Annotated in this window: 61 protein-coding genes and 1 pseudogene (1 of these 62 running past the window's edge); 25 read left to right on the top strand and 37 right to left on the bottom strand. The window is 68.0% G+C overall.

Translation table 11 applies throughout. From position 1 onward, the window contains the following. On the bottom strand, window positions 1-287 hold the beginning of the coding sequence (locus EV656_RS11250) for an FprA family A-type flavoprotein (RefSeq protein WP_481883010.1). It extends 1,015 nt beyond the left edge of the window; the window shows 287 of its 1,302 coding nt (coding positions 1-287); its start codon is at window positions 285-287; the stop codon falls past the left edge of the window. Between the two features lie 351 nt (window positions 288-638). Between EV656_RS11250 and rsxA the strand changes: the two genes are divergently transcribed. The 8 genes from rsxA to EV656_RS11210 are packed head-to-tail and all read left to right on the top strand — an operon-like array spanning window position 639 to window position 7,098. Then, complete coding sequence (gene rsxA, locus EV656_RS11245; RefSeq protein WP_132603879.1) at window positions 639-1,220, top strand: electron transport complex subunit RsxA; 582 nt, start codon at window positions 639-641, stop codon at window positions 1,218-1,220. Between the two features lie 19 nt (window positions 1,221-1,239). Continuing rightward, window positions 1,240-1,806 (top strand): RnfABCDGE type electron transport complex subunit B, encoded by a 567-nt coding sequence (locus tag EV656_RS11240; RefSeq protein ID WP_132603876.1) that lies wholly within the window; start codon window positions 1,240-1,242, stop codon window positions 1,804-1,806. Continuing rightward, window positions 1,803-3,344 (top strand): electron transport complex subunit RsxC, encoded by a 1,542-nt coding sequence (gene rsxC / locus EV656_RS11235; protein ID WP_132603873.1) that lies wholly within the window; start codon window positions 1,803-1,805, stop codon window positions 3,342-3,344. The genes EV656_RS11240 and rsxC overlap by 4 nt, the downstream gene beginning before the upstream one ends. After that, a complete protein-coding gene (locus EV656_RS11230; RefSeq protein WP_132603870.1) occupies window positions 3,341-4,411 on the top strand; it encodes an RnfABCDGE type electron transport complex subunit D in 1,071 nt (356 codons plus the stop codon). Before rsxC ends, EV656_RS11230 begins: the two co-directional genes overlap by 4 nt. Further along, the gene (gene rsxG / locus EV656_RS11225) at window positions 4,408-5,076 is read left to right on the top strand and encodes an electron transport complex subunit RsxG (protein ID WP_132603867.1); all 669 of its coding nucleotides are present in this window, start codon (window positions 4,408-4,410) and stop codon (window positions 5,074-5,076) included. The genes EV656_RS11230 and rsxG overlap by 4 nt, the downstream gene beginning before the upstream one ends. Continuing rightward, the gene (locus EV656_RS11220) at window positions 5,076-5,807 is read left to right on the top strand and encodes an electron transport complex subunit E (RefSeq protein WP_132603864.1); all 732 of its coding nucleotides are present in this window, start codon (window positions 5,076-5,078) and stop codon (window positions 5,805-5,807) included. The genes rsxG and EV656_RS11220 overlap by 1 nt, the downstream gene beginning before the upstream one ends. Continuing rightward, window positions 5,804-6,058 (top strand): RnfH family protein, encoded by a 255-nt coding sequence (locus EV656_RS11215; protein ID WP_132603861.1) that lies wholly within the window; start codon window positions 5,804-5,806, stop codon window positions 6,056-6,058. Before EV656_RS11220 ends, EV656_RS11215 begins: the two co-directional genes overlap by 4 nt. Before the next feature lie 29 nt (window positions 6,059-6,087). After that, on the top strand, window positions 6,088-7,098 hold the full coding sequence (locus EV656_RS11210; protein ID WP_132603859.1) for an FAD-dependent oxidoreductase: 1,011 nt from the start codon (window positions 6,088-6,090) through the stop codon (window positions 7,096-7,098). A gap of 10 nt (window positions 7,099-7,108) precedes the next feature. On the opposite strand, the gene EV656_RS11205 is transcribed toward EV656_RS11210, so the two are convergent. From EV656_RS11205 to EV656_RS16725, 8 genes are all read right to left on the bottom strand, one after another. Continuing rightward, complete coding sequence (locus EV656_RS11205) at window positions 7,109-7,474, bottom strand: NifB/NifX family molybdenum-iron cluster-binding protein (protein ID WP_132603856.1); 366 nt, start codon at window positions 7,472-7,474, stop codon at window positions 7,109-7,111. Between the two features lie 200 nt (window positions 7,475-7,674). Next, complete coding sequence (locus EV656_RS11200; protein WP_132603854.1) at window positions 7,675-9,729, bottom strand: exonuclease domain-containing protein; 2,055 nt, start codon at window positions 9,727-9,729, stop codon at window positions 7,675-7,677. Beyond that, the gene (locus EV656_RS11195; RefSeq protein WP_132603851.1) at window positions 9,722-10,105 is read right to left on the bottom strand and encodes a response regulator transcription factor; all 384 of its coding nucleotides are present in this window, start codon (window positions 10,103-10,105) and stop codon (window positions 9,722-9,724) included. Before EV656_RS11195 ends, EV656_RS11200 begins: the two co-directional genes overlap by 8 nt. Before the next feature lie 9 nt (window positions 10,106-10,114). Beyond that, window positions 10,115-10,630: a hypothetical protein gene (locus EV656_RS11190; RefSeq protein WP_132603848.1), complete on the bottom strand. Its 516-nt coding sequence runs from the start codon at window positions 10,628-10,630 to the stop codon at window positions 10,115-10,117. 1 nt (window position 10,631) lies between these two features. Next, a complete protein-coding gene (locus tag EV656_RS11185) occupies window positions 10,632-12,476 on the bottom strand; it encodes a DUF294 nucleotidyltransferase-like domain-containing protein (protein ID WP_132603845.1) in 1,845 nt (614 codons plus the stop codon). Window positions 12,477-12,594: 118 nt separating this feature from the next. Next, window positions 12,595-14,382: a sodium:solute symporter family protein gene (locus tag EV656_RS11180; protein WP_132603842.1), complete on the bottom strand. Its 1,788-nt coding sequence runs from the start codon at window positions 14,380-14,382 to the stop codon at window positions 12,595-12,597. A 6-nt stretch (window positions 14,383-14,388) separates the two neighbouring features. Next, the gene (locus EV656_RS11175; RefSeq protein ID WP_132603839.1) at window positions 14,389-14,649 is read right to left on the bottom strand and encodes a DUF4212 domain-containing protein; all 261 of its coding nucleotides are present in this window, start codon (window positions 14,647-14,649) and stop codon (window positions 14,389-14,391) included. A 297-nt stretch (window positions 14,650-14,946) separates the two neighbouring features. Beyond that, entirely contained in the window at window positions 14,947-15,999 is a 1,053-nt protein-coding gene (locus EV656_RS16725) for a hypothetical protein (protein WP_132603836.1), read from the bottom strand. Window positions 16,000-16,170: 171 nt separating this feature from the next. Here EV656_RS16725 and EV656_RS11165 point away from each other — a divergent pair, with 171 nt between their 5' ends. Beyond that, window positions 16,171-18,192, top strand: coding sequence for a DEAD/DEAH box helicase (locus EV656_RS11165; RefSeq protein WP_132603833.1), 2,022 nt, complete (start codon window positions 16,171-16,173; stop codon window positions 18,190-18,192). An 18-nt stretch (window positions 18,193-18,210) separates the two neighbouring features. Here the strand turns inward: EV656_RS11165 and EV656_RS11160 are convergent, their stop codons facing one another. The 11 genes from EV656_RS11160 to EV656_RS11110 form a co-directional block, all read right to left on the bottom strand. Continuing rightward, complete coding sequence (locus EV656_RS11160; protein ID WP_132603830.1) at window positions 18,211-18,516, bottom strand: DUF6525 family protein; 306 nt, start codon at window positions 18,514-18,516, stop codon at window positions 18,211-18,213. Beyond that, window positions 18,513-19,727 (bottom strand): GTP-binding protein, encoded by a 1,215-nt coding sequence (locus tag EV656_RS11155; protein WP_132603827.1) that lies wholly within the window; start codon window positions 19,725-19,727, stop codon window positions 18,513-18,515. The genes EV656_RS11160 and EV656_RS11155 overlap by 4 nt, the downstream gene beginning before the upstream one ends. Continuing rightward, complete coding sequence (locus EV656_RS11150; protein WP_132603824.1) at window positions 19,724-20,050, bottom strand: hypothetical protein; 327 nt, start codon at window positions 20,048-20,050, stop codon at window positions 19,724-19,726. The genes EV656_RS11155 and EV656_RS11150 overlap by 4 nt, the downstream gene beginning before the upstream one ends. A 146-nt stretch (window positions 20,051-20,196) precedes the next feature. Then, complete coding sequence (locus EV656_RS11145; protein ID WP_132603821.1) at window positions 20,197-21,030, bottom strand: TonB family protein; 834 nt, start codon at window positions 21,028-21,030, stop codon at window positions 20,197-20,199. A 5-nt stretch (window positions 21,031-21,035) separates the two neighbouring features. Continuing rightward, window positions 21,036-21,416: an ExbD/TolR family protein gene (locus tag EV656_RS11140; protein WP_132603818.1), complete on the bottom strand. Its 381-nt coding sequence runs from the start codon at window positions 21,414-21,416 to the stop codon at window positions 21,036-21,038. A 4-nt stretch (window positions 21,417-21,420) separates the two neighbouring features. Continuing rightward, window positions 21,421-21,804, bottom strand: coding sequence for an ExbD/TolR family protein (locus EV656_RS11135; RefSeq protein ID WP_132603815.1), 384 nt, complete (start codon window positions 21,802-21,804; stop codon window positions 21,421-21,423). Next, a complete protein-coding gene (locus EV656_RS11130; protein ID WP_132603812.1) occupies window positions 21,801-22,469 on the bottom strand; it encodes a MotA/TolQ/ExbB proton channel family protein in 669 nt (222 codons plus the stop codon). Before EV656_RS11130 ends, EV656_RS11135 begins: the two co-directional genes overlap by 4 nt. 12 nt (window positions 22,470-22,481) lie before the next feature. Next, entirely contained in the window at window positions 22,482-23,270 is a 789-nt protein-coding gene (locus tag EV656_RS11125; protein WP_132603809.1) for a heme ABC transporter ATP-binding protein, read from the bottom strand. Window positions 23,271-23,274: 4 nt separating this feature from the next. Continuing rightward, window positions 23,275-24,342, bottom strand: coding sequence for a FecCD family ABC transporter permease (locus EV656_RS11120; protein WP_132603806.1), 1,068 nt, complete (start codon window positions 24,340-24,342; stop codon window positions 23,275-23,277). Between the two features lie 3 nt (window positions 24,343-24,345). Then, on the bottom strand, window positions 24,346-25,173 hold the full coding sequence (locus EV656_RS11115; protein WP_132603803.1) for a heme/hemin ABC transporter substrate-binding protein: 828 nt from the start codon (window positions 25,171-25,173) through the stop codon (window positions 24,346-24,348). Then, window positions 25,170-26,159: a hemin-degrading factor gene (locus tag EV656_RS11110; RefSeq protein ID WP_243695701.1), complete on the bottom strand. Its 990-nt coding sequence runs from the start codon at window positions 26,157-26,159 to the stop codon at window positions 25,170-25,172. The genes EV656_RS11115 and EV656_RS11110 overlap by 4 nt, the downstream gene beginning before the upstream one ends. Window positions 26,160-26,461: 302 nt before the next feature. On the opposite strand from EV656_RS11110, the gene EV656_RS11105 reads away from it, so the two are divergent. From EV656_RS11105 to EV656_RS11090, 4 genes are all read left to right on the top strand, one after another. Further along, window positions 26,462-28,429 carry a TonB-dependent receptor plug domain-containing protein gene (locus tag EV656_RS11105; RefSeq protein ID WP_200276825.1) on the top strand — a complete coding sequence of 656 codons (1,968 nt, stop codon included), beginning with the start codon at window positions 26,462-26,464 and terminating at the stop codon, window positions 28,427-28,429. Between the two features lie 310 nt (window positions 28,430-28,739). Beyond that, on the top strand, window positions 28,740-28,955 hold the full coding sequence (locus tag EV656_RS11100; protein WP_132603794.1) for a hypothetical protein: 216 nt from the start codon (window positions 28,740-28,742) through the stop codon (window positions 28,953-28,955). Next, a complete protein-coding gene (locus EV656_RS11095; RefSeq protein WP_132603791.1) occupies window positions 28,952-29,479 on the top strand; it encodes a hypothetical protein in 528 nt (175 codons plus the stop codon). The genes EV656_RS11100 and EV656_RS11095 overlap by 4 nt, the downstream gene beginning before the upstream one ends. Before the next feature lie 336 nt (window positions 29,480-29,815). Then, on the top strand, window positions 29,816-30,733 hold the full coding sequence (locus EV656_RS11090) for a porin (RefSeq protein WP_132603788.1): 918 nt from the start codon (window positions 29,816-29,818) through the stop codon (window positions 30,731-30,733). A gap of 101 nt (window positions 30,734-30,834) precedes the next feature. Here EV656_RS11090 and EV656_RS11085 read toward each other — a convergent pair whose 3' ends face one another. The 6 genes from EV656_RS11085 to hutW form a co-directional block, all read right to left on the bottom strand. Next, window positions 30,835-31,296, bottom strand: a complete 462-nt coding sequence (locus EV656_RS11085) for a hypothetical protein (protein WP_132603785.1) — start codon at window positions 31,294-31,296, stop codon at window positions 30,835-30,837. Next, window positions 31,293-31,439, bottom strand: a complete 147-nt coding sequence (locus tag EV656_RS11080) for a hemin uptake protein HemP (protein ID WP_242469120.1) — start codon at window positions 31,437-31,439, stop codon at window positions 31,293-31,295. Before EV656_RS11080 ends, EV656_RS11085 begins: the two co-directional genes overlap by 4 nt. A gap of 5 nt (window positions 31,440-31,444) precedes the next feature. Beyond that, window positions 31,445-31,606, bottom strand: a complete 162-nt coding sequence (locus EV656_RS16565) for a hypothetical protein (protein ID WP_165918999.1) — start codon at window positions 31,604-31,606, stop codon at window positions 31,445-31,447. Between the two features lie 89 nt (window positions 31,607-31,695). Beyond that, window positions 31,696-32,619: an SDR family oxidoreductase gene (locus EV656_RS11075; RefSeq protein WP_165918998.1), complete on the bottom strand. Its 924-nt coding sequence runs from the start codon at window positions 32,617-32,619 to the stop codon at window positions 31,696-31,698. After that, window positions 32,616-33,134, bottom strand: coding sequence for a heme utilization cystosolic carrier protein HutX (gene hutX / locus EV656_RS11070; protein ID WP_132603779.1), 519 nt, complete (start codon window positions 33,132-33,134; stop codon window positions 32,616-32,618). The genes EV656_RS11075 and hutX overlap by 4 nt, the downstream gene beginning before the upstream one ends. Continuing rightward, window positions 33,131-34,495, bottom strand: a complete 1,365-nt coding sequence (gene hutW, locus EV656_RS11065) for a heme anaerobic degradation radical SAM methyltransferase ChuW/HutW (RefSeq protein WP_132603776.1) — start codon at window positions 34,493-34,495, stop codon at window positions 33,131-33,133. Before hutW ends, hutX begins: the two co-directional genes overlap by 4 nt. 378 nt (window positions 34,496-34,873) lie before the next feature. Here hutW and EV656_RS11060 point away from each other — a divergent pair, with 378 nt between their 5' ends. Both EV656_RS11060 and EV656_RS11055 read left to right on the top strand, forming a co-directional pair. Further along, complete coding sequence (locus EV656_RS11060) at window positions 34,874-35,893, top strand: ABC transporter substrate-binding protein (protein ID WP_132603773.1); 1,020 nt, start codon at window positions 34,874-34,876, stop codon at window positions 35,891-35,893. Between the two features lie 313 nt (window positions 35,894-36,206). Continuing rightward, the gene (locus EV656_RS11055; RefSeq protein ID WP_132603770.1) at window positions 36,207-36,398 is read left to right on the top strand and encodes a hypothetical protein; all 192 of its coding nucleotides are present in this window, start codon (window positions 36,207-36,209) and stop codon (window positions 36,396-36,398) included. A 135-nt stretch (window positions 36,399-36,533) separates the two neighbouring features. Here EV656_RS11055 and EV656_RS11050 read toward each other — a convergent pair whose 3' ends face one another. Further along, entirely contained in the window at window positions 36,534-37,670 is a 1,137-nt protein-coding gene (locus EV656_RS11050) for a SufD family Fe-S cluster assembly protein (protein WP_132603767.1), read from the bottom strand. A gap of 30 nt (window positions 37,671-37,700) precedes the next feature. Beyond that, the gene (locus tag EV656_RS11045) at window positions 37,701-38,414 is read right to left on the bottom strand and encodes an ABC transporter ATP-binding protein (protein ID WP_132603764.1); all 714 of its coding nucleotides are present in this window, start codon (window positions 38,412-38,414) and stop codon (window positions 37,701-37,703) included. 251 nt (window positions 38,415-38,665) lie between these two features. Here EV656_RS11045 and EV656_RS11040 point away from each other — a divergent pair, with 251 nt between their 5' ends. From EV656_RS11040 to EV656_RS11015, 6 genes are all read left to right on the top strand, one after another. After that, on the top strand, window positions 38,666-38,992 hold the full coding sequence (locus EV656_RS11040) for a hypothetical protein (protein WP_165918997.1): 327 nt from the start codon (window positions 38,666-38,668) through the stop codon (window positions 38,990-38,992). A 20-nt stretch (window positions 38,993-39,012) separates the two neighbouring features. After that, window positions 39,013-39,798 carry a DUF4198 domain-containing protein gene (locus EV656_RS11035; RefSeq protein WP_132603761.1) on the top strand — a complete coding sequence of 262 codons (786 nt, stop codon included), beginning with the start codon at window positions 39,013-39,015 and terminating at the stop codon, window positions 39,796-39,798. Window positions 39,799-39,924: 126 nt separating this feature from the next. After that, window positions 39,925-40,821, top strand: a complete 897-nt coding sequence (locus tag EV656_RS11030; RefSeq protein ID WP_132603758.1) for an ABC transporter ATP-binding protein — start codon at window positions 39,925-39,927, stop codon at window positions 40,819-40,821. Further along, a complete protein-coding gene (locus EV656_RS11025; RefSeq protein WP_132603755.1) occupies window positions 40,821-41,489 on the top strand; it encodes a hypothetical protein in 669 nt (222 codons plus the stop codon). Before EV656_RS11030 ends, EV656_RS11025 begins: the two co-directional genes overlap by 1 nt. After that, window positions 41,486-42,730: a DUF4857 domain-containing protein gene (locus tag EV656_RS11020; RefSeq protein WP_132603752.1), complete on the top strand. Its 1,245-nt coding sequence runs from the start codon at window positions 41,486-41,488 to the stop codon at window positions 42,728-42,730. Before EV656_RS11025 ends, EV656_RS11020 begins: the two co-directional genes overlap by 4 nt. 224 nt (window positions 42,731-42,954) lie before the next feature. Continuing rightward, window positions 42,955-43,452: a DUF4405 domain-containing protein gene (locus EV656_RS11015; protein ID WP_132603749.1), complete on the top strand. Its 498-nt coding sequence runs from the start codon at window positions 42,955-42,957 to the stop codon at window positions 43,450-43,452. Between the two features lie 94 nt (window positions 43,453-43,546). On the opposite strand, the pseudogene EV656_RS16805 reads toward EV656_RS11015, so the two are convergent. Continuing rightward, window positions 43,547-43,645: pseudogene (locus tag EV656_RS16805) on the bottom strand (DUF2271 domain-containing protein); the annotation flags it as partial. Window positions 43,646-43,694: 49 nt separating this feature from the next. Beyond that, window positions 43,695-44,090: a hypothetical protein gene (locus tag EV656_RS11005; RefSeq protein WP_132603746.1), complete on the bottom strand. Its 396-nt coding sequence runs from the start codon at window positions 44,088-44,090 to the stop codon at window positions 43,695-43,697. Window positions 44,091-44,226: 136 nt separating this feature from the next. On the opposite strand from EV656_RS11005, the gene EV656_RS11000 reads away from it, so the two are divergent. Continuing rightward, entirely contained in the window at window positions 44,227-44,886 is a 660-nt protein-coding gene (locus tag EV656_RS11000) for a response regulator transcription factor (RefSeq protein ID WP_132603743.1), read from the top strand. After that, a complete protein-coding gene (locus EV656_RS10995; protein ID WP_132603740.1) occupies window positions 44,883-46,238 on the top strand; it encodes a sensor histidine kinase in 1,356 nt (451 codons plus the stop codon). The genes EV656_RS11000 and EV656_RS10995 overlap by 4 nt, the downstream gene beginning before the upstream one ends. A gap of 93 nt (window positions 46,239-46,331) precedes the next feature. Here EV656_RS10995 and EV656_RS10990 read toward each other — a convergent pair whose 3' ends face one another. The 5 genes from EV656_RS10990 to EV656_RS10970 form a co-directional block, all read right to left on the bottom strand. Continuing rightward, window positions 46,332-47,192 (bottom strand): aldo/keto reductase, encoded by an 861-nt coding sequence (locus EV656_RS10990; RefSeq protein ID WP_132603737.1) that lies wholly within the window; start codon window positions 47,190-47,192, stop codon window positions 46,332-46,334. A 193-nt stretch (window positions 47,193-47,385) separates the two neighbouring features. Next, the gene (locus EV656_RS10985; RefSeq protein ID WP_132603734.1) at window positions 47,386-47,781 is read right to left on the bottom strand and encodes a (R)-mandelonitrile lyase; all 396 of its coding nucleotides are present in this window, start codon (window positions 47,779-47,781) and stop codon (window positions 47,386-47,388) included. A 24-nt stretch (window positions 47,782-47,805) separates the two neighbouring features. Then, complete coding sequence (locus EV656_RS10980; RefSeq protein WP_132603731.1) at window positions 47,806-48,444, bottom strand: NADPH-dependent F420 reductase; 639 nt, start codon at window positions 48,442-48,444, stop codon at window positions 47,806-47,808. 9 nt (window positions 48,445-48,453) lie between these two features. Then, entirely contained in the window at window positions 48,454-49,215 is a 762-nt protein-coding gene (locus EV656_RS10975) for a carboxymuconolactone decarboxylase family protein (protein WP_132603729.1), read from the bottom strand. 108 nt (window positions 49,216-49,323) lie between these two features. Then, window positions 49,324-50,220, bottom strand: a complete 897-nt coding sequence (locus EV656_RS10970; RefSeq protein WP_132603726.1) for a LysR family transcriptional regulator — start codon at window positions 50,218-50,220, stop codon at window positions 49,324-49,326. 241 nt (window positions 50,221-50,461) lie between these two features. Between EV656_RS10970 and EV656_RS10965 the strand changes: the two genes are divergently transcribed. After that, on the top strand, window positions 50,462-50,914 hold the full coding sequence (locus EV656_RS10965; RefSeq protein ID WP_242469133.1) for a cyclophilin-like fold protein: 453 nt from the start codon (window positions 50,462-50,464) through the stop codon (window positions 50,912-50,914). 57 nt (window positions 50,915-50,971) lie between these two features. On the opposite strand, the gene EV656_RS10960 is transcribed toward EV656_RS10965, so the two are convergent. Beyond that, on the bottom strand, window positions 50,972-51,697 hold the full coding sequence (locus tag EV656_RS10960; protein ID WP_132603723.1) for an SDR family oxidoreductase: 726 nt from the start codon (window positions 51,695-51,697) through the stop codon (window positions 50,972-50,974). 154 nt (window positions 51,698-51,851) lie between these two features. Between EV656_RS10960 and soxR the strand changes: the two genes are divergently transcribed. Next, entirely contained in the window at window positions 51,852-52,328 is a 477-nt protein-coding gene (soxR, locus tag EV656_RS10955; RefSeq protein ID WP_132603720.1) for a redox-sensitive transcriptional activator SoxR, read from the top strand. Between the two features lie 502 nt (window positions 52,329-52,830). Here the strand turns inward: soxR and EV656_RS10950 are convergent. Further along, window positions 52,831-53,040, bottom strand: coding sequence for a hypothetical protein (locus EV656_RS10950; RefSeq protein WP_132603717.1), 210 nt, complete (start codon window positions 53,038-53,040; stop codon window positions 52,831-52,833). Window positions 53,041-53,267 lie beyond the last annotated feature (227 nt).

The raw sequence follows: 53,267 nt of genomic DNA, 5'->3' as shown, positions 1-53,267 counted from the left end.
TGGTTCAGGACCAGGGTCGTGATTTCGTCATACCGCGCGACGCTTTCCAGCTTGGCCAGGAATTCGGCGGTAAAGGGCGCCTTGACCGTATCGATCACGGCCACACCCTCGCTGCCGCGCACCACATAGGAATTGTAGGTGGTGCCGTTCGCGGTCTTCAGGATGATGTCAAAGCTGCGCAGATCCGGGTCCAGCGCACCGATCCAGTGCACGCCCTCGGCGATCTGAACCGCCCCTTGCGGAGTGGGGTGGGCATGGCCTGCCATTGGCGCGAAATCTGAGGTCACTTTCCGGCACTCCTGGCCCTTGGGATCGCGAGCGGACCGCTCATCCAAAGATGAAGCATGGAACATGCCAAGCCTGACGAGGGGCGCGGGACAGGTTTTGCGGCGGGCGGGGCCAGCGTGACGGACCCGTGCGACACGGGGCTGTCTGACAAATGTCGGCTTTGCAACATCGCGGCCCGCCACCCCGACCGCAGATCCGACGAAAACCAATGCAGCGCGGCGTTTCCGCCGGGCACCCCGGGCCACGCCTCGGCTGGCATGGTCCATGCTTCATCCTTTGGGCAAGCGGCCTGCGCAACAATCCGGGCTGCCGGACGCCCCCGGCGCCCGCCAAGCGAAGGAGCCCACACCATGACAGAGTTCTTCATGATCCTGCTCGGGACGGCGCTGGTGAACAACGTCGTGCTGGTCAAGTTTCTGGGGCTGTGTCCCTTCATGGGCGTGTCGCGCAAGATCGACGCCGCCATCGGCATGGGGCTGGCCACAACCTTCGTTCTGACGCTGGCCGCGGCCTCCAGTTGGGTGATCGAAACGCTGATCCTGATCCCGCTGGAGCTGGAGTTCCTGCGCATCCTCAGCTTTATCCTGGTGATCGCGGCCATCGTGCAATTCACCGAAACGGTGCTGCGCAAGATGTCGCCGGGGCTGTATCGCGCGCTTGGCATCTACCTGCCGCTCATCACGACAAACTGCGCGGTGCTGGGCGTGGCCCTGCTGAACATCCAGGAACAGCACAATTTCGCGCAAAGCCTGCTGTATGGCTTTGGCTCTGCGCTTGGGTTCACGGGTGTCCTGGCGATCTTTGCCGGGATGCGGGAAAAGCTGGCGCAGCTTGCCGTGCCCGCCCCCTTTGCCGGGCCGCCCATCGCCTTCATCTCTGCCGGTCTGCTGTCCATGGCCTTCATGGGCTTTGCCGGGCTTGTCCCGAACTGAGGAAAGGGAGACCGCCGTCATGCTGTCCGCAATCGCCTCGATGACCGCAATGGGCGCGGGCCTGGGCCTGGCCCTGGGCGTGGCCGCGCGCAAGTTCCACGTCGAAACGCCCCCCATCGTGGACGAGGTCGAGGCCCTGCTGCCCGGCACCAATTGCGGGCAATGCGGCTATCCCGGTTGCCGTGCGGGCGCCGAGGCGCTGGCCGATGGCAGCGCGCCGGTCACCCTGTGCCCGCCCGGCGGGCGCGACCTGGCGCTGGAACTGGCGGATATCCTGGGGGTCGACGCGGGCGCGGGCGGCGATCTGGACGGGATAGAAGAGGCCGAACAGTTGGTCGCCTTCATCTTTGAGGATCACTGCACCGGCTGCACCAAGTGTTTCAAACGCTGCCCCACTGACGCCATCGTCGGCGCGAACCGGCAGATCCACACCGTGATTACCGACGCCTGCATCGGCTGCGACGCCTGTATCGAGGTCTGCCCGACCGAGGCGATCATTCACCGCCCCAAACCCCGGACCCTGCGCAACTGGTACTGGGACAGGCCCACCGCCGAGGCTGACGGCGACACGAGGCTATCCGCATGAGCATTCTTCCCTTTGCCGGGCGTTTCGACCCGGCCCGCCTGTTCGCCTTCAAGGGGGGGGTTCACCCCGAAACGCGCAAGTTCCTGACCGCCGAGTGCGAGATCGAGGAAATGCCCCTGCCCGCCCTGATCCGCGTGCCCCTGCAACAGCATATCGGGGTCGAGGCCGAACCGCTGGTCGAACGCGGCGACGAGGTGCTGAAGGGCCAGCTGATCGGCAAGGCGCGCGGGCCGGTCTCCGCCAACATCCACGCGCCGACCTCGGGGCGGGTGATCGCGGTGGGCCATTTCACCGCGCCGCACCCCTCGGGGCTGCCGGTGCCGACGGTCACGATCCGCCCCGACGGCCGCGATGAATGGGGCCCCCGCCTGCCCCGCCTGCGCCCGGAAAACGCCACCCCCCAGGACATCGCCGCCCAGGTCGCCGAGGCCGGGATCGTGGGCATGGGGGGGGCGACCTTCCCCTCGGCGGTCAAGCTGAACCTGCGCACGAAATACGACCTGCACACGCTGGTCATCAACGCCGCCGAATGCGAACCCTACCTGACCTGCGACGACCGGCTGATGCGCGAACGCGCCGAGGAAATCGCCGACGGCGCCGGGATCATGGCCAAGGCCCTGGGGGTCAAGGAAATCATCGTCGCGATCGAGGCCAACAAGCCCCAGGCGATCGAGGCCATGTCGCGGCACAAGCGCGTCCTGGACTTCGCGATGAAGATCAAGACCGTGCCGACGCAATACCCGATGGGGTCGGAAAAACACCTGGTCAAGACGCTGACCGGACAGGAAACCCCGGCCCGCGCGCTGACCGCCGAACTGGGCGTGGTGGTCCACAACGCCGCCACCGCCCATGCCGTGCACCTGGCCGTGCGCTATGGCGAACCCTCTATCAGCCGTGTCGTGACGGTGTCCGGGCGCGGGGTGGCCCGCCCCGCCAATGTGCGCGCGCTGATCGGCACGCCCGTTGCCGACCTGCTGGCCCATTGCGGCGGTCTAGTCGAGGATCCCGAACGCCTGCTGCTGGGCGGCCCGATGATGGGCCTGCCGATCCAGAACATGCGCGTGCCGATCGTCAAGGGCACCAACGGCGTTCTGGCCCTGACCCCGGCCGAAAGCCGCGACCAGGACACCATGCCCTGCATCCGCTGCGGTTTGTGCGTGCAGGTCTGCCCGATGGGCCTGACCCCGTTCGAACTGAACACCAGGATCGAGGCCGGCGACCTGGAGGGCGCGGCCCGCGTCGGCCTGCTGGATTGCATAAATTGCGGCTGCTGTTCCTTCACCTGCCCGTCGAACCGGCCGCTGGTCCAGACCATCCAGTACGCCCGCGGCAAGCTGGCCGAACAGGAAAGCCGCAAGCATCAGCAGGAACAGGCCAAGCGCCTGGCCGAGGCCCGCACCGCCCGGCTGGAGGCCATAGCCGAGGCCAAGCGCGCCGCCATGGCCAAGCGCAAGGCCGAGATGGCCGCCAAGAAGAAGCGCGAGGCCGAAGCCCAGGCCAATGCAGGCACGACCCAATCCGGGGAGACCGTGAAATGACCGCCCCGATCCTGGCCAGCGGGCCGCATACCCATTCGCGTTTCAACGTGCCGCGCACGATGCTGGCGGTGATGCTGTGCCTCAGCCCGGCCACGGCCTTTGGATTGTTCCATTTCGGCTGGCCTGCGGTGCTGCTGTTTTCGGTCACGCTGGCCGCCGCCCTGCTGTTCGAGGTGCTGTGCCTGGCCATCGCCGGTCGGCCTATCCTGCGTTTTGCAACCGATGGCTCCGCCCTGCTGACGGGCTGGATCGTGGCGCTGTCGCTGCCGCCCTGGGCGCCCTGGTGGGTCGGTTTTACCGGCGCGGGCATCGCCATCGTGATCGGCAAGCACATGTTCGGCGGGCTGGGGCAGAACCTGTTCAACCCCGCCATGGTGGCGCGCGCGATGCTGCTGGTCGCGCTGCCGGTGCAGATGACCACCTGGGTTCCGCCGGTGATCGGCGGCCCCGGCGGGCCGGGGTTTCAAGAGGCGCTGGCCATCACCTTTGGCGGCGGCACCTTCGACGCGGTCAGCAGCGCCTCTCCCCTGGGTCATATCCAGAGCCAGCTGGACGCAGGCCTGACGATGGACAGCATCCTGGCGGGCATGGGCCGCGTGCATGACCAGCTTTTCGGGTTTGTCCCCGGGTCGCTGGGCGAAACCAGCGCGCTGCTGCTGCTGATCGGCGGGATCGGGCTGATCCTGCTGCGGGTCATTACCGTGGTGATCCCGCTTGCCGTGCTGGGCTCGGTCGCGCTGTTGTCCGGCGCCGCCTGGCTGATCGCGCCCGACAGCTTTCCACCGCCGCAATATCACCTGTTGTCCGGTTCGCTGATGTTCTGCGCCTTCTTCATCGCGACCGATTACGTCACCTCGCCGGTCACCGGCTTTGGCAAGATGATCTACGGCATCGGCATCGGCGCGCTGATCTTTGTCATCCGCAGCTGGGGTGCCTTCCCCGAGGGCGCGGCCTTTGCCGTGCTACTGATGAACGCCTGCACGCCGCTGATCGACGAATACGTGCGCCCGCGCATCTTTGGCCGCACCCGCGCGGGCAAACCGCTGGAACTGGGGGACACGCAATGACCGAGACACCCCAGCAAGATGAAATGCGGCGCGGGCCGCTGGCGGCGCTGCGCAACTCTCCGGCCTGGCACGGGCTGTTGCTGGGCGGGTTTGCGCTGGTCACCGCGCTGATCCTGTCGCTGACCGATGACGCCACCCGCGGACCCATCGCCGAACGCGCGTCCGAGGATTTGCTGGCCTCGCTGGCGCAGGTGATCCCCGACGATCTGCACGACAACGACCTGACCGCCGACATGCGCACCGTGGCCGACGGGGCCGAGGGCGACGTGCCCGTCTATGTCGCCACCGAGGACGGGCAGGTCAGCGGCGTGGCCTTCGTGCTGACGGGATACGGCTATTCCGGGGCGATCCGCGTGCTGATCGGCATCGCGCCCGATGGCAGCCTGCTGGGCGTGCGGGTGCTGTCGCACACCGAAACCCCCGGCCTGGGCGACAAGATCGAGATCGCCAAGGACGACTGGGTCGAGGATTTCACCGGCCGCTCGCTGTCCGATCCCGGCCCCGAGGGATGGAAGGTGCAAAAGGACGGCGGCATCTTTGACCAGTTTTCCGGCGCCACCATCACCCCGCGCGCCGTGGTCGGTACGGTGCATCGCGGGCTGGGCCTGTTCGACCGCCACCGCGCCACCCTGCTGGCCGCCCCCGCCAAGACGGAGTCCGACTGATGTCCACGAATTACGGCACCATCGCCCGCAACGGGATCTGGGACAACAACGTCGTTTTCGGCCAGTTGCTGGCGCTGTGTCCGCTATTGGCCGTGACCGGGACCGCGACCAACGGGCTGGGCATGGGGCTGGCCTCGACCGCCGTCATGATCGGCTCGGGCTTTGCGGTATCGGTCCTGCGCAAGATCATCACCCCGGAAATCCGCATCCCCGCCTTCGTGCTGCTGATCGCAACGCTGGTCACGGTGGTCGATCTGGCGATGAACGCCTGGCTGCACGACCTGCACAAGATGCTGGGCCTGTTCATTCCGCTGATCGTGACCAACTGTGCGATCCTGGGGCGGGCGGAATCCTTTGCCTCGCGCCAGTCGCCGCTGGCGGCCAGTTTCGACGGTCTGATGATGGGGCTGGGCTTTACCCTGGCGCTGGTGGCCCTGGGCGCGGTGCGCGAAATCCTGGGTTCGGGCACGCTGTTTGCCAATGCCGCGCTGCTGCTGGGGCCCAGCTTCGGCTTTCTCGAAATCACGGTGATCCCGGATTACCAGGGCTTTCTGCTGCTGATCCTGCCGCCTGGCGGCTTTATCGCGCTTGGGGTTCTGCTGGCGCTGAAGGCGATGGTCGACAGCCGCAGCCGCGCCGGCGGCCAGCGGGTGGAAAACCCGCAGGTCGAAAAGGTGTTCACCGCCGCGGGCGTGCTGTCCCGCGACGCACAGGCAGGGGAACAGGCATGATCGTCAGCTGCGCATTCGCCCGCGCCACCACCCAAGTCTGGAAGAACCTGGACGTGCCCGAAGGCGCCACCGTGCGCGACGTGATCGAGGCGTCGGGCCTGCTGGACCAGTTCCCCGAAATCGACCTGGAGCAAAACAAGGTCGGCATCTTCGGCGCCCTGGCCAAGCTGGAAAAGCCGGTGAAAGAGGGCGACCGGGTCGAGATCTATCGCCCCATCCACCCCGAAGCCGAGCTGCTGGAAAAGAAATAGGCCCCCGTCCAAGCCATGGAGACAGGACAATGCAAACCCTGAACCGCCGCCGATTTGCCGGATACCTTGCCGCCGGGGCCGCCACCGCCATCGCGGGCTGGACCGCCGCGCCGCACGCCGCGCACGCGCAGGCCGTCATCGTCGGCGCGGGGCCAGCCGGGGCCGCCGCCGCGTTGGCGCTGAAGGGGGCGCAACCTGCCCGCCCGGTGCTGCTGGTGGAACGCGATCCGACCCGCATGGGCCGCACCGCCACCGCCGCCTTTGACAAGCCCGCCGCCGGGCCCGGCCTGGACGCGCTGCGCCGCGCGGGCGTGCAGGTGGTGCTGGACGATGTGGCCGATATCGACTGGCGCGCCGCCCGGCTGGAATTGTTCAGCGGCCGTGCCCTGCCCTTTGACCAGCTGTTGCTGGCACCGGGCACCGCCGCGCGGCCCGAACCGATTGCCGGGCTGGACGCCGCCGCGCGCCACCGCTGGCCCGCCGCCTGGGGCAACGCACGCGAGGCACGCCGCCTGCGCGCGCAACTGGCCGCCCTGCCTGCGGCCGGGCATGTCGTCCTGCGCCTGCCCGCCACGCCCGGCCACCAAGCCGCCGCGCTGAACCGGGCGCTGCACATGGCCACCTGGCTGCACCACAATCGCCCCAACGCGCGGTTCAGCGTTCTGGACGGTGGCACCGGCACCGATCTGGCCGCGCGGTTCCACGCAGCATTGGACCGGCAGGGGCTGGACATCGCCGCCAAGTGGCACAGCGCCGCGCAGGGCGGCACCGTTCTGGCCGTCGATGCGCCACGCGGTGTGCTGGACACCAATGCCGGGCGGCTGCGCGCGGATGTGGTGAACTTCGTCCTGCCGCAGGGCGCGGGCGCGATTGCGCGCCGCGCCGGGCTGGTGGATGCATCAGATTGGTGCCCGACCGATGCGCGGGGCCTGTCCACCCGCCGGGCGGATGTGGCGATCCTGGGCGATGCGCGCAAAAGCGCGGCGCGCACGGTTGCCGGTGCGCTGCAATCGGGCCGGGCGGCGGCGGCGCTGGTCTGAACGGCGCCCGTCAGTCGTGGGAACAGCCGGCCTCGTCATGCTCATGGGGCGCGGGCGGGGGCAGGCAGCCCTCAACCAACGCACGGGCGGCGGCAGCCGGATCGGGTTCCGAGGTCGCGGCCGCCGTAATCCCCATCCGCGCCATGCGCTGCACGAAATGGCGCCCCACGCTGGCCGCGATGATCGCATCCACGGAATAGAGCGGGTGATCGCCTGGCCCCTTGAAATCGTGCAGCGCCATGCCCCGGGGCATATCCAGCCGCTCGACCTCTTGGGCGGGGGCGCCCGGCGTCGCCTCAAAGATGAAGAAGCGGCGCGTGCGGCCCACATGCGGGGTCACGGTGCGGAAATTCTGGCTGGCAACGGCGATGCGCATGGGCGGCTCCTGTCCGGGATGGCACACGCCCCGCGCGGGAACCGTCGGTGCGGCAACCGGAGGCGTTTGGCCGCAAAGGACAGCAGACGCGCGGGGCTGTCTGTGACTATGTCACGTTATCCGATACTTTTTGTCAGGCTTGCGGCGCACCCCTCGCCTGTTCGCCCGACCGCCCCGCAACCGGCGATGTCGCACCAACCCTAGTAGTTTTGCGCCCGCCGGATGCGGCGCATGCGGTCGCTTTGCGCCAGCGCCTGCCCCAGGGTTTCGACGCCCGCGCCCTGCAACTCGCCCAGCATGTGGCGGAACACCTCTGCGGTGGCCAGCGCGTCGCCCAGGGCGGTATGGCGCTCGGCCTCGAGCAGGGTCATGCCGAACTGCACCGCCAGCGCGTCCAGCGTCAGATCCTCGGCATGGGGATACAGGGCCGCCGACAACAGCACCGTACACAACACCGGATGATCAAAGCGCAGGCCAAGTCGGTCCTCCTTCATCCGCAGGAACGCCATGTCAAAGGCGGCGTTATGGGCCACCAGAACCGCGCCATCGCAAAAGGCGTGAAACCGCCGGGCCGCATCGGCCAGATCGGGCGCCCCGCGCACACGGGCATCGTCGATGCCATGGATCGCGGTCGAGGCCGCGGGGATGTGCCGCCCCGGATTGACCAGCGTGTCGAACACCTCGCCCCGCAGGACGCGGCCATTGACGATGCGCACCCCGGCGATCTGCACGATTTCATCCCCGCCGCGCGGCGACAGGCCGGTGGTTTCGGTATCGAACACCACAAAACTGAGATCCGACAGCGGCCGTTCGGCCTGATCCGCCGTGGCCGGTGCGGGCAGCGAGAAATCGTAGAATTCCGGGCGCGGATCGGTGGGGGCCAGATCCGGCGCGTCGGCGGCACGCAGCGGCAGTACCAGCCGATGGCCGGTGGCCGTGGGTTCGGACCACAGCTCGGCCCCGTGCCCCTCCAGCACATCGCGGCCGGTATACTGGCCATACCCGTCGGATAGCGGCGCGGCCAGCCATGCCTCCAGCGCGCCATCGGGCACATCGGGGCCGCACCAGCCCAGGGTCAGGCGCACCTCGCGCCCCTCGGCCTCGGCCCCCAGAACGAAATCGCCGCGCCCCTCTTGTGCCGCCAGCCCCCCGGCCACGCGGGCCAGCAGTTCGGTCACCGCAAAGCCGTCGCAGCGCACGAAGCGGCGCGGCCCCTCTGCCCCCAGGGGGACGGACAGGCGCGATTGCACCGCGTCCGCAATGTCGTCAGAGGCCACGGCGGGCATCGGCCAGTGGCGGGCCGTCGCCTCGCCATGGCGTTCGGCGACCTCGTGCACGGTGCTGACCAGGCGGGCCTGTTCGGCGCACATCAGGTCGTGGAACCGGCTGCGATCGGCGCCGGGCAGGTCCGGGGCCGCGGCGGCATCCAGCAACGCGCCCAGGGCCGCGGCGGGGCGGCGCACGGCCTCCAGCAAGGTGTTCAGCAGGTGGTCGCGTTCCGCGTGGGCCTGCAAATCCTCGGTAGCGTCGTGAAAGATCAGCACATAGTCCGCGCGCTGCCCCGGGGGACCAAAGGGGCTGACCCGCGCCATCAGAAAGCGTTCGCCGCAGGCGGTCGCGGCCAGGAACTGCTCGGCCTCCTGCTCGCCCCGGGCGCCGCGGGCGGCCATCCGGTCCAGCGCGTGCGACAGCGGTTCGGGCCGCAGAAACGCGGTCAGCGGCCGGTCCAGCCCCAGATCGCCCAGCAACGCCTGCGCCGCGCGGTTATACAGCATCAGCCGGTGGTCGGGGGTGGCCACGACGACCCCCTCGGCCAGGTCGCGCAACAGCGCCTCGAACATCGCCTTTTCGCGGTTCAGCGCAGCGGTGCGTTCGGCAACCACGCGGTCCTGCGCGGCGCGGGTGTCGGCCAGCGCCTCTTGGATCGCATTGGCGGCGGGCGCCAGGGCGCCCAGATAGCGCGCGGGCGCCTCGTCGATCCCGGCGCCGATCTCGGCGCGGGCACGGGTCTTCAACTGCGCCGATAGCGCCAGGATCGGCCGGGCGACGTTTTCATCGAACAACAGCCCGATCCACGCCGCCAGCCCCGCCAGGCCAAAGCCCGCAACCAGCCCAGCCACGACATAGCCCTGAACCGGGCCGCCCGCGCGGGCATGGCCCAGCCACAGCCCGACCGCCAGCAGCGCCAGACCGCCCGCCGCCAGCGCCATAAAGAACAATGCGAAACGAAGTCTCAGCCCAAGCCGTTCATGCATCCACCTCTCCCCCCAGCAGCACGCGGATCTGTGCCAGCAGGTCCGCCGTCGCAAACGGCTTGGTCAGAAAGGCATCCGCCCCCAACGCCAGCCCCTTGCGCCGCTCGACCTCGCCGCCGCGCGCCGTCATCATAAGGATCCGTAGGCCGGACAGCCCCGGATCGCGCCGGATGGCCTGGCAGATGTCGAACCCCGTTCGCCCGGGCAACATCACGTCCAGAACCACCAGGTCGGGCTGCGTCTCCTCCAACGCGGCCCAAGCCGTATCGCCATCGGCCACGCGCTGCACGCGATAGCCTTCCCGCCGCAGCAGGAAATCAAGGGCGGTGGCGATGCCGTCCTCGTCCTCGGCCAGCAATATGGATTTGCCCGCCATGCCGTGCCCCTAGTCCGCAGTCGTTACGCAGACCGCCGCCAGCAGCCCGTCGCCACGTTCCAGCGGGCGCCAGGCCGCCGTGGACGGATCGGCCAGCGCCGCGTCGGACACATCCGCCCGCGCGCCGCGCCCGCAATCGACCAGTTGTGGGATCGCGCGGGTCGGGTGCCAGCGGGCAAAGGCGTAAAGCGTGACCAGCCGCAGCCCCGGCGCCGCCGGATGGGTCGCCGCACCGCCCGCATCGACCGCCAGCAGGCGGGTCGCCTGCGGCACGGCATAGGTCCACGGCTTCCACGGTTTGCGTTCCTCGATCCGCTCGACCTCGACCACGCCGTCGGGCAGGCCCGCCACGGTGCGCGGCGCCCAGCTGTATTCCGACCAGATGGCGTAGCCCACCATCGCCAGCCCCGCCGCCGCCGGCATGATCCAGCGCGGGATGTGCCGCCCGGTCAGCCGGTCCAGCGCCAGCACCAGACCGGCCGCGCCCAGACCCGCCACGAAACTGGCGATCAGTTCGAAAAACATTCTAGCCCATCCCCCCGCGGCCCTGCCCCAGGGCCGATTGCATCGTCTTGACCACCATGAAGGCATCGCGCAGGTGCTTGCGTTCCAGATCGGACAACTGCCCCGGCGCCATGAAATTGTCCGGCGCCTGGCCCGCCCGGACCTGATCGGCCTGATGGCGCAGGCGGGTTTCGGCAATCAGGTCATAGGCGTCGATCAGGTCATGCACCCCAGCCTGTGAAATCACCCCGTCCGCCCCGGCCTGCACCAGCCGTTCGCGGGTATTCACCGCCTCCAGCCGCCCCTTCAGCGCGTAGACCCGGCCCAGATCGACCACCGGCACCACGCCGGAATGTTTCAGGTCGACCATGTCCTTATGCTCGCCCGAGCGGATCAGGGCAAAGCCGCGCAACAGCCCCAGCGGCGGGGTGTGCTTCAGCGAATTGGACACCATATGCGCCACGAAGATCGAGTTCCTGGCCGCCATGTCCAGCGTTTCGGCCTGCAGGTCGGAAAACAGGCCGACCTCGCCGCCGATGGGGCGCAGGTCGAACATGACAGAGGCCAGCATCTGCGCCTCAGTGTCCGGCTGGGCGATCCAGCCCGCGAAATAGTCGCGCCAGACCCGGCGCGGCTGCCGCCAACGCGGGTTGGTCGCCATCATGTCGCCGGGGCAATAGACGAAACCGCAGGTGTTCAACCCGTCCGAGACGAAGCGCGCCAGCGCCTCGAAATAGGCGTCATGCTCGGGCCGGAACGCATCGTCCAGAATCAGGCAGTTGTCCTGATCACTGACGCCGGTCTGTTCGCGCCGCCCCTGGCTGCCGCAGGCCAACCACAGATAGGGCACCGGGGGCGGGCCCAGCCGGGCCTCTGCCAGGGCCAGCAGACGGCGGGTGATCGCGTCGGTGATGTCGGTGATGCGCCGGGTGATCGCACCGGCATCCACGCCCGCGCGTACCAATTGCGCCAGCAGCGCGGGCACCTCGGCCACGACGCGGGCCATGTCCTGCGGATCGTCGGCATCGACGATTTCCACGATCATGTGGCTGGCCGTGGCGGCCTGTTGCCGGAACAGGTCGGTGCGCCCGATCAGGCCGACGATGCGCCCGCCCTCGGCCACGGGCAGGTGGCTGATGTTGTTGTCGGCCAGCATCATCAGCGCATCCAGCCCCAGGGCATCGGGGCCGATGGTGATGGGATCGCGCGACATGACTTGCGCAACGGGGGTGGCGCCGTCCAGCCCCTCTGCCAGCACCTTGCCGGCCAGGTCGCGCACGGTGACGATGCCCGCGGGCGCCGCGCCCTCCATCACGATGACCGAGGAAATGCCGTTTGCGCGCATGATCTGCGCCACCTCCGTCACGGTGGCACCCAGCGGGCAGGTGATCGGCGTGCCGGTCATCAGGTCAGCCACCTTCAGCGCCGTCAGCCCGGCCGATTCCTCGGCCTCGGCGCTCGCGCTGGAGGGGGCGGCGCGCTGGAACCAGGTGGCAAAGGCGGGCACCTCGTCCATCAGGTCGTGGAATTGCGCGCGCGGCAGCAGCAGCAGCGTCGCCGCCGAGGCCGCCCGCGCCCCCAGCGTGGCCCGCCCCAGGCGCAGCAGCCCGCGTTCGCCGATCACGTCGCCGGCGCCGCGATGGGCGATCAGCCGCCCGCCGCTATCCTCCAGATCGACGGTGCCGGCCTCGATGACATACAGGCCCTCCAGCTTTTCGCCCTCGCGGCACAGGGTCTGGCCCTCGGCGGCGTGCATGCGGGTGATGTGCCCGGCCAGCCCGTCACGGGCCGCCTGCGGCAGGCGATCGAAGGGCGGGCAGGACAGCAGGCTGTCCAGCGGATCGACCTGCGGCGCGGGGTCGGGCATGGGAACCTCTCGCGTGGGGAACCGGTTTGTCTGGGAATAACCCTAAAAGGGATGCCGATGCCGCGAAATAGCGGAGGCAGATGAAAGGGGGCGGCATGCCGCCCCCTTTCGGATCGTGTCAGTGGTCCGCGGCCGCAGCACCCGCACCACGGGGGATGCGCACGCTTTCGACCAGATCGCGGATTTCCTGCGGCGGGGCCTTGGTCATGCCGGCCACGATATAGGCGGTGGCAAAGTTGATCGCCGCGCCGATCGCCCCGAAAGAGGTCGACTTGATCGTGAAGAACAGCGGATCGGAATCGTCGAAGCTGTTCGTGCCGGGGATGAAGAACCAGCCCTTGTGCAGGAAGATGTAGATCAGCGTGGTCAGCAGACCCGCCAGCATCCCCGCGACCGCGCCGGTGTTGTTGATGCGGGTCGAGAAGATCCCCATCATCAGCGCCGGGAAGATCGAGGCCGCCGCAAGGCCGAAGGCCAGCGCCACCGTCTGCGCGGCAAAGCCCGGCGGGTTCAGACCCAGATAGGTTGCCACGATGATCGCCAAGGCCATGGCGATCCGCGCCGACATCAGTTCGCCGCGCTCGCTGATCCTGGGGTTGATCGCCCCCTTGATCAGGTCGTGCGACACCGCCGAAGAAATCGCCAGCAACAGACCGGCGGCGGTGGACAGCGCCGCGGCCAGGCCGCCCGCGGCCACCAGACCGATCACCCAGCCGGGCAGGTTGGCGATTTCCGGGTTGGCCAGAACCAGGATGTCGCGGTTGAAGTTGGTCAGCTCGTTGCCTTCCCAGCCTTCCTCGGCCGCGCGTTCCTGCATCTCGGGGCTTGCGTCGTTGTAGTACTGGATCATGCCGTCGCCGTTGCGATCTTCCCAACCCAGCAGGCCGGTCTTGGCCCAGGTCTGCATCCAGTCATACTTTTCATCGGTCTCGATGGTCTCGACCGACACGGCGGCGGCATCGGTCCCGTTGGGCCACATCAGTTCGGTGATGTTCAGCCGCGCCATGGCGCCCACGGCCGGGGCCGTCAGGTACAGCAGCGCGATGAAGACCAGCGCCCAGCCCGCCGACCAGCGCGCATCAGACACCTTGGGCACGGTGAAAAAGCGCATGATGACGTGGGGCAGACCGGCGGTGCCGATCATCAGCGACAGGGTGAACAGCACCATGTTGACCGTATCGGCATGGTGCATCGTGTATTCCTTGAAGCCGAGATCGGTCACGATCTGGTCCAGCTTGGCCAGCAGCGGCTCGCCGCTGGCCTGATGCTCGCCGAACAGGCCCAGGGCCGGGATCGGGTTGCCGGTCAGCTGCAGCGAGATGAAGATCGCCGGAATGGTGTAGGCCAGGATCAGAACGACATACTGGGCGACCTGGGTATAGGTCACGCCCTTCATGCCGCCGAACACCGCGTAGGCGAACACGACACAGGCGCCGATCAGCAGGCCGACGGTGTTGTTCACCTCAAGGAACCGGCCAAAGGCCACGCCGACGCCGGTCATCTGGCCGATCACGTAGGTCAGAGAGGCCACGATCAGGCACAGCACCGCCACCAGACGCGCGGTCTGGCTGTAAAAGCGGTCGCCGATGAATTCCGACACGGTGAACTTGCCGAACTTGCGCAGGTAGGGCGCCAGCAGCAGCGCCAGCAGCACGTAACCGCCGGTCCAGCCCATCAGGAAGGTCGAGTTGTCATAGCCGACAAAGGCGATCAGACCGGCCATCGAGATGAACGAGGCCGCCGACATCCAGTCGGCCGCGGTGGCCATGCCGTTGGTCACCGGGTGCACGCCACGGCCCGCGGCGTAGAATTCGCTGGTGGACCCGGCACGCGCCCAGATCGCGATCCCGATATACAGCGCGAACGACGCGCCGACGAAGATGAGGTTTAGGGTAAACTGATCCATCGTGACTTACTCCTCGTCCACGCCGTGTTCACGGTCCAGCCGGTTCATGCGCCAGGCGTAAAAGAAGATCAGGCCCAGGAAGACCAGGATCGACCCTTGTTGCGCAAACCAGAAGCCCAGGTCGGACCCGCCAACGGGGATGCCGGCCAGCAGCGGGCGCAGCAGGATGCCGAAGCCGAAAGAGACCAACGCCCAGATGACGAGGCTGATCCAGATGATGCGGAGATTGGCCTTCCAGTAGGCCATTGCAGAGTCCTTGGCGGACATGTCGGGTCCTCCCGTTGATGAATCGGAATGCCCGTGCCCGGCTCCTCTCCGGGCACGAACGGGTCTGGGGGCAGGCCTGCGCGCATGTCGTGACGCGCCGACACCCTGTCCCCAATGGCTGTCCAGAAACTTGACCACGGAATCAACGCGGCAACGACATCCGCCGAAAACTTTTGTAAAACGCCTTTCTGACAGGGGGCTGTTTTTGTAAAAATCTTTACAGATCACACAAGGCACGACCACACCCGCCGAACACGGCAAGATGGTCACCGCGCGGCGCGGGGCAGGCGCGCGGCCTCAGGCCTCTTGCGCGGGGCGCAATTCCTCGGGCAGCGCCGCGGGCGGCAGCAGCCCACCCACCGGATCGGAAAGAATATCCTCGACAATGGACGCGCGGTCTGCGCCCGCATCGGCCAACGCGATCAGGCGGCTGCGGTCCTGTTCCAGCCGCTCCGCGCCGATCAGGCCCGCAGCATGCAGCTTGCCCAACTCCTCGGCGATTTCGGCGGCGTAGTCGCCCAGCCCCAGCTGCGACAGCGCGCCGTCACTGGCAAGATCGTCACGCACGGCGTGGGCAAAGGCGAACAGAACGACCTGACACAGCGCGTCGCCCGCCTCGTGCCCCTGGGCGATCCGCGCCCCGATAAAGGCCTCGCCGGCAAAGGTCAGATCCATGCCGAACCCGGCCAGCACCTCGCGGATGCCCTCCATCACCTCGGGGTCGACATCGTGGGTCAGCGCGACCCCGCCCTCGGGCAGCGGGGCGCCTCCCAGGTCCTCGGTATAGGCCAGGGCCTGCGCGCGGTCGGGCCGTTTCGGCCGCGGCGCGGGCGCGGCAGGCGGGGTTTCCACCGCGTCGGCGGGCGGCGCGTCGGCCTTGGCAACCGGCGGGGCCTGCGGCGCGGGCGCGGCAGGGCTGTCCGCCGGGGGTTCGGTCGCGGGCGGCGTCACCGGGGCAGCAGGCGCCGCTGGCGGCGTTTCCGCTGGCGGTGCGGGCGGCTCTTCGCCCGGGGCCGTTTCGGTATCGTCCGCATCCTCCGGCACCGCCGGATCGGGTTGCGCCGCCGCCGTGGCGGGCGCGCCCTGTTCTGCGGCGGCGCGTCCGGCCGCCGTCAGCTGCAGCAGGTCCACCGGCCGCCCCCCGAACAGCCGCCCCAGGAAAGAGGGGCGGCGCTGCACCTTCTCGACCAGTCCAAGCTGGACCAGTTGGGCCAGGGTGCGCGTGACCTCCAGCCCGCGGCCCTTGGCCCGGACCGACAGCACGTCGCGTTCGATCCGGCCGGTTTCGGCCTCTACCTGTTGGATGACCGCCAGAAGGGCGCGTTCGGGCGGGCTAAGCGGCCTGTCCATCGTGAAGCCTCCACGCTTGCAGCACAGGGGATGGTGATCTGTCAGACAAGCGCACGCAAGTCAATCTGCAAGGCGGCCGCCGCAAACGCACAGTGGACATGCGCCCCGCGATCCCGTATCAGGCGCGTTTTGGCGTGCCATACTGGCCGCCGGCCGATGAAAGATTCCCCCATGATCCCGACCCTGTCCGATGCCCTCGCCGAACGCGGGTTCGATACGCTGACCGAGGTTCAGACCGCCGTCACCGCACCCGAGCTGGAACAGGCCGACCTGCTGGTCTCTGCCCAGACCGGTTCGGGCAAGACGGTGGGCTTTGGCCTGGCAATCGCGGCGACACTGATGGGGGATGCGGACCGCCTGGGCCCGCCCGCCGCGCCGTTGGCGCTGGTCGTGGCGCCCACCCGCGAACTGGCCCTGCAGGTGCAGCGCGAACTGGCATGGCTTTATGCAAAGGCCGGGGCGCGGGTCGCGTCCTGCATCGGGGGGATGGATGCCCGCGACGAACGCCGCGCGCTGGACCGGGGCGCGCATATCGTCGTCGGCACGCCGGGCCGCCTGCGCGATCACATCACCCGCGGCAATCTGGATCTAGCCGACATCCGCGCCGTCGTGCTGGACGAGGCGGACGAGATGCTGGACCTGGGCTTTCGCGAGGATCTGGAATTCATGCTGGGCGCCGCCCCGGACAGCCGCCGCACGCTGCTGTTTTCCGCCACGGTGCCGCCCGCCATCGCGGAACTGGCCAAGACCTATCAGCGCGACGCAGTGCGCGTGACCACCATTGCCCGCGGCGGGCAGCATACGGATATCGCCTATCAGGCGGTGCAGGTGGCCGACCATGATGGCGAACATGCGATCATCAACCTGCTGCGCTATCACGATGCGCCGCGCGCCATCGTCTTTGCCAACACCCGCGCGGCGGTGGCGCGGCTGGCCGCCCGTCTGGCCAACCGGGGCCTGTCGGTCGTCGCCCTGTCGGGTGAGTTGAGCCAGGAGGAACGCAGCCACGCCCTGCAGGCCATGCGCGACGGGCGCGCGCGGGTCTGCGTGGCAACCGACGTTGCCGCGCGGGGCATCGACCTGCCCGACCTGGACCTGGTCATTCACGCCGACCTGCCCACCAACACCGAGGCGCTGTTGCACCGCTCGGGCCGCACGGGGCGCGCCGGGCGCAAGGGCATCTCGGCCCTGATCGTGACCGACAAGGCCGCGAAAAAGGCCGCGCGCCTGTTGAAATGGGCCAAGATCCGGGCCGAATGGACAAAGCCCCCCGCCCCCGAGGACATCCTTGCCCTGGACGAAGCGCGGCTGCTGGCCGATCCGCTGTGGACCAAAGAGGTGTCCGAGGCCGAAACCGCATTCGCCGCGAAACTGCTGGCCGACAACAGCCCCGAGCGGATCGCCGCCGCCTGTCTGCGGCTGTATCGCGCCGGCCTGTCCGCGCCAGAGGAATTGAACACCGCCCCCGCGCCCAGCCCGCGGGCGGAACGCGCGCCCTTTGGCCCCTCTGCCTGGATCGAACTGTCCGTGGGCCGCGACCGCCGGGCCGAGGCCCGCTGGCTGTTGCCGCTGCTGTGCCGGGCCGGGAACCTGGAAAAATCGCAGATCGGCAAGATCCGGGTGCAGGCCGACACGACCCTTGTCGAAATCGCCCAGGCCGCCGCGCCCGGCCTGCTGGACAGGCTGGGCCCCGGTGGCGTGCTGGAGGACGATATCACCGCCCGCCCGATAGAGGGCACCCCCGGCGACGGCCCGGCAACGCCCCGGCAACCGGCGGCGAAATCCCCGCGCAAGGCCCCCCGGAAAGAGGCGCCCAAACCCGCAGCCCCGGCAACGCCCGAACGGGCCGCCGCGCCGGATGCATCGCCCCAGACCACGGAACCGCGCAAGGCGCCCCGCACGGACGCGCCCACACCTGCATCCCCGGCCCCGGCAAGGCCGAAACCAGCCGCCAAACCCAGGAAGGCGCCCGAGGCCACACCCTCGCGCAAACCGCGCCACGGCAAGGACAGCGCGCCTAAGCCGCGCCCCAAGACCGGCGCCAAAAAACCTGCCCCGCAGACCAAGCCGGGCAAGGCGCGTCCGGGGGCCAGCGACACCTCTGCCCGGATGGACCGGCCCGGCGGCACGTCCCGCAGCCGCACCAAACCGGCGCGCAATGGCGGTGACGCCCCGCCCCGGCGCAAACGCTAAGGGCGCAACGCACCCCGGTCACGATGGCCGGGCGCAGCCCCCCTGCCCCGCCTGGGGATGGGCGGCGCCCCAGACGATGGCCGCGTCCCGCGCAAGCTTGTGCCGCGCGCGGCGGTCCAGTTCGGCCAGCGCCTGCTGACGGTCGCCTGTGACCGCCAGCGCGCGGGCAAAGGCGCGGCGCACGGAAACCGGGCTCCATGGCAGTTCGGCATGGTGCAGCCAGGCCCGCAGATCCGCCGGCAGACGGTCGAAATCGCGCATCGGGTCCGTGCGGCGCCGCAGTTTCAGACTGGTCGCCCCCCGGTTCGACGCACGCCCCGTCATTGCGCAGGCTCCGGCGTCCGGCCCCATTGCGGGAACGGGTCGGGCAGATCGGCCCATAGCCCGGGCTGATAGGTGGTTTCAGGCACCAGACAGCGATCCAGCATAGAGGTGATGCGATCCCGGTTCATCGTGCCCAACGTTCCGATGAACACCATCTCTTGCCGACGGTCGCCGAATTCGCCCGCAACCCGCGCGGCCATGCGCTCACGCTCTTCCGGGGGCCAGTGTTTTTCCGGCACCGCGGCCCACCAGAACCCTAGGGCGCGCACCTCGACCGCCGACCCCGCCAGCGAAAATTCGCCGGCCCATTCGGGCCGCGTCGCGATCCAGAAATGCCCCTTGGCGCGGATCACGCCGGGCAGCGGCGTGTCAAAGAACTCTGCCAGTTTTGCCGGGTCGAACGGACGCTCGGCCCGGTAGACAAAGCTGGTGATCCCGTATTCCGCATCCTCGGGCACATGGTCGGCAAAGCCGTAAAGCTCCTGCACCCAGGTCGGGTGACGGTGCGCGGCCTCAAAGCTGAACCGCCCCGTGCCCATGATCTCGGCGGCATCGACTTTGGAATAATCGGTTTCGATGATCTTGGCATCCGCGTTCAGGGCGCGCAGGATCGCGCGGGCGGCGGCCAGATCCTCGGCCGAGGCTAGCGACACCTTGTTCAACACGATCACGTCGGCAAACTCGATCTGGTCGGTCAGCAGGTTGACCAGCGTGCGCTCATCCTCGGGGCCCAGATCCTCGCCCCGGTCCTTCAGGAAATCCTGGCTGGAAAAGTCGCGCAGCAGATGCGCGGCATCGACCACCGTGACCATCGTATCCAGTTCCGCGATGTCTGACAGCGAGCGGCCCTGCTCGTCCCGAAACTCAAAGGTGGCGGCCACGGGCAGCGGTTCGGAAACGCCGGTGGATTCGATCAGCAGGTAGTCGAACCGTCCTTCCGCGGCCAGGCGGCGCACCTCGACCAGCAGGTCGTCGCGCAGCGTGCAGCAGATGCAGCCGTTCGACATCTCGACCAGCTTTTCCTCGCCGCGGGACAGCTCGCTGCCCGCGCGCACCAGGTCGGCGTCGATGTTGACCTCTGACATGTCGTTGACGATCACCGCCACCCGGCAGCCGTCGCGGTTGTTCAGCACGTGGTTCAGCAGGGTCGTCTTGCCCGCGCCAAGAAAGCCGGACAGCACCGTGACGGGGAGCTTCGCGGGATTGCTCATGCCTGACCCTCCAGCTGCGCGGCGACGGCCTTGATCGCGTTCAACAGCCCCAAGTGGTGTTCGGCACCATGGCTGTGGGCGTGGGCCATCCGCGCATGGTCCCCCGCCTGATCCGCCGGGGCATCCGCCGTGCCGTGGGCGATCTGTTCTTCGTGGCGGGCGATCTCGGCCTCGTGGCCGACAATCCGGGCCTCGTGCAGCATCAGCGCGGCCTCTGCGCGTTTCAGCGTGGCCAGCGCCTCCAGATGGTCCTTGCGCCAGCGAAAATGGTCCTGCGCCTGTTTCAGATGCTCTGCATGCATCGCGTCTTGTTGGACGGTCATGGCGATCTCCCTTGCCGTGTCATGCGCCTGTGAAATGCCGGGCGGCACGATCCGTCCGGCATTGCGAACTCGCGCTATGTTATATTGTTTCATTTGTTCTGCGCAAGGGATCACCGCCCGCTGGTCCGCGCCGCCGTGTAGGGCGGTCAGCGCGACCGCACTGGCAGGGTAAAGCTTTGCTGGCGCAGGCCCAATTCACCAGGTGCGGCGGGAAAGCGGCCCGCCCGGCGCACGGCGGCCAGGGCGATCTGGTCGATCCGAGGGTCGCCCGAGGTTTGCGCAAGCCGCACCGCCACAAGGCGGCCATCGGCGGCCACGGTCAGGTTGACCACTGCGGTTCCCCGGCCCGCGCCGCGGGGCACACCACGCGCGATACGGGCGCGAATCCGGGCGCCCCATTCGGCCATCAGCGCGCGCGATCGCGCAGGCGACAGGGTCGCAGCACTTGACTGCCCGCTTTGCCCCCGCGCCTCGCCGCCCTCGCCCTTGGCGCGGCGCGCGGCCTGGGCGACCGAGGGCGCGCTTTGCCTTTGTGCCTCGGCCGGGCGCTCTTGCGGGGGCGGGGTGGCGACATCGGCCTGCTGCACCTGGGGCTGCGGGGGCGGTTCGGGCCGCTGCGACGGCGGTTCGGGCGGCGGCGGGGGCGCCGGGGCCTGCGCCATCGGCGCGGCGGGCGCGGGGCGTTTCAGCGCGGGGCGCGGCGGCTGCACCGGGTCGGCCTGCACCGGGGGCGGGGGCGCAGGGGCCGTCACGGGCGCGGGCATCTGTGGCAGCGCGGGTGACGGGGTTGCGGGCACGGGCGGGCGGTCCCATTCCGCCACCTGCGCCGCAAGCGCCGCGTTCGAGGCCCGCATCGTCACCAGCGCGGCACCCCCGCCGCCGGCGGCCTCGGCCCCATTATCGGGGGCAGCAGGCCACAAGGCCAGATGCAGCCCGATCGCCACCCCGGCAAAGACAAGGCTTTCGGCAACGCCGCGCATCCCGTTCAGCCCCCCTCGGCAATCAGTTCCAAGGGGCCGATTCCCGCCGCCGACAACCGCGCGATCAGCGCCGCAATCGCCTGCCCCGGCGCGGCCTTGTCGGCGCGGATCGTCAGCGGCCCCTCTATCTCGGCCTCATCCAGCGCGGCAAAGACGGCCTCGCCCCGCGCCGCGCCATAGGCCAGCGCGCCGTCCTGCGCGACATGCAGCACGGCGGCGCCCTGGGCAGGGTCGTCAGAGGTTGCGGCGGGCGGGGTCACCTCGAACGGGTCGGGCGGGGCCAGTTGCGCACTGATCATGAAAAAGACCAGCAGCAGGAACACCACGTTGATCATCGGCACCACGCTTTCGCGTGCCGGGCGGCGGGCAGGATCGGGCAGGCGCATGCGCTCACTCCACCAGGATCAGACGGTCGTGGCCCGCCTGCGACAGCGCCTCCATCACCGTGATGACGCGCTGCAGATCGGCGCCGTCGCGGGGGCGCAGGACCACCGGATCGGCGGGGCTATCGGTCAACGGTTCCAGCGCGGCGGGCAGATCGGGCAACGCCGTTTGCACCCCGTTCAGCGCCACCACGCCGGGGCGGATATCGACCAGGCGGGGCGGGCCGGACCAGTCCGCGCCCGCCCCGCCACCGCCCGCGACCGGCAAGGTCACATCCTGCCCGAAGCGCGAGGCAAGCATGAAGAACACCAGCAGCAGAAAGACCACGTCGATCATCGGGGTCAGGCTGGGTTTGCGCCGAGGCGCGGGGGGGCACAGGTTCAGGCTCATTCCGCGGCGGCGCGGTAGGGCGCGCGGTCCGGGCCGCCACGGGTCAGGATGCGGGTGGCGGCATCCTCGATATCGGTGCGGACGGTTTCGGTGACGCTTTCGAACCAGCTGAGTGCGACAGAGGCCGGGATCGCCACGGCCATGCCCGCCGCGGTGGTCAACAGCGCCTCCCATATGCCGCCGGCCAGCATGGACGGGTCGGCCCGCGATCCGCTGGCCTGCAAGGTCTGAAAGGCCGCGATCATGCCCAGCACCGTGCCCAACAGCCCCAACAGCGGCGCGATGGTGGCTATCAGTTCCAGCGCGCGCAGGCCGGTTCGCGCCCGCACCAGTTCGCCGGTGGCCACGCGCGCCACCTCTTCCCGCGCGGTGTCGGCGTTCAGGTCCGGGTCCAGCCGGGCCTCTATCGCGGCGCGGGTGGCGATGCTGCGCAGGCCGCGGCGGCCATCCAGCGTGGCGCGCGCGCGCGCGACATCGCCCGCCAGCCAATGATCCACCGCCCGCCGCGCCGCGCCGCGCGACCAGGCCCCGGCCAGCGCCAGGCGCCACAGCTTCCACAGGATCAGGGCGGCGGTCAGCACCGACAGGGCGGCAATCGCCCAGATCGCGGGGCCGCCCTTTTCCAGAAAGGCGGCGATTTCCTGGGCTTTCAGCGTCATGTCCATGGGCACTCTCCGTTATTCGGCGGCAATCTGGCCGGCGGCATGGGGCAACAGGTAGGGGCCGTTTGCGGGCGTGGTGTTTACCCGGATCGGGCAGCGATAGGCCCGGCTAAGCAGGTCGTCGCGCAGCACATCGGCGGGGGCGCCCTGGCCCAGCACCCGGCCCTCGGCCAACAGGGTGACGGCATCGGCGAACATCGCGGTCAGGTTCAGGTCGTGCATCACCGCGACCACACCGCCGCCCGCATCGGCAAAATCGCGGGCAATCTGCATCACCTGCAACTGGTGGCCGATATCCAGGCTGGAAACGGGTTCATCCAGAAACAGCCAGCGCGGCCGGCCATGGGCCATCGGGTGCCAGACCTGCGCCAAAACGCGGGCCAGTTGCACGCGCTGCTGCTCGCCGCCCGAAAGCTCTTGGTAATAGCGCCCTTCGAACCCTGCCAACCCGACGCGGGCCAGCGCCTTGGGCACCAGCCCGTCCTCGGCGGCCTCTACCCCGCCCATCAGACCCAGGCGCACCACCTCGGCCGCGGTAAAGGGGAAGGCCAGCGGCGTGGCCTGCGGCAACACCCCCCGAAGGCTTGCGAGCACCCACGGACGGGTGGAGGCGATGTCATGGCCGTTCAGCCGGACCCGCCCGTCAGGTGAGAGGTCGCCCGTGAGCGCCCGCAACAGGGTCGTCTTGCCCGAACCGTTCGGGCCGACGATAGCCGTGACCGCGCCGGGCCGCGCGCGAAAGTCGATCCCGGTCAGGATCGCGCGGTGGCCCAGGCGAACGGTGATATCCTTGGCGTCCAGCATCGCGTTACAGGTCCAGAACGCCGCGCTTGCGCAGCAGAATCCACAGGAAGAACGGCCCGCCCAGCGTGGCCGTCACGATGCCGATGGGCAGTTCGGCCGGCGCGATGATGACCCGCGCGATAACATCGGCCAGGATCAGCAGCGCCGCGCCCAGCAGCGCCGCGTTCACCAGCAGGAACCGATGGTCCGGCCCGATGGCCAGCCGCAGCAGGTGCGGCACCACGATACCGACAAAGCCGATCCCGCCCGACACCGCCACCGCCGCGCCGGTGGCACCCGCCACAGTCAGGATCGCAACGGCCTTCAGCCGCTGGACGGGGATGCCGATATGGTTGGCGGCGGCCTCACCCAATGCCAGCCCGTTCAGCCCGCGCGCCAGCATCGGCGCACAGGCCAGCGCCAGGATCATCAGCGGCGCGGCGGCGGCCAGTTTCGCCCAGGTCGCCCCGGCCAGCGAGCCCAGCCCCCAAAAGGTCAGGTCGCGCAACTGTGCGTCATCGGCCATGTAGACCAGGATGCCCGACAACGCCCCGGCCAGCGCGCCCAACGCGATCCCGGCCAACAGCATGGTGGCAACGGATGTGCGCCCGCGCCGGGTGGAAATGGCATACAGAACCAGGGTCGAGGCCCAGCCGCCCGCAAAGGCCGCAACCGGCACCGCGTAATAGCCCAGCGCCGCGGCCAGCCCCGCAGGCAACAGCCCGCCCAGCACGATGGCAGCGATCGCGCCCAGCCCCGCGCCCGCGCTGACCCCCACCAGCCCCGGATCGGCCAGCGGGTTACGAAACAGGCCCTGCATCACCGCGCCCGACACCGCCAGCGAGGCGCCCACCAGCGCGCCCATCGCCAGCCGGGGCAGGCGGATTTCGAACAGAACGACCCGGTCGGCCAGGCCGATTTCGCGCCCCGCCAACCAGTCGGCCAGAACCGCCCAGGGCGAGGTGCCCGCCGCCCCCACGGTCAGGCTGAACACCGACACCAGCCCCAGCAGCGCGGCCAGCATCAGGGTCGTGCGCCGCGCGCGGGGGGCACGGTCCCATTGGGCGGTTTCATCGGGGCTGATCGCGACCATGGCTCAGCCCTCCAGATCGGCCAGCGCGCGGGACAGATCGCGCGCCGCCTGTGCCGTGCGCGGGCCAAAGCCCAGCAGATACAGCCCGTCCATCTGCACCAGCGCGCCGGTCCGGCCCGCCGGCGTGGTGCGGATCGCGGGATGCGCCAGAACCTGGTCGGCCAGGTCTTCGGCGCCCTCACGAACCATCATCAGGATCGCATCGGGGGCGGCGCGGGTCACGGCCTCATCCGTCAGGGGCTTGTACCCCTCGAATTCGGTCACAGCGTTCTGCGCGCCTGCCATCGCGATGATCCCGTTCGCGGCGGTGTCGCGCCCGGCGGCCAGGATGCGGCCCCCCTGCACCGACATGACGAACAGCACACGGCGGGGCGGGGTGTCGGCGGCAGCCGATGCCGTGGCGTCCAGCGCGGCCTGCACCTCTGCCCCCAGCGCGGCGCCCTGTTCGGGCATCTCCAACGCCTTGGCCACGGCGGCGATCTTGGCCAGCACCGCCGCACCGTCATAGCCGTCGGGGATCTCGACAAAGGGGATCGCGGCGGCCTCCAGCAGCTCGATCGTCTCGGGCGGGCCGGCGCCCTCTTCGGCGATGATCAGGTCGGGGCGCACCGACAGCACCCCCTCGGGCGAGAGCCGCCGCACATAGCCCACATCGGGCAGGTCACGCGCCGCCTGCGGAAAGGTGGAGGTGGTATCGCGCGCAACCAGCCGGTCGCCAGCGCCCAAAGCATAGACGATTTCCGTGACCGAGCCGCCGACGGACAGCACCCGGTCGGCCTGGGCGGGCAGCGCGGCCAGCGCTGCCAGGGCGAATGCCAGAACGCGGATCATGCGGACACCTCCCCGGCCTCGGGCAGGGTGGCAACCAGCGCCTCCCATGGGGCGGTGTGGTCCTGATCGCCCACGCGCATGCCAAAGGCTTGCAGGATCAACCCGCCCTGGGCATCGAATGCCTCGACCGACAGGGCGGGGCCGCGCTTGGTGGGTTTGGTCACGGCCCAGACCTCTGCCACGTGATCGCCGCGCAGGTGCAGGTTGAAACCGGGGTCCAGGATGTTCAGCCACGGCCCGCTGGGTTTCACCGTCTGCGCCGGGCCGCCGTGGATCTCGATACACCCACGGTTGCCGACGAACAGCATGAAGGGAAAGCCCCCCTCGCCCAGCCCGTCCAGCAGCGCGCCCAGGCAATCGGGCGCCAGCGGCCGCACATAGGGCGCCCCGGCGATGCGGTAGGCGCCCAGGCGGTTCATCTTCAGCTTGCGCACCATTTGCAGGAACTGGTGGGTGTCGGTCAGCCGGTCCCATTCCGCGCGCAGGGTGTCCAGCTTGTCCGGGTTTGCCTTGGCCGGTTCGGCAGGCAGGCGGGGCGACAGGTCCAGCATGCGCGACTGGTCCGCGATCCGCAGCTTGTCCAGCAGGGCGGGCCAGGCATCTGCATGGGCACCCTGCCCGATATGGATCTTGTGCACCGCGTCCCCCGCCGCGTCAAAGATCTGGACCGAACGGCGCAGCGTGCCGCCCCGCTCCTCTTCGACGGCAAAGCCGTGCACCCAGTGTTTCGGAAAGATGCGCAGGTCGATGGCGGGGCTCAGCACCATGGCGGCGTGCTGGCCGGGGGTGTAATCGCCATAGGTGCCGGTCTTCTCGATCACCGCGCTTTCGTTGCGGGTCAGGGCCATGACATCGCCAAAGGCCGGCATCAGCGGCATCAGCACGTCGGGGTCGGCGGAAATGCGGGTCACGCTATGGCCCGTTTCGGCGGCCAGAACCTCGGCCTCTGCCAGGCCCAGCGAAGCGGCCAGGTCGCGCGTGCGCATCGTTGATTTCTCTTGCCGGAGCGCGCGCACGCGATCCGGCCCGATAGCCGTTCCCTCTCCCATCGGAGACTCCCTTGTCGTCGTCTTGTCATGAGGAGCGGTCTGGCTGGTCGGTCGTGTCGCGTGCCCGACACCGCTGGATCGCTGGGGCCACAATATGCGGCCTGAATGTTGACAGTTTTAATCGGTTTATTTAGCGAGTGCAACACCGACCCGCGACAAGATGGCAGGTCCGAACCCGCAATCACGCGCCAGCCCCCCGCCAGCCACGTGAAGACCCGTGACAGGACAAGGGGATAACCATGTTCCGACAAATGACCACATCCGCCGCATTGCTGTGCGGCACCGCCCTCGCACTGGCCCTGCCCGCACAGGCGCAGGACAGCTTTGCCCTAGACCCGGTGGAACTGGGCGAAAGCAAGCGCGAGGTGCAGACCGACACCGCCATCGCCGAAACCGTGGTGGACGTAGAAGAGATCGAGGACCGCCAGGCCGCCACCATCGCCGAACTGGTCGATTCGGTGCCGGGCGTGACGCTTATCAATGGCTCTACCGCGCAGGGGTCGGGCATCAACATCCGCGGCTTCGGCGCGAACGGCACCTACGGCTCGGACCAGAAGGTCGCGTTTCAGGTGGATGGCGCCAGCGTCGGGGCAGAGGAACTGTATCGAATCGGCACGCAGCTGTTCACCGACCCCGAACTGTACGAAGAGGTGACGGTGATCCGGGGCATGGCGGGCACGTTCGAATACGGTTCCGGCATCGTCGGCGGGCTGGTGCGGCTGGATACCCGGGATGCGTCCGATTTCACCGGCGGCGTGCCCGGTTTTGCGCTGCGCCAGACCCTGCAATACGGCACCAATGGCGACGGCTGGGCCAGCTCCACGATCCTGGCCTGGCAGCCGACCGAGAACATGGAAATCATGGGCAACTACACCTATCGCGATGCGGGCCGGCAAGAGGACGGCTCTGGCAACCCGATCGGGCAGGATCCGGCCGAAATGCCATCGTGGCTGGTCAAGGGCAAGTATACCTTCGGCGAAAGCCGCGAACACGCGATCAGCCTCAGCTTTTCCGACACCACCACGGATGAGCGGGACGTGCCCTACGACACCTTCGGCACCACTGCGGGCATGTTCGGCAATGTCGACCGCGAAACCCAATCGCGGACGGCGGTGCTGGAATACACCTACGATTCGCCCACGACCGACCTGATCAACCTGACCGCCACGCTGTCCTATGCCGACCAGCAGATCGACAGCCAGGGCGTCAGCGGCCAAACCGGGTTCCTGGCGGGCGTGGTGAACGCGGATCACCGCTATGAAACGACCAAGCTGACGCTGAAGAACCAGGCGCTGTTCGACACCGGGGCCTGGGCGCACGACCTGCGGGCGGGCGTGGAATTCACCCGCAAGGAACGGCTGGATGCCTCCTCTGCCCCCGGCGGCACGGACGAGCGTATCGCGCTGTTCATCGTGGACGACATGACATGGGGCGGCCTGACGCTGAGCCCCGCGCTGCGCTATGAAACGCAGGATATCGGCGGGCCGCTTTACGCGGATTACGAAAACGATGCGCTGATGGGCGGGCTGTCGGCGCGCTATGCCTTTGGCAGCGGCTGGGCCGTGTTCGGCAGCCTGGGCTATACCGAGAACCTGCCGATCATCGACGACCTGGGCACACCGCTTTACATGACGCAAAGCGAAAAGGCCCGCAGCTACGAACTGGGCCTGTCCTACGATCGGACCGGCGTGTTCACGGCGGGCGACGATCTGGCGGTCAAGCTGACGGCCTATCACACCGACATCTGGGACATCACGTCCTACACGACATCGACCATGGCCGCGATCACCGATGCACAGATGAAGGGCGTGGAACTGGAGGCTGCCTATAGCCTGGCCAGCGGCTACTATATCGACGTGAACGGAAACATCGCCCGCGGCAAGAACAAGACCCCCGGCCTTGCATCTGATTGGGAAGGGACGCCCGCCGACCAGTTGCGCGTGACCTTCGGCCGGAAATGGGGCGAGCGGCTGGACCTGAGCTGGGAGGTCGTTCACGACGCCAAGATGACGCGATCGGCCACGCCGAGCCCGGCCAGCACCGTGCACAACCTGCGCGCCACCTGGCGGCCCGACACGGGTGTTTTTGACGGAACCGAAATCCGTGTCGGGCTAGAGAACGCCTTTGACCTGGACTACACGCCGCACCTGGCCACGCGCCCGGCCGCAGGGCGCAACCTGAAGCTGACACTGGCGCGCGCGTTCTGAGCTTGCCCCGCTATTGGCGGGGGCAAACACCCCGACACCTCGGCCCGGGCGTCCAGCCCGGGCCACAGACGGGCGCCACGACAGGCCCGCTGCAACGGCAGACCCCAGCCACAGGCAGACATATCCGGGAACGACAGGGCGGATTTCCGGGGCTTGCATTACCTGATTAATTTTGTCAGATTAAGTCAACTCACGCCAGATGCCCCCGCGGCCAGCCGAGAATCGAACACCGGACTTTCGGGGGGGCCTGCGGGCCAGGGCGCGATGCCACGCGCCTGCCGCCCCTCCGGAAACGAAAGAGGAGAGGGCAATGTTCTTCTGGTTTACCGACCTTGCAGCAGCCGACGCCGTCGCCCGGCGGTTTGGCGGCGGAATGCACCCCGACCTGCGCGCCGCCCTGGCCCGGTCAGCGGGCCGGGACCGGCCCGAAACGCCCCCCACCGCCCCCGAACCGTTCGCGGCAGACCCCAAGATCGTCGCCTTTCCGGGTCCGCCCGCGCCGCTGGCCCAAGAGCGCAGCGCATGACCGCCGGACACTGCAACCGCACCCCGTCGCACGGCGACACCCCGCTGGCCCAGGCAGGGTTCGACCCGGTCGAACAGGGCGTTCTCACTATCGCGCGCCTGTTCTTCCAAAGCTTTGCCTTTCCGAACAGCCATGCATGGCTTTCGGCCTTTGCGCGAGCCGGGCGGCTGCTGCCGCCGGGGGCGGTGCAGGGGCGCAGCCGCGATGTGGCCTTCGCGGTGCTGGGCGCGGTTCAGGAAATGCGCACGGCCCGCAAATCGGGATTTCGGTTTTCCAACCCCGACTGCCCGTGCTGCGCAAGCATCCTCAGCGACCATGAACGCCACTTTCTGGAGGTGTTGCGCGCCCTGCGCCGCGGCACCCGCAGCCAGGCCCATTGCGCGGCGATGCTGGTCTGCGAGGGCAATCCGGCGGACGGGTTGCTGCTTGCCATGTCGGATCTTGCGGCCCTGACGCGCGCGCGTCCTCCCTCAACGATGCGCGGATCGGGGGTGCAAGCGGATCGGGGGCTTTCGGCCACCTGATCCCCTTCCCCTGCCGGCGCTGACCCGGGCGGAAATGCCATCGCCCGTCCGGGCACCGGGGGGCCGGCAGGGGGCAGGTTTCCACAGACACCACCCGACCAAGGCGCCGCGTGCGCCCACCCTCTGTGACAAGATTTCAACGCAAATCCAGAATGTTAACGTGTCGCAGGCGTTTTTCTTGATTGTTTCCGTCGGATAATTCACAACCGACGCACTCGGGTCTTTCCTGCCTTGTCGGCGCACGCGGAACCTACCGCCCGCCCGGCAGACGATCCTAACCGCGCCCCAGCCCTCCGCCAGAGAGCGCCCCCAAGACCAACAACCAGCGGAGCAATCATGAAACGACTCCTCCTTGCGAGCACGCTGCTCGCATCCGCCGCGGCACCCGCAGCGGCCGACATCGCCATCAGCGCGGAATCCAAGATGGGCATCGTCGGGGGCGACCTGTACGCCCCCACCGACGAGGCGCAGTTCTTTAACGATCTGACCCTGACCTTCGAAGGCACCGGCGAAACCGATGGCGGGCTGACCTTTGGCTTTGTCATTGAAATGGTAAAGGGCGCCGGCCCGACCGTTCCCAACGGCGCCACCGCCTGCGACAGCGAGGAAGCCTTCATCGAGGGCAGCTTTGGGCGGCTGAGCCTGGGGGGCGTGGACGGCGCCTATTACACCCGCGTCGGCGAGGCCAATCTGGGCGCCTCGATCGCCGATGACGAAACCCTGCATGCGGGCTACTTTGCAGGCGATGCGCTGGACGGGTCCGAGGATGGCCAGATCCTGCGCTATGACTACGATACAGGCGGGTTCGGCCTGTCGCTGTCGCTGGAGCAGGACAACAACGGCGCCGGTTCCGACGACATCTACGGGCTGGGCCTGTCCTACGCGGCCGAGGCCGGCGGGGTCGGCCTGACCGTCGCCCTGGGGTATCAGAGCAATTCCAACGACGACCTGGCCGGGGCATCGGTCATGGCCGATTTCGGCAACGGCTTTCAGGCGGCACTGACCCTGGCCGATTTCGACGCGGCCGCGGCGGGGGCCGATTTCAGCCATGTGGGCGTGGGCCTGGGGTACAGCACCGGCGCATGGTCGGTTTCGGGCAACTACGGCGCGTATGATTTCAGCGGCGCACCCGATCAGGACGGGTTCGGCCTGACCGCCGCCTACGATCTGGGCGGCGGCGCCGCGCTGCACGCGGGCTATGGCGACGGCGAGGGGGTGGAATCCTGGTCGCTGGGCATGATCATGGCGTTCTGAAACGGGGTGCGGGGCGCGGATCCGTGCGCCCCGCCCTTCACGGCGCGACGCGGGGCGTTCCACGATCAGGCCCGCGTCAGCGCACCCGCAGCCCGCAGCTCCTAATGCCGCGCCGTTTCCGGGGCGCCGTCCGGCCGGGCGCGCATCAGCCCCAGCAGGGCCAGGCCCAGCTCTTCGGCCAGCCCGACCGCATGCCAGGCCGCCTGCGGCCCCATCAACGCCAGTGCAAAGACCAACGCATCCTCGCGTTCGCCGCCCACGGCCGCCGCGACCATCTGGGCAAAGGCGTTTTCGTCGCCGCTGACCTCTGCATGGTCCTGGGCGTTGCGGGCGATGGGGCGGCGCCCGGCGCACAGCGCCAGGTCCATCAGCGCGTCCAGCGCGTCGGCATGGGTATCGGCCGTGGCCGCAAAGACAGCGGCAAAGTTGCGCCGCATCCGCGCCCGCGACGCGGGCCCGCCCGTCCAGCCGCGCAGGCAACGGATCGCCGCACGCTCGACCGGGGGCAGGGTGTCCAGGTGGGCCACGGGGGCCGCGCCACGGCTGCGGGACAGCGCGCTCATTTCGTCAGGATCAGCTTGCCCGCGCGGGTGATGCGCAGGGTGTAGGGCGTGCCGTCCAGTACGATGGTCGCGGTCGTACCGCCCGCCGTCAGGATGCGGGCATCGTGGACCGGCGTCGCGGTGTTCGTTCGAATGGCATTCATCAGGCTCATGTTTCGCTCTCCCTGGCCTCGGCCCGGTCCGGCAGGTGTTCCGGCGCCACCATTTCCGCCGCCCCCGCCATGCCGGCGGCCATGCCCCCGGCCCAGACAACCCTGCGGCCCGGGGCCGGGCGGGCGTCCGGTTTCGTCGGCCTGTGCGATCGTGCCATCGGCGCCATGGCGGGCCTCTCTTGCCTCTTGGCCCCGGCACAGGCGCCCGCGCCCGTTGCCCAGCCCCAGGCGTTGGCGGTGTCCGTGTTCACACGACATTGGCCATCTCCCCGATTTCTTCGGCGATGATCGCGGCCAGCCCCTCGCGATAAGTCGGGTGGCGCAAGGCAAACCCCGGCAGGGCCTTCAGCCGGTCATTGCGGATGCGCCGGTTTTCAGCCCAGAAGGCGGCCGCCATGGGCGGCAGCCCCGCCTCGGCAAAGGGGACGCGCGGCGGCGGCAACAGGCCCAGCAGGCGCGCGGCATGATCCAGCAGGTCGGCCGGCGCGGCGGGCAGATCGTCGGCAAGATTCAGAATCCGCGCGCCGTCTGCATGTTCCATCGCCGCCCGGATCGCACCCGCGATGTCATCGACATGGATCCGGTTGAAGACATGGCCGGGCTTGACCACAGCCCGCGCCCCACCGGCGCGGACCTGTTCCAGGGCGTTGTGCCTGCCAGGGCCATAGATCCCGGCGATCCGCAGAATATCCAGCGGAATGCCCCGCCGTTCGGCCAGCGCGCGCCATCCCAGTTCCGCACCGATCCGGCCGCGCGCATCCGGTGTGGCCGGGGCGGGAACGCGGGTTTCATCCACCCATGCCCCGCCGCAATCGCCATAGACCCCGGTCGAGGACAGGTAGCAGATCCAGCGCAGATCGGGCAGGGCCGCGCCGCTGGCCTGCAACGCAGCCAGGGCGGGACAGGCGGCCTCGGGCGGGGCAGTCGCATCGGGCGGGACCGAGATCAGCAGGTCGGTCACGCCCCCCAACCATTCGGCATCCACCGGGGAAATCCCAGCCTCGAACAGATGCGCGCGCACGCCGCTTTCCGCCAGAGCGGCGGCCCGCACCGGGTCGCGCGTGGTGGCCGAAACCTGCGCCCCCGCCGCCTGTACCTGCGCGATGGCCCGGCGGGCAGAGTAGCCCGCGCCAAAGACGAACAGGTGGCGGCCTGCCAGCGGCGCGCTCATGCCGGCACCTGTTGGGTCAGACGGTCGCGCAACGCGTCAAAAGCCGCGACCTGCGCCGGGATCAGCGCGCGATCCGCGTCACGGCCCAGATAGACCTTGAACATGCAGGCGCCCTGCCCGTTCAGGAATTGCACCGAACGTGTCTCCATCCCGAACAAGGGCCGCGCGACCAAGGCCACCTGCGCGCAGGCATCCGCGCGGATATGGCCGCCGATGGGTTTGCCGTGCAGATTGAAATAGCCCTGCGCGACCTTGCCCGGGGGCAGCGCGCCCTTGGCCTCCAGGATCACATCGCCAGTATTGATAACCAGTGTGATTTCGCCCCAGCCCGCAATATCGGCCATGGCCTCTTGGAAATAGGTGCCCGGCACCAGCGTGGCCTCGCCCTCGGGCAGACAGGCCAGCACCTGGGCCACGCTGGCCCCGGCGCTGCGCGCGATGTCCTCTAGCGCGGCCTGGGGCGTGTCGGTCAGCGCGGCACGGATGGCCGCGCACAGGTCGGGGGAAATCGTCATGCTGTCATCTCCTTGCTGTTTTGCGTGGCGGCTGCATCGACCCAGGCGATCAGGCGTGCGGTCATCGCCACCTGCCAGAACCGCCCGGCCAGCGTCAGCGCGTGGCCCTGTGCTGCGGGCCGCATCAGCCCGGCCTCTGTCCATTGTGCGGTCAGGGGCGCCGCGATCCGTTCGACCCCCGCGCCGACCCCGCAGGCCGCAAGGGCGGCATCCACCGGCGCGGCCTCCAGCCGTCCGCGTTCCATTCCTGCCTTGATGGCGTTGTGAACGGCGGCCAGCGGCGCGGGGCGCATCATGCCTGCGATCAGCCCCGCGCCGCCCTGCCCGGCCCCTGCCTGATAGGCCGCCAGATCGGGCGTCAGGCGAAAGCCGTGCCCATGCAGATTGCCGCCCGCCCCGGCGCCAAAGGCCAGGCAATGCGCCCCGGCCTTGACCTCGAAATTGTAGATGCTGCGCTCGCGCGTGCCGCGGCGCCAATGGGTGGTGGAAATCGCCTCCCACCCGGCGCGGTCCATTTCCTGGACCCCGTCGGCGTAGAAATGGCCCAGGTCGCGCTGGCCTGCGGGGGTCAGCTTGCCCTTGTCCTGCGCGATCAAAAGCGGCGTGCCGGGGATCGGTTTCAGCGAATACAGGTCCAGCCCGTCCAGCCCCAGTGCCGCCGCCTGCCGCACATCCGCGCGAAAGGTGGCGCGGTCCTGCCCGGGCAGGCCATAGATCAGGTCGATCACCACCGCGCCCCGGTCCAGCGCGACCAGCCGGTCCAGAAACCGGATCGTTTCGGCCCGCGTCGACTTGCGCCCCATCCGGCGGCGCACCCCCTCGTCAAAGGTCTGCACCCCCAGAGAGATGCGGTTTACCCCGGCGTCAAAGGCCGCGCGCGCCTTTTCCAGGCCAAAGCTGACGATGCGCCCTTCCAGCGTGATTTCGCAATCCGGGGCCAGCGGCAGATACCGGCGCAGCCCCTCGACCAACCGCGCGATGTCGGGCGCGGCCAGCGCGGTGGGCGTGCCGCCGCCCAGATAGACCGCGCGCAGCGGGTGGCCCTGCTGCACCGCCGTTTCTGCCCCGGCGGCCAGTTGCGCCAGAATCGCATCGACATAAGGCGCACCCTGATCGCGCCGCCAGGGGTTCTGGTAGAAACCGCAGAACAGGCAGTGGTTTTCGCAAAACGGGATGTGGACATAAGCGACCGAGGTGCCGTGCCGCCGGGTCGCCGCCAGGCGCGCCCACAGATCGGGCACCTGTTCGTCCGGCACCGGCAACGCACCGCCGCGCGCGTGCGCCCCCATCCGCCCGGAAAAGGCATCGGCCAGCGGATCGTCCGACAGGCGGGCGAAATGCGGTTCGGGGGAAACAGGCATAGGGGCGGTGTCAGCTCTGTGGACGGTCATGCGCGGGACTCTGGGCTTGTGGCACAGGGGACCGGGCGGAGAGCTGGGGCCTGGCAGATATGGGACGGTCAGAAGGTCGGACCGGCTATATCCGACAATTTCTATCAGACTTAATTTCGACTGAAAAGCCCCTTCGAACGCCGCCTGCCCTGCGGCACGCTGGCATCGGGCGAGGCAGTCTAAATTAACTTGACTTTTTAACTCAACAAATATGCCCTAGGGCGGCGCATCCAGCAAGGTGCCGTGCCACACGCACCAGCCAGACCTTCCCGATTCCATATCCGATGGCGGCCCGGCGGCTTGCCTGTATCGCCCTGCGGCCACCGGACCCTGACAAGGACCCGACCGATGAGTTTGACGTTACCGATCCGGCGCGGACTGCGCCCCCTGCTGCCGATCCTGCTTGTTGCGCTGTCCCTGCTGTCCCCACCCGGCCCGGGCCTTGCGCAGCAGGTGCATCCGGGCAAGGCCCCGCCCGAACGGGTGCCGGCGGTGATGGTGGGCGACCGGCTGGTGAACGTGGCCTGGCATCTGGGCGTCGTGCCCGCGGCGATGTCGGTACGCGGCGATCTGTGGGCGTTTGGCCGGACGCTGGCCAACACCTCCAGCATGATCCTGGGCTGCCCGGGCTATATCGTGATGAAAGACCCCGAGATCGTGCCGCGCACCCTGCGCACGCAGGGGATCAAGACCGTGCTGGTGGAACATTCCGCCCCCTTCGACCGCACCAAGCCGCAGCGTGACCCGATGCGGCTGTTGCCCGTTCTGGAACAGGCCGGTGTTGCCGAAGAGTTGGGCACGCAGGTCACGGTCATCGACTTCACCGGGCATATCGACGACGCGATCCGGCAGGTCGGGGTCGCGCTGAACCGTGAAACGGCCGCCGAGGCGCTGATCGCAGAGCGCGCCGCCGCGCTGGAAACCGTGTCGGCCCGTTTGCCGCTGGCCGGGCCGCGCCTGCGCGTTCTGGTGCTGGACGGCACGGTGCAGGGCGCGACGGGCAAGGCCTTTGTCCGGGCGCATCTGCCCGGGGGCTATACCGACGATTTCCTGCTGACACCGCTGGGGGCGGAAAACGCCACCGCCGCGCCGGGACTGAAGGGCAAGCATGGCTTTGCCCCCGTCCCGCGCCTGGACGTGCTTGCCGAATGGCAGCCGGACGTGATCGTGATGACCGGCGATGCGGACGCGGTGCAGCGCAAGCTGGCCGAGGCGCTGGCCCGCAACCCCGACATGGGCACATCGGTTCCGGCGCTGGCCAACCATGCCCTGCTGGCCCTGCCCGCCTATTACGACAGCGCGGTGATCGACTATCCGCAGATCCTGGGACGCTGGGCGGCGGCCTTTACCTCGCTTCGCGGCGGCTGACGCTGTGCGCTGACGGCGCCCACCCACCGGGCGCCGCCGGCGTGACACCTTTTCCGTTGAACATTTCGGAAACTCACGCAGCGCACTGCGGGGCAATGGCCCTGCGCTGGAATTATGATTTTTCAATATATATTTCAGAGGCTTGCACACCGGCATCAGGAATCCAAGCGGAACGGTCAGGATTCATTCCCGAGGATATCTATCAACTATATGATTTTATTGGATAAATCTTGATACCCCATACCGCGGCGCCTATATCCGTAATCAGGGCATCGCGGCTGGGCGATGTCCGGAAAACCCAAGGAGATATCCGATGTCCGCGAATATGTGCGCAAGCTGCACCTTCTTCGAAGATCACGCCGCCAACACCGCCAAGACGCTGGAAGGGGCGGGCCTGTGCCGCTTCAACCCGCCGATCTCGCAGCCCGAGGCCGATGCACGCGGCCTGTGGCCGGTGGTGAAATCCGAAGACTGGTGCGGCCACTTCGAGAAAGAGGACGCGTAAGGCCCGATCGCCAGCCAGGTCCGCTTGCCGCCGGTCGCAGACCGACGCGAAGCCACCCAGCCAGCTTCGGACAGGACCGCAATCGACAAGGGGCGGCGCAATGCGCCGCCCCTTTCGCATGGCCCGCGTGGCGGATTACATCCCCCCGGATTTCGCCTTGGCGACGATCTCCTCTATCCGCGCCGTCAGGTCGGCGGGCACATGCCCCTTGTCCAGCTCCAGAAAGCCCTGAACGATCAGGTCGCGCGCGGCATCCTCGTCCATGCCCGACGCCATCAGGTAGTTCAGCTTTTCACCATCGATCATCCCGACCGAGGCCTCGTGCGACAGCTGCGTGCCCTCTGCCCGCGCGCGCAGTTGCGGCACCGCGCGGATCTCGCCCGCGTCGCGCAGCTTCAGCCCGTCACAGCCCAGGAACCCGTTGGTGCGGACCGCGTCCCCGATCAGGACCGCGTCATTGACGATGGTGCCACCCGCCGAAACCATGCGCGCGATGTCCTGGGATGTCGCGCCCGCGGCGGCCAGCCGGGTTTCGGTGGCCAGCACCCGCTCGGTGCCCTCGGGGGCAAACACGATGGCCTGGCTGGCCGACTTGGCCCCCGCCGCCAGGGTCGAGACCGAGCGGCTGGTATGATGGCGGATCGGCGACATCATGATCGCGGTCGAGGTGGAGCTGGCGCCTTCGTCCAGCTGCGAATAGCCGTAGGAATACACCTCCATTTCCGGGCCCCAGTGTTCCACCGTGACCGAGGTGCAGCGCGCGCCCTTGCGCATGTAGCTTTCGCCGATCGAGATATGGCGCCCCTTCTGCACATTCCCCGGCACAGCCGAGCCAGAGACCATCTCGACCTCGGCGCCCTCATCGATCAGGGTGATGTCGTGGGTGAACTGGCGGCCCTGCGGGGTTTCCAGCAGGGAAAAGCTTTGTACCGGCAGCTTGACCTTGGCGCCGGGCTTGACCCAGATGAAATGGCCCAGCGGGTCGTGCATGTGTTCGGCCACCAGGCGGATATGCTCGTTCTCCTCGGGATCGACCAGGCCGAACATCAGCGATTGAACAAAGTCATAGGTTTTCAGCGCCACGTTCAGCGGCAGGATTTCCACGCCCGGATCGTTGGACAGCGCCACGCGCATCTCGTGATCGGCCAGGATCGACGTGCCCGCCCGGGTCGCCTCGTCCTCGAACCCGACATCGTGCAGCATGTCACGCTCGGCATTGGTCAAATCGCCCAACAGTTGGGTGTCTTTCGGTTGCGGGGTCAGGTCGTCCATCTTGCGCTCCTTTCGGTTGGGCCGGGCCGCTCAGGCGGTTTCCGGGACGGTGTAGCCATGGGTCTGGATGTGGGCGAAGATCGCCCGCGGATCGCCCGAATGGATGATCCGGCCGCCCTTCAGGATGTGGGCGCGGTCGGCCTCGACATGGTTCAGGATCAGGCCGGTATGGGTGATGACCAGCCCCGCGCGGGGTCGGCCCTGCCCATCGGGGGTGCGGGTGATGCGCCCGATCGCCTGGCCGATGGCGATGACATGTTCCAGATCGACGCCGCTTTCGGGTTCGTCGAACAGCATCAGCCGCGGATCCTGCAGGAACAGTTTCAGGATTTCCCAGCGTTTGATCTCGCCGCCCGAGAATCCCACGTTCATGTCGCGGGCGACGAACGCGGACAGGTCCAGCGCGGCGGCCTCGCGCGCCAGGGTTGCGCCCGCGCCCATCGCGCCGGCAAAGGCCGAAACGGTGACGCCGTCCAGGCTGGGTGGGCGCTGAAAGGCCATCCCGATGCCAAGCGCCGCCCGCTCGCGCAGGGACAGGTCGTTTACCGGCACCCCATCGACGCGGATACTGCCCCCGGTGACCCGGTAGGGCGGCAACCCCATGATCGCAGCCAGCAGGCTGGACTTGCCCGACCCGTTCGGGCCCAGCAGCACATGCAGCTCACCCGGTTGCAGTGTCAGGGAAATGTCGCTGAGAACCGGTTTCCCGGCCACATCGACGCACAATTCGGAAATCTCAAGCATGGCCCCTCGCGCGTGGTGATGCGGATCGACCTGGCTGCAATCGCATGTCGCTGGGGCCGCATGCGCAAAGGCTAACACGAAATCCTAGCATTTCTATCGGGAATTCTGCCGCAGGCGCCCGACCGCCCCTGGCAGAATGTCGCACCGCGCTATCTTGACTGTTTCTATCGGGTACTATTTGCTCAGCCTCGCGACACGGCCCCAAGCCATCCGCCAGGGGTTCCTTTCCAATCGGACATGACGAGGATTCCATGACGAAGACGCGAGTGTTCACACGCGCTGGCGCGCTTGCCGCGGCTCTTATTTCTTTTGGGGGTCTTGCGCAGGCGCATACGCCGCTTTGCGCGTGCTATGACAACGGGGACGGCACGGTTCTGTGCGAGGGGGGCTTTTCGGATGGCTCTTCTGCGGCGGGGGTGCGCATGGCGGTGCGGGATGGCGACGGCAACATCCTGATCGACGCCAAGATGGACGAGAACAGCGAGTTCACCTTCGACAAGCCTGCGGGCGCCTTCAGCGTGCTGTTCGACGCCGGCGAGGGGCACACCATCGAAGTGCCCGCCGACGAGATCTACTGACCCATCCGAGGATGACCATGATGAAACGCCTTTTCGCCTCTGCCGCCCTGGCGGCGCTGACCGCCGCGCCCGCCTTTGCCCATTTCCAGCTGGTCTACAGCCCTGACCCGAACATCGAGCGGCCCGGCGACGTGCCGCTGAAGCTGATCTTTTGGCACCCGATGGAAAACGGGCACGCCATGGACATGGGCGCGCCCGAGGATCTGTTCGCCCTGTTCAAGGGGGACAGGATCGACCTGACCGGGTCGCTGTCGCCGATCACCTTTGCCGGGGCGGACAACACGGCCGCCGCCTATCAGGCCACGCTGCCGGTGAAACGCAACGGCGACTATATCGTCGCGCTGACGCCCGCCCCCTATTACGAGGGGTCCGAGGACATCTATATCCAGCAGATCACCAAGGTCTTCTTCAACAAGGGCGGGGTGCCCACGGGGTGGAACGAACCGGCCGGCCTGCCCACGGAATTCGTGCCGCTGAACAAGCCGAACAACGTGATCGCGGGCTCCACCTTCTCGGCGCAGCTGCTGTCCGAGGGGGAACCGGTGCCCGGCGCCGAGATCGAGATCGAATACATCGCGGCCGAACCCGACATGGACACCAACGCCGCGGGCGCGGCCAGCGTGGGCGCGATGCCCGGCGGCGCGCTGGTGGCGATCACCGATGAAAACGGCGTGTTCACCTTCGGCATCCCGCGCGCCGGCCACTGGGGCTTCGCCGCCCTCGGCTCCGGCCCCGAAACCGAACACCAGGGCAAGGAACTCAGCCAGGATGCGGTGATCTGGATCAAGGCATACGATCTGGAGTGACAGCCCGGCAGGGACAGGTAGAACATGTGTGCGGGGCCGATAACCGGCCCCGCGCGCATGACGGGGAAACGGGATGGGATACGGCATCTGCGGCAAATCCGGGCCGGGTTTGCAGGGAATGGCACGATGAGCGCCCCCGCCATCGCGGTTCAGGGGCTGGTGCACCGGTATGGACCGCGCACGATCCATGACGGCCTGTCCTTTACGGTGCCCGAGGGCCGCATCCTGGGCCTGCTGGGCAAGAACGGCGTCGGCAAAACTACGCTGATCCGTATCCTGATGGGGTTCCTGACGCCCACCGCGGGCACGTGCCGGGTGCTGGGCGACGATTCCCACGCCCTGCGGGCAGAAACCAAGCGCCGGGTCGGGCTGGTCTTCGAGGGGCACCTTGCCTACGACTTCCTGTCGATCGCCGAGACCGAGCGTTTCTTTGCCCGCTGGTATCCGCGCTGGCGGCGCGACGTGTTCTGGGATCTGGTCGAGCGGCTGAACCTGCCCCCCACCCATCGCATCCGCCACATGTCCGAGGGCCAGCGCAGCCAGGTCGTGCTGGGCGCGGTGATGGCACAAGACCCGGATCTGTTGATCCTGGACGACTACACGATGGGGCTGGACGCGGGATACCGGCGGCTGTTTCTGGATTATCTGGTCCACTACGCCCGGGCGGGCAACAAGACCGTGCTGGTCACCAGCCATGTGGTGCAGGACATGGAGCGGCTGGTGGACGATGTGATCTTTCTGCGCCGGGGCGGGGATGTGTTGCAGACCTCGCTGTCGGATTTCATGGGCCGGTTCCGCCACTATCATCTGCCCGCGGGTGCTGCCCCCGCGAACCTGCCCACCCCCGCCGCGCCCCTGCACGGGCTGGAGCGCGAGGCCGATGGCAGCCTGTCGGTCTTTGCCTTCGCCGGACCCGAAGAGATGCGCGCCGCGCTGCGGACAGCGGGCATCGACCCGGCGGGGATCCGCGAACGGCAGATGAGCCTGGAAGACGCCTTTGTCGGCTATACGGGGAAATACTGATGCGCGCCCTGGCGATGAAGGAATGGATCAAGCTGCGCCATTGGCTGGGGCTGATCGGGCTGGGTCATCTGGCCTTTGGCGCTTGGTTCTACCTGTCGATGCGCCACCAGTTCCGCATCGAGCATGCCGAGATGATCTATTACCAGGCCAACCGGATCGGGCGGCTGTTCTATGACGACCTGCGCTATGTGCCGCTGGCCACCGGCGCGGTGCTGGGCGCCGCGCAATTCCTGCCCGAGGTGCTGCGCGGTCGACTGCGGATCGCGATGCACCTGCCGATGGGGCTGGGCGCGCTGATCCTGGCCCATCTGGGACTCGGGCTGGGGCTGCTGGCGGTCGTGCTGGCGTTTGACCTGGGCATTCTGGCGGGCACGGTCGGCGCGTTCTTTCCCGGCCCCTTCGTGGCCTCGGCGCTGGCGACCGCTGCGCCCTGGATGCTGGCGGGCATCGCGGCCTATCTGGGGGCCGCGCTGGTGCTGCTGGAACCTGACCGGCGCACCCAGGCCGTGAACCTGGCCGTGGCGGGTGGCGTTGTGGCGCTGTGCCACCTGTCGGCGGCCTATAACGCCTATGACGGCGCGATCTGGGGGCTGGCGGTGCTGGTCGGGCTGATGGTGCCTGCCACGCTGCGCGCGGCGGCACGGTTTCGCGACGGGGGAACGGGATGATGCGGTTCGTAACCTGGTTCGCACAGGCATTGCTGGTCACGGCGCTGGCGCTGATCGCGCTGCCGCGACTTTACGACATGGCCTTTGCGCCACGGGTCGCGCCGACCTACCTGTTCTACAGCCCCGTGTCGCAAGAATTCATCTATCGCGAACATCACGGCAATCACGACTTTGTCTATGCCAGCGAAAGCGGCGCAACCTATGACAGGCCCGCCTTCGAAAAGCTGCTGCCGTTCATCTATTACAAGAACATGGACATCTGGGGGCTGCTGCCGATCCGGATCGATGGGCAAAGCTACGGGCGTGACACGATCCGCGATGCCCGTCAGGTGGTCGAGTTGAAGGCGCGCGAACTGCCAGGCAACCGCCCCGAAATCCCGGTCTATGCGCTGATCGACAGCGATCCGGGGCGCGCGAGGCTGAGTTTTCCCGAGGATGTGTTCGTGCCGCGCGACAGCGGGCTTGAGGTTCTGAATGTCGATGTGAACCGCCCAGACCCCGACCTGACCGATCGGTTCAACGCGGCGCTGGCCGGGGCGGGCTTTGCCTTTCCGGCGCGGCTGGTGGCGGGCAAGCAGACGATCCTGAAGCCCTGGGATGCGGGCGTGTTCCTGGTCGATGCCACCGGCGCGGTGTTCCACCTGACGCGCACGGGCGACACGCCCCATGCGGTCCGCACCCCGATCCCGGCCGATCTGGGCATCCACCACATCAAGGTGACCGAAAGCACCCGGCGCGAAATTCTGGGGCTGGTCCTGACCGGGGATGCCCGGCTGTTCCTGCTGACGATGCCGGGCTACGGGCTGATCGAACTGCCGACGGACGGCTACGATCCGGACCGCATGAATTACAAGCTGTTGCTGAACCCGGTCGCGCCCACGGCGGTCTATGGCGACGACAAGGTTGTGCACGGTGTGGCGATGACCCCGGATTATGCGCCGCGGGCCGAATACGCCCGCGACGTGCCCGGCACGGCAGACATGGCGCACGCGCGCATCGCCCGCGCACTGTTTCCGCTGACCCTGTCGCTGCAGGACGGCCCCGGCCCCTACCTGCGCTGGCACCTGGCCTGGTCGGGCTGGGCGGGTCTGATCGGCATCGCGCTGTCGCTGGCCGCGCTGTTCGGGCTGGCCCGCGCGCGTCGCGCGCCCCTGCGCCAGACCCTGCCCGCCGCTGCCCTTGTCACGCTGACCGGCCCGGCCGGCCTGCTCGCGGTGCTGGCGGTGCCGGGACACCGCTGAGGCGCAATCCCGCCCTACGCCTTGTCGGTCGCACGCGCCCTGCGGGGGGCCTGCGATACCCGCGCCTTGCCCAGGCCGTGGGGCGGCGCCTCTGTTCAGCTTCACGTCAGGCTCGGCGCTTAGGCCGACAGCCAAGGTCGGACATGCGCGAGTCGCAAACTTGTGCGCAGCCCCGACCCGATACCGGACAGGCCCAGAGCCATCACATAACAAAGGAAATCCCCATGCCCACGACGCTGATGCGTTACGCAACCCCCACGACGATCGCCTTCTTCCTGGTTTCGCTCATCACCGGCATTGCGCTGTTCTTCCATGTCGGACCCTCGGCCTTTCACGGCGTCCACGAATGGCTGTCGATGGTGCTGATCCTGCCCTTCGTGCTGCATGTCTGGCGCAACTGGAAACCGATGACGAAATACATGACCGGCAAGCCGCTGCTGGTGTCTGCGGTGGTGTCGGTGCTGGCCTCGGCCATCTTCTTCCTGCCCATGGGCGGGGCTGGTGGTGGCCGCCCGCCGGTCTTTGCGCTCAGCCAGCAAGTGTTGCAGCACACCCCGGCCGAGGTCGCCCCGGCGCTTGGCATGACGGCGGATGCACTGACCGCCAAACTGACCGCGGCGGGCTATACCGTGGCCCCCGACCAGTCGCTGAACGCGATTGCGCAAGGGTCGGGCAAGTCGATGATGGACATCGCCGGCGTGCTGATTGCCCGGGATCAGTGACAAATGCGCCCTCCGCCGGTGGTTCGACCCGGCAGAGGGCTTGGCCCGTTTGACGGTCACAAGGGGCCGCGTGCTGGGGAGAGTTCAGCGCGCGGCCCCCGTTCGCGTCGGTGACGTAATAGGCCAGATAGGCCCCGTCGCCGCCATAGGCGTTGAGTGTCGTGGTAAAGGTCACCTCCTTGGCCAGCGCCATGCCGGGGGCGGTAAGGAAGGCGGGCCGCGAACCGGCCCGCGGGGCGGCCTCAGTTCGTCTGCACCTTCGGCGTGGCGCCATTGTTGAACAGACCATTGGCCGGGGGCGCGACCGAACCGGGCGCTGCGGGTTGCTGGCCGCTGCGGGCGCTGCTGCGGTCGTCGCAATCGCGGTCGTGTCCACGGTCCCGCTCGCCATGGCGCCCGAAGAAGAACCAGCCGCGGTCATCGTGATGGCCGCTGCGGGCGTGGCGTTCGCCGAATTGCCGGGTCTGGACGGTCTGCCCGGCAGCTGCCGCAGGCTTGCGCGGCATGATCCGCGGCTGCGCCTGTTCGCTGGCGGTGGGGACAGCAGCGGGCGCCTGGGTCTGTTGCGCATAGGCGGTAGAGGAAACGGCGACAGCAAGCGCTGCGCCAGTCAGGATGGTCTTGATGGGATAGGTCATGTGACTCTCCTTGGGTCATCGGATGCCCCTGGAATCGCCCACATGGCTGATCGCTGCCTGACGCGTCGGCGGAAACTGCTTCAGCTTCCTGTCAGGCAGCGGGCGCAGTACCATGCCCAGACAAGAAGGACAGAACATGCGCATCCTGCTGATAGAGGACGACACGGTGCTGGGCGCGGCCGTGCATGACCAGCTAAGGGCCGACGGCCATTCCGCCGACTGGGCCACGCGGCTGGACATGGCGGCCGATACCATGGCCGTGGGCACGTTCGACCTGGTGCTGCTGGACCTGATGCTGCCCGACGGGCGCGGCATTCCGTTCCTAAAGGCGATACGCGCGCGCGGCGACGCGACGCCGGTCATCATCCTGACCGCGCTGGACCAGGTATCGGACCGGATCGAGGGGCTGAACGCCGGGGCCGACGATTACATGGTCAAACCCTTCGACCTGTCGGAACTGTCGGCGCGCATCGGATCGGTCGCGCGGCGCTATGCGGGCAACCCAAATCCGCTGGTCCATCTGGGCGATCTGGATATCGACCTGTCCGCCCGCACAGTACAGCGGGCGGGCAAGCCCGTGGGCCTGACCGCGCGGGAATGGGCCCTGTTCGAGGCGTTCGTTCAGGCGCCCGGGCGGCTGTTATCCAAGGCGCAACTGGAGGAACGGCTATATAGTTTTGACGACAGCATCGAGAGCAACACGATAGAGGTGCATGTCAGCCGGTTGCGCAAAAAACTGGGCCGCGCGGTTATCGAGACCGAACGCGGTCTGGGCTATCGGCTGGGCCGGGCATGAGGGGACCGCGATCCCTGCAACTGCGCCTGGCGCTGGCGCTCGGGGGGGCGGTCTTGCTGTTGTGGCTGGCCGCCGCGGCGATCACGGCGGAACGGCTGCGCCAAGAGATGCACGCGGTATTCGATGCCGGGCTTGCCGATACCGCGCACCGCATCCTGCCCCTGGTCCTGCGCGGGGGGCACGACCACCGGGATCGTTTCACAGATGACGCGCACAGCGACGATGACGACGGCCGTTTCGAGCGTATCCAACGTCTGCCCGAGACCGAGGATGCCTATAGCTATGTCGTCTTCGATCCGTCCGGGCGGGTGATCCTCAGTTCCGAGGACGCAGATCCGGCCATTTTCCCGCCCTATACAGGCGACGGTTTCGCACAGACCGGGGACTACCGCTTTTTCATCGACCGGGCCCGGCGCAGCGGCCCCATCATCGCCGTTGCAGAACCGCTGTCGCATCGCGACGCCGTCGCGCGCCAGATGGCGATGCGGCTTAGCCTGCCGCTGCTGGCTGTCGTGCCGCTGATCTTGTTGGCGATCTTTCTGGTGGTGCGGGGCAGCCTTGCGCCGGTCCGACACCTGCGCGACGACCTGGGGGACCGCGGGGCGCGCAACCTTGCACCGCTGCCCGATCGCGGCCTGCCCAGCGAATTGACCCCGGTGGTCGGCAGCATCAACGCCCTTTTGACCCGCCTGAATGCCGCCTTCGAGGCAGAGCGCAGCTTTGCCGCCAACGCCGCGCACGAGCTGCGCACGCCGGTCGCGGGCGCCATCGCACAGGCACAGCGGCTGCGCGTCGAAACCGGCGATGCGAACGCCGCCGCGCGGGCAACAGAGATCGAGTCGACCTTGAAACGGCTCAACAACCTGTCGGAAAAGCTGATGCAACTGGCCCGTGCCGAGGGCGCGCGCCTGCGCCGCGACAGCGCGACCGACCTGCGCCCGATCCTGCGGATGGTCGCGGACGATTTCGGGCGGCTGGGGGCAGAGTCGCGGATCGACCTGACACTGCCCGATCACCCGGTCCCAAGCGACCTTGATCCAGACGCTTTCGGCATCCTTGCCCGCAACCTGATCGAGAACGCGTTGAAACACGGCGCGCCGGGAACGCCGGTCCGGGTGGTGCTGGATGCGACCGGCATCCTGCGCGTCATCAACCATGCGCCGGTCATTCCGCCCGACGATCTGGCCCAACTGACGGACCGTTTCGCCCGGTCGAACGGCACCGCCGAGGGCAGCGGCCTTGGGCTGGCCATCGTGCGCACCATCGCGGACCGCGCCGATGCCAAACTGACGCTGCACTCCCCCGCGCCAGGGCTTTCGGACGGGGTCGAGGTGCGCGTGAATCTGCCCTGACCCGCGCCCTGGGGCGATGCACGGCTGGATACCCGGGTTCAAACGGGCCGGGGCGCCCTGCTTGGGGCGCCCCGGCGTGTCGAACAGGCCGACCTACGCCTTGCCGCTATAGACCGGGAAGACGCTGGCATCGCCGTAATCCTGGGCGGTGATCGCCTTCAGCGCGTCCATATCCTCGGCCGAAATCTCAAAATCGACATCGGCGTTGGTCTTCATGTGGTCCGGGTTCGCGGTCTTGGGCAAGGCCAGCAGGTCCAGTTGCAGGATATAGCGGATGCAAAGTTGCGGGATGCTGACCCCGTATTTTTCCGCCATCGCGCCGATCTCGGCATGGTCCAGGATCTTGCCGTGCGCGATGGGCGAATAGGCCTCGACCAGCAGGCCCTTGGCCTTGGAATAGTCGATCAGATCGAAGGGCGTGTTGCCGATATGGGCCAGCACCTGATTGATCATCGGCGCGACCTTGGCGTTGTCCAGCAGGTTGTCGAGGTCCTCTTTCTGGAAGTTCGACACACCGATGGCGCGGATCTTGCCGGCCTCCAGCGCCTCTTCCAGCGCCTTCCACGCTGCAAGGTTACCCTCGAAATAGCGGTCGCCCCCGGCCCAGTTTTCCCAGGGCTGCGGGCTGTGGATGATCATCAGGTCGATGTAATCAAGGCCCAGCGTTTTCAGCGAGTCGTCGATGGATGCCTTGGCGCCCTCGTAATCCTTGACCTCGGCGGCCAGCTTGGTCTGCACGAACAGCTCTTCGCGCGGCACGCCGCAGCTGCGCACGCCTTCGCCCACGCCGCGTTCATTGCCATAGGCCTGCGCCGTGTCGATATGGCGATAGCCGATTTCGACCGCGGCCTTCACCGCCTCGGCCACCTTGTCGTCGTCGATCATCCAGGTGCCAAGCGCCAGCTTGGGAATGGCAACGCCGTTCGGCAGGGTCTGGGTGTCTTGCGGGGTCATTGTCGGTCTCCTTTTCCTGTGGCTCCGCAGAGCCGTGTTCCTTAGGGCGCGACGCGGCGCCCGTCTGGGATTGCATCTAATCCTGGGAAGGGGCGGGATAATCGGCCTGAAATGGCAAGCACTCATGAGCAATGTTCATGAGTACCCGCGCGGCCGAACAAGCATCCCTGCCGGACCAGTTGAAACCGGACGGTCAGCCGCCATAGTCGTCGTCTGACACCTTCTCCATCCAGGTGACGGCGCTGCCGTCGATGCTTTCCTGAATGGCGATGTGGCTCATCGCCGTGTCGGGGGCGGCGCCGTGCCAGTGCTTTTCACCGGCGGGGAACCACACGACATCGCCCTGGGTGATTTCCTCGACCGGCCCGCCCTCGTGCTGCACCCGGCCACGGCCGAAGGTGACGATCAGGGTCTGGCCCGCCGGATGGGTATGCCAGGCGGTGCGGGCACCGGGTTCAAACGTGACATGGCTGCCGCCGGTGCGGCCCGGCTCCTCGGCCTGGAACAGCGGGTCCACGCGCACGGTGCCGGTGAACCAGTCCTCGGGGCCGGGCATGGAGGCATTGCTGCCGGAACGGGTGATCCTCATGGGTGGGTCTCCTTCTTTGCGGGCTCAGCCGCGCAGCTTTTCGAAACGGTAGGTCAGGGCCGGGCCGCCGGGCTGGACATAGGCCAGTTCCACGGTCGCCATGGCAAAGGGTTCGACATAGCGGCCGTTGCGCAGGCCGCCGGCATCCAGCGGCTCGAATCCGATATCGCGGATCAGGCCCCCGGCAATCTGCTTGGCGCCCGCATCGTCGCCATAGGTGAAGACATGGGGCGCGGTGATCTGGCCCCTGGCCGCAAAGACGGGGGCAAAGCTCTCGGACGGCGTGGTATTGAAACAGGACACCCAGCGGGCCTTGGGGCGCATCCGGGCCAGTTCCTCGGCCCCTGACGATGTCGTGCCGACGACAAGGTCGCGGTTGTCCTCGTCCAGCGGCACGCAGCAGTTCAGCACCACCTGCCCCGCCAGATCGCCCGCCTGGCCCAGAACGTCGCCCACGCGCGACCAGTGCACGGCCAGCAGCAGGGCATCGGCCCCTTCAACCGCCTCGGCGACGGTCCCGGCGGCCCCGCCACAATCGCGCGCCAGCCTGTCCAGCTTGGCCGGGCTGCGCGAATAGGCAAAGGTCACGTCATGGCCAGCGGCAGCCCAAAGCGTGCCCAGTGTGCCGCCCATCAGTCCCGATCCCAGAATGCCGATCTTCATCGCGCCCTCCTACTCGCTGCGGCTTTCGAACACGTCCTTGGCCACCGGCAGGGCCGAGAACACGCGCGGCCAACCGGCATAGAACGCCAGATGCGACAGCATCGCGCCGGCCTCTGCTTGCGTCAGGCCGTTGTCCATCGCGCGGTTCAGGTGAAAGGTCATCTGCTCGGGCTGGCCTGCCGCGATCAGGGCAGCCACGGTCACCAGGCTGCGGTCGCGCGGCGCCAGATCCGGGCGCAGCCAGAGGTCGCGGAACAGGAGCTCGCGCGTGTTGTCGACCACGCCCATGCTGAAATCGCCATAGGTGCCCTTGACGAAGTTTTCGCTGGCGGCCTCGGCCTCTTCGTTCAGCGGCAGCAGGTCCGGCTTGGCGCCGGGCAGGTCGTCGGGTGCGATCCCGCGCGCCTCGAATACGGGTGCTGCGGCCTCGGCGGCGGCGGTGGCATTGCCCCAGCCGGTGTAAAAGGCCAGGTGCGTGATCATTTCGGAAATCTCGGCCGGGGTCACGCCGGCGTCCAGTGCCAGTGCAATATGGGGGCCGAGGGCGCCGGTTTCATGCCGGGTCAGCAGCGCGGCGAAGGTCACCAGCGCCCGATCGCGCATCGACAGCGCCTCGCCCGTCCATTCCCCACCGAACAGGGCGCTCTCGGCATAGGCCGCCAGCGCGGGGGCAACCTGCCCCACGGCCGCAGGCTGGGTGCGGGCAGGCTCTTGCGCGGCGGCGGCACTGGACAGAAAGGCAAGCGAGGCGGCGGCGATCTGGGTCTTCATCGGGGGCTCCTGTCGGTTTACGACGTTCATCCGATAGATGTGCCGCGCACCGCCCGATCTTAATGCCCGCGCGGGTCACGCCACTCATGACCCGGATTCATCAATCTCTCAGCCGCGTTCGCGCAGGGCCTCCAGCACCACCTCAAAGGCCGAAGAGGGCCGCTGGCGGCTGGGATAATAGAGGTAGAAACCGGGGAAAGAGGGGCAATAGGCGTCAAGGCAGGTCGCAAGTGCGCCCGAGGCCAGGTGGTCGGCGGCCAGCCGTTCGGGGATCAACGCCAGACCGTGGCCGTCGACCGCGGCGCGCATCACCGGGTTGACCGTGTTGAAACAGACCTGCCCGCGCACCTTGACGCGGATCTCGTTTCCCTGCGGATCCTCGAACTCCCACGCGTATAGCGCCCCATGGGTGGACAGGCGCAGGTTGATGCAGCGGTGATCCGACAGATCCTGCGGGGTCTCGGGCATGCCCGCGGCCTGGAAATAGTCCGGCGCGCCGACGCAGATCATCCGCTCATCCGGGCCGATCCGCATGGCGATCATGCCCTCGCTGACCTGATCGCCATAGCGCACGCCCGCATCGCATTGCGACTGGGCCAGATCGGTATAGCCGTAATCCATCACGAACTCGACATTCACTGCAGGGTGTTGCTTTAACACCGGCGAAAGCTTGGGCCACAGCAGCGACTCGATGGCGTATTCCACAGCGGCGATCCGCACCGTGCCGGTGGGCTGGTCGCGGGAATCGTTCAGCGCCCTCAGCCGCGCCTCGATCTTTTCGAAACAGGGGTTGAGGGTGGCAAGCAGATCCTCTGCCGCCAGCGTGGGCGCAACCGACCGCGTGGTGCGTGTCAGCAGGCGCAGGCCCAGGCGGCTTTCCAGCCCCTTGATCGTATGGCTCAGCGCCGATTGCGACACGTTCAGCCGCGCAGCCGCCTTGGTAAAGCTGCGCTCTTCGGCGACGGCGGCCAGCGCGATCAGGTCGTTGATGTTTTCACGCAGCATGTGGGACGCCTTGATTTGACGGTTAGTCTGGAAGGTACCCAAGATCATACATGACCCTGGCTCATGGATACTAAGGATTATTCGGGGAACGTTGAAAAACGCCCGGATCATTCATGATGGCGGGTCATGAATGGGTTGCGGATCGGCGCGATTATCATCGGCCCCGGCGTGGCGCAGGATGGGCGCGACACACAGCAATGCGCCGCGGCGCCCTGAAACGACACCGGACGGAGGAACCAGCATGCCCTTGCGCCCGATCTTTCACCGGCTGTCGGCGGTGGCACTGCTAAGCGCCGGGCTGGCCACGGCGGCATCCGCGAACGACCCGGAGGACCACACCATGACGCAGATCAGAGTGATCGTCGGCGGCGAGAGCCTGCCCGCCACGCTGGACGACACCGCCGCGGGGCGCGATTTCGCGGCGATGCTGCCGCTGGAGCTGACCCTGTCGGATTACCACGGCATCGAGAAGGTCGCCGATTTGCCGCGTGCGCTGGACACCTCCGGCGCGCCAATCAGTTACAAGCCCCGGACCGGCGACATCACGCTTTACGCGCCCTGGGGCAATCTGGCGATCTTCCTGAAACCCTTCCAGTCCTCGCGCGGGCTGGTGCGGTTGGGGGAATTCGACGGGGCCATAGACCCCTTGACCCGCAACGGCGATCTGTCCGTCAGGATCGAACGCGCCGAATAGGCGCGAAAGGTCGGAATGGGCCAGATCGGCCCATTCCGTGCGCTTGGATCGCCCGGTTCACCAGGGCAATTCGCCCTGATCGTTGAAAAAGCCCCCGGTCGGCCCCTCATCATCCAGCAGCGCCATGCGCAGCACGATCACCGCCGCCTGTTCCGGCGTCCGGTCCGGCATGAAATTGGTCGCCGCCGTGGCCGTATAGCCCGGACAGATCGCGTTGACCTTGATCCCCTTGTCGGCCAGCGCGGCCGCCTGGCTGACCGTCAGCGCGTTCACCGCGGCCTTGGACGCCGCGTAGGTCGGCAGGATCTTGTCATGGTGTTCCCAGTCCGGGTCATGGCGCAGCCCGAAAGACGCCAGCTCGGACGAGACATTCACGATGCGCGGATGCGCGCTGACCGCCAAGAGCGGCACCATCGCCTCGGTCAGGCGCAGGCCGCCGACGACGTTGATGGCAAGCGTCTGTTCCACCTTTTCGACCGGCGAGAGGTCGGGAACGAAATCCAGCCCAACGCCCGCGTTGTTGACCAGGATGTCCAGCCGCCCGTGGGTGTCCGCGATCTGGTTAGCCAGGGCCGCGACGCTGGCCGCATCGGTCACGTCCAACTGAACCGGCGTGACCTGCAGCCCCTCGGCCTTCAGCGGTGCGGCGGCAGCCTCGCCCTTGGCCAGGTCGCGGCAGCCCATCAGCACATGCACGCCTTCGCGCGCGAGGCCCGTAGCCACGGCCTCTCCGATGCCGCGGTTGGCACCGCTGACCAGGGCGATCTTGTTGGTTTGCGTCATATCTCTGTCTGCTCCGTTCCAGCGGAGCCGCGCGTTCACCTGCGCGCGTCGGCCCCGAACCCACCCCGGCCGCATGTGGCCGAAGAGCTTGCACCGGCAAGCCGACACCTCGTATAGAACCTCAAGTATAGTTGAGGTCAAGCGGGTTGTGCAGATGCAGCAAGTGACAAAACCGCCCAAGGTCATGTCGGTCGGTCAGGTCGCCCGGCGCAGCGGTGTGCCCGTCTCGACCCTGCATTTCTACGAGGCCAAGGGGCTGATCGGGTCCGAACGGACCGACGGCAACCAGCGCCGCTATTCGCGCGACATCCTGCGCCGGATCGCGATCATCAAGGTCGCGCAGGATCTGGGGTTTTCGCTGGCCGAAATCGCCGATCTGCTGCGGCCGATCCCGCCCGGAAAACAGCCAAGCGCCGCCGAGGTCAGCCAAATGGTCGCCGGGTGGAAAGACGCCATTCAGGCGCGCATCGACGGGCTGACCGAGCTGCGCGACAAAATGGAGGGCTGCATCGGCTGCGGCTGCCTGTCGAAAGAGGACTGCCCGCTGCGCAATCCCGACGACCGGCTGGGCGCCCGGGCCAGCGGGCCGGCGCTGTTGCAAAGGGCGGGGCAACGGCAGGCCAGACCCTGACCCGCGCGATCTACGCAGCCTTACGCGCGCGCCAAATGATACGCTCATGTCTGCGTTTTGGCGCCTTTGCAGGGGGAAATCCTGCCCCAAAAGCAAAAGCCCCGGAAACCAAAGTTTCCGAGGGCTTTTGAGCTTGATAATGGTGCCCAGGAGACCCACTATGCCGTGGTTGTGTTCCCGTTACAGGCACCGCATCAGCTCGTAGCCTCAGCAAAACAAGGGGTATCCGTATCGGCGAGTCCACGTCAACAGGCGCGTGCTGTTCTACGGCTTGTTCTACGGCAGCGGTGCGGATGGTCGCCAGGGGCAGAAGACCTCGGACTGGCGCTTGGCTTGCTCCTTGCTCGCCTCGTTGACGCCAGCTGCAGGTTGCCACGGTCAGCGGGCAGCCGAAGCCGAAGTGTCCCCGCCAGCTTGGCGATGGTCGGTTCTTGTTGGCGCTCCCCCGCAAGCGACAGGGGCATGGGGGGAAACGCCGATGCGCAGCCTTATGATTGGGCGCTCAGATTTTTGACCCCTGAACATCCTGGGGCAGTTCGACGCCAGCAGCGGCGAAGAGTGGCAGCTCGACTTGGAACGCATTTGCCTTGCCCCGGATGCCCGGCAGCTTGACTTCGACCAAGCCCTGATCCGCCAGCCAGAGCCTGAACAGGTCATGACCACGGATGGTCCTGTTGAAGTTGCTCCTGTCGCTACAGCCGATGTGGGACATGACGTCCCGAAATAGGATGGGCCAGTCGGGTCCTCTTCCAGGCGCTGGTCGATGTAGGCGGCAGCCTCGGCGACCATGCCGGTCATGGTAGGACGGTTGGCAGGATACCAACGCTTCACCGTCGCATCTGGGAACCAGTCGCTTAGCGCCTCTTCGATACCAGACCCCGCAGCTGCGAGGATGTAGACCTCACCAGGCAAGCACTTGCCGTCCGAGCATCCACGGGT

The sequence above is a fragment of the Rhodovulum adriaticum genome (assembly GCF_004345735.1).
Lineage (GTDB): Bacteria > Pseudomonadota > Alphaproteobacteria > Rhodobacterales > Rhodobacteraceae > Rhodovulum > Rhodovulum adriaticum.
The sequence above is the reverse complement of the archived record's forward strand: the minus strand, read 5'-3'. Positions and strand labels throughout refer to the sequence as shown.

Coding starts and splice junctions, on each gene's coding strand:
- rsxA (WP_132603879.1), top strand. CDS start 639: ATGACAGAGTTCTTCATGATCCTGCTCGGGACGGCGCTGGTGAACAAC.
- EV656_RS11240 (WP_132603876.1), top strand. CDS start 1,240: ATGCTGTCCGCAATCGCCTCGATGACCGCAATGGGCGCGGGCCTGGGC.
- rsxC (WP_132603873.1), top strand. CDS start 1,803: ATGAGCATTCTTCCCTTTGCCGGGCGTTTCGACCCGGCCCGCCTGTTC.
- EV656_RS11230 (WP_132603870.1), top strand. CDS start 3,341: ATGACCGCCCCGATCCTGGCCAGCGGGCCGCATACCCATTCGCGTTTC.
- rsxG (WP_132603867.1), top strand. CDS start 4,408: ATGACCGAGACACCCCAGCAAGATGAAATGCGGCGCGGGCCGCTGGCG.
- EV656_RS11220 (WP_132603864.1), top strand. CDS start 5,076: ATGTCCACGAATTACGGCACCATCGCCCGCAACGGGATCTGGGACAAC.
- EV656_RS11215 (WP_132603861.1), top strand. CDS start 5,804: ATGATCGTCAGCTGCGCATTCGCCCGCGCCACCACCCAAGTCTGGAAG.
- EV656_RS11210 (WP_132603859.1), top strand. CDS start 6,088: ATGCAAACCCTGAACCGCCGCCGATTTGCCGGATACCTTGCCGCCGGG.
- EV656_RS11205 (WP_132603856.1), bottom strand. CDS start 7,474: ATGCGCATCGCCGTTGCCAGCCAGAATTTCCGCACCGTGACCCCGCAT.
- EV656_RS11200 (WP_132603854.1), bottom strand. CDS start 9,729: ATGCATGAACGGCTTGGGCTGAGACTTCGTTTCGCATTGTTCTTTATG.
- EV656_RS11195 (WP_132603851.1), bottom strand. CDS start 10,105: ATGGCGGGCAAATCCATATTGCTGGCCGAGGACGAGGACGGCATCGCC.
- EV656_RS11190 (WP_132603848.1), bottom strand. CDS start 10,630: ATGTTTTTCGAACTGATCGCCAGTTTCGTGGCGGGTCTGGGCGCGGCC.
- EV656_RS11185 (WP_132603845.1), bottom strand. CDS start 12,476: ATGCCCGACCCCGCGCCGCAGGTCGATCCGCTGGACAGCCTGCTGTCC.
- EV656_RS11180 (WP_132603842.1), bottom strand. CDS start 14,382: ATGGATCAGTTTACCCTAAACCTCATCTTCGTCGGCGCGTCGTTCGCG.
- EV656_RS11175 (WP_132603839.1), bottom strand. CDS start 14,649: ATGTCCGCCAAGGACTCTGCAATGGCCTACTGGAAGGCCAATCTCCGC.
- EV656_RS16725 (WP_132603836.1), bottom strand. CDS start 15,999: ATGGACAGGCCGCTTAGCCCGCCCGAACGCGCCCTTCTGGCGGTCATC.
- EV656_RS11165 (WP_132603833.1), top strand. CDS start 16,171: ATGATCCCGACCCTGTCCGATGCCCTCGCCGAACGCGGGTTCGATACG.
- EV656_RS11160 (WP_132603830.1), bottom strand. CDS start 18,516: ATGACGGGGCGTGCGTCGAACCGGGGGGCGACCAGTCTGAAACTGCGG.
- EV656_RS11155 (WP_132603827.1), bottom strand. CDS start 19,727: ATGAGCAATCCCGCGAAGCTCCCCGTCACGGTGCTGTCCGGCTTTCTT.
- EV656_RS11150 (WP_132603824.1), bottom strand. CDS start 20,050: ATGACCGTCCAACAAGACGCGATGCATGCAGAGCATCTGAAACAGGCG.
- EV656_RS11145 (WP_132603821.1), bottom strand. CDS start 21,030: ATGCGCGGCGTTGCCGAAAGCCTTGTCTTTGCCGGGGTGGCGATCGGG.
- EV656_RS11140 (WP_132603818.1), bottom strand. CDS start 21,416: ATGCGCCTGCCCGATCCTGCCCGCCGCCCGGCACGCGAAAGCGTGGTG.
- EV656_RS11135 (WP_132603815.1), bottom strand. CDS start 21,804: ATGAGCCTGAACCTGTGCCCCCCCGCGCCTCGGCGCAAACCCAGCCTG.
- EV656_RS11130 (WP_132603812.1), bottom strand. CDS start 22,469: ATGGACATGACGCTGAAAGCCCAGGAAATCGCCGCCTTTCTGGAAAAG.
- EV656_RS11125 (WP_132603809.1), bottom strand. CDS start 23,270: ATGCTGGACGCCAAGGATATCACCGTTCGCCTGGGCCACCGCGCGATC.
- EV656_RS11120 (WP_132603806.1), bottom strand. CDS start 24,342: ATGGTCGCGATCAGCCCCGATGAAACCGCCCAATGGGACCGTGCCCCC.
- EV656_RS11115 (WP_132603803.1), bottom strand. CDS start 25,173: ATGATCCGCGTTCTGGCATTCGCCCTGGCAGCGCTGGCCGCGCTGCCC.
- EV656_RS11110 (WP_243695701.1), bottom strand. CDS start 26,159: ATGCGCACGCGCGACCTGGCCGCTTCGCTGGGCCTGGCAGAGGCCGAG.
- EV656_RS11105 (WP_200276825.1), top strand. CDS start 26,462: ATGTTCCGACAAATGACCACATCCGCCGCATTGCTGTGCGGCACCGCC.
- EV656_RS11100 (WP_132603794.1), top strand. CDS start 28,740: ATGTTCTTCTGGTTTACCGACCTTGCAGCAGCCGACGCCGTCGCCCGG.
- EV656_RS11095 (WP_132603791.1), top strand. CDS start 28,952: ATGACCGCCGGACACTGCAACCGCACCCCGTCGCACGGCGACACCCCG.
- EV656_RS11090 (WP_132603788.1), top strand. CDS start 29,816: ATGAAACGACTCCTCCTTGCGAGCACGCTGCTCGCATCCGCCGCGGCA.
- EV656_RS11085 (WP_132603785.1), bottom strand. CDS start 31,296: ATGAGCGCGCTGTCCCGCAGCCGTGGCGCGGCCCCCGTGGCCCACCTG.
- EV656_RS11080 (WP_242469120.1), bottom strand. CDS start 31,439: ATGAATGCCATTCGAACGAACACCGCGACGCCGGTCCACGATGCCCGC.
- EV656_RS16565 (WP_165918999.1), bottom strand. CDS start 31,606: ATGGCACGATCGCACAGGCCGACGAAACCGGACGCCCGCCCGGCCCCG.
- EV656_RS11075 (WP_165918998.1), bottom strand. CDS start 32,619: ATGAGCGCGCCGCTGGCAGGCCGCCACCTGTTCGTCTTTGGCGCGGGC.
- hutX (WP_132603779.1), bottom strand. CDS start 33,134: ATGACGATTTCCCCCGACCTGTGCGCGGCCATCCGTGCCGCGCTGACC.
- hutW (WP_132603776.1), bottom strand. CDS start 34,495: ATGCCTGTTTCCCCCGAACCGCATTTCGCCCGCCTGTCGGACGATCCG.
- EV656_RS11060 (WP_132603773.1), top strand. CDS start 34,874: ATGAGTTTGACGTTACCGATCCGGCGCGGACTGCGCCCCCTGCTGCCG.
- EV656_RS11055 (WP_132603770.1), top strand. CDS start 36,207: ATGTCCGCGAATATGTGCGCAAGCTGCACCTTCTTCGAAGATCACGCC.
- EV656_RS11050 (WP_132603767.1), bottom strand. CDS start 37,670: ATGGACGACCTGACCCCGCAACCGAAAGACACCCAACTGTTGGGCGAT.
- EV656_RS11045 (WP_132603764.1), bottom strand. CDS start 38,414: ATGCTTGAGATTTCCGAATTGTGCGTCGATGTGGCCGGGAAACCGGTT.
- EV656_RS11040 (WP_165918997.1), top strand. CDS start 38,666: ATGACGAAGACGCGAGTGTTCACACGCGCTGGCGCGCTTGCCGCGGCT.
- EV656_RS11035 (WP_132603761.1), top strand. CDS start 39,013: ATGAAACGCCTTTTCGCCTCTGCCGCCCTGGCGGCGCTGACCGCCGCG.
- EV656_RS11030 (WP_132603758.1), top strand. CDS start 39,925: ATGAGCGCCCCCGCCATCGCGGTTCAGGGGCTGGTGCACCGGTATGGA.
- EV656_RS11025 (WP_132603755.1), top strand. CDS start 40,821: ATGCGCGCCCTGGCGATGAAGGAATGGATCAAGCTGCGCCATTGGCTG.
- EV656_RS11020 (WP_132603752.1), top strand. CDS start 41,486: ATGATGCGGTTCGTAACCTGGTTCGCACAGGCATTGCTGGTCACGGCG.
- EV656_RS11015 (WP_132603749.1), top strand. CDS start 42,955: ATGCCCACGACGCTGATGCGTTACGCAACCCCCACGACGATCGCCTTC.
- EV656_RS11005 (WP_132603746.1), bottom strand. CDS start 44,090: ATGACCTATCCCATCAAGACCATCCTGACTGGCGCAGCGCTTGCTGTC.
- EV656_RS11000 (WP_132603743.1), top strand. CDS start 44,227: ATGCGCATCCTGCTGATAGAGGACGACACGGTGCTGGGCGCGGCCGTG.
- EV656_RS10995 (WP_132603740.1), top strand. CDS start 44,883: ATGAGGGGACCGCGATCCCTGCAACTGCGCCTGGCGCTGGCGCTCGGG.
- EV656_RS10990 (WP_132603737.1), bottom strand. CDS start 47,192: ATGACCCCGCAAGACACCCAGACCCTGCCGAACGGCGTTGCCATTCCC.
- EV656_RS10985 (WP_132603734.1), bottom strand. CDS start 47,781: ATGAGGATCACCCGTTCCGGCAGCAATGCCTCCATGCCCGGCCCCGAG.
- EV656_RS10980 (WP_132603731.1), bottom strand. CDS start 48,444: ATGAAGATCGGCATTCTGGGATCGGGACTGATGGGCGGCACACTGGGC.
- EV656_RS10975 (WP_132603729.1), bottom strand. CDS start 49,215: ATGAAGACCCAGATCGCCGCCGCCTCGCTTGCCTTTCTGTCCAGTGCC.
- EV656_RS10970 (WP_132603726.1), bottom strand. CDS start 50,220: ATGCTGCGTGAAAACATCAACGACCTGATCGCGCTGGCCGCCGTCGCC.
- EV656_RS10965 (WP_242469133.1), top strand. CDS start 50,462: ATGCCCTTGCGCCCGATCTTTCACCGGCTGTCGGCGGTGGCACTGCTA.
- EV656_RS10960 (WP_132603723.1), bottom strand. CDS start 51,697: ATGACGCAAACCAACAAGATCGCCCTGGTCAGCGGTGCCAACCGCGGC.
- soxR (WP_132603720.1), top strand. CDS start 51,852: ATGCAGCAAGTGACAAAACCGCCCAAGGTCATGTCGGTCGGTCAGGTC.
- EV656_RS10950 (WP_132603717.1), bottom strand. CDS start 53,040: ATGTCCCACATCGGCTGTAGCGACAGGAGCAACTTCAACAGGACCATC.